Below are 55,551 nucleotides of genomic sequence, written 5' to 3'. Positions count from 1 at the left end.
GAAGAGCAGGGAGTAAAGCCTGATGAAATGTACAAGACTTTCAACATGGGGGTAGGGTTCTGCGTAATAGCACCAAAAAACCAGGAAACAAGAATCAAATCAATCTTCAAAAAACACAAAATATCAAGTCAAGAGATAGGACAAATAGTTTCCAAGAAAGGAGTTTTTGTAAACTCGATAAAAATTGCTTAATTTACAAACAACAAAATTATTTTCAACCTAATTTAGCTTATATGGTAGATTCCTAGAAGGGTGTAAGGCAATGGCAGAAGCACATCTAATTGAGACAATTATCGGTATAGGCATTCTTCTTTTTGCAGCTAAACTAATGGCAGAACTTTTCCTTAGATTAAAACTTCCAATTGTTTTAGGAGAACTTTTGGCAGGAATGATAGTAGGACCGTTTGCGCTTGGAGCATTTTTTGTTGTTGACGGCAGACAATTACTTCAGATCAACGATGAGATAAGAATTCTAGGAGAGATGGGTGCAATTGTAATTTTGTTCATGGCAGGATTAGAAATGACTCCAAAAGAATTCCTCAAAGGAGGGAAAGCATCTTTCACGGTTGGGTCACTTGGAGTAATAGTTCCATTTTTTGCAGGTCTTGTAGTTTTTCAAATGTTTGGATTTGACGCATTGCAATCAATGCTTATCGCAACAGCACTAACTGCTACTAGCATTGCAATATCAATTCAAGTTCTAAGTGAATTTGGTAAAATAAAAACACCAGAAGCAAGACTCATCATAGGTGCAGCAGTAGTAGACGACATTCTAGCAATTGCAGTATTATCAGTAGTATCATCCATTGCAGGATCAGGTGGAGGCGTTGAAGACATAGAGATTAGTCAGGTAGTAATTACAATATTACAAGTACTAGGATTCTTTGCAATAATGCTAGTTGTTGCAGTAGTTGTAATTCCAAAAATTATCACACCAAGATTATGGAAAGCAAAAGGGAGTGTAGAAGGAATTGCAACTGCATCGTTCTTTGGAGCAGCAGCGCTTGCAGGATCCATAGGACTATCACCGATTGTCGGGGCATTTGCAGTAGGAATGGCATTATCAACTACCAAAGTATTTGAAAAAGTAGAAAATTATATTGGAAAGGTTGGATTAATTTTTGCACCGCTATTCTTTGCCATCATTGGTGCACAGGTGGACCTAAGGGCAGTAGATTTGAATGTGTTAATGTTGAGTGGAATAGTTATCGTAGTTGCAGTTGTGACAAAATTGTTTGGTTGCGGTCTACCAGCAATACTATTTTTGAAAAATAAACAGCAAGGAATGCGAGTTGGAATTGGGATGATTTCTAGAGGAGAAGTCGGACTAATTGTTGCAGGTGTAGGAGTAACAGCAGGAATTCTCACATCAGAGGTATACTCTACAATTATCATCATGGTAGCAGTAACAACTATCATCACACCGTTATGGTTAAAGATGGAATACAGAAAAGAGCAAAAAAGTAATTCTGGTGCAGCCGAGCAAAGTATTGAGCATAAACCAGAATAAACAAACAGTACCTTAGATTATATAGAAAATTCCTTTTGATAAAGTATGTATTCAAAGAGAAATTTTGGTGGAAGAGTTGGCGGTTAATTACAAAGATTTAACAAAACAAGTTCTAAATCTGCAACCACAAGTAAAGTTTGCAGCAGTTGCTAATGTCAAAGGTGAAATTGTTGCTGGAGGGCATAAAGAAAATGTCGAGCAACTACTAGTTGGGGATGACAGTAAGATGTCAATTCATTATTCATTACAAAAAAGAGACATCTATACTAATTTGGCATACAAAATTGGCAAAGAAAGATCAGCAATTACAGAATTTGAAAAAGCTGCAATCATTAGCATTCCAATAAATTCCAATGAATTGTTTTTGGTTCGTACAGATAAAGGAGCAGATTATAGGAAAATTATAGACTTTGTTTATTCAAAACTAGATCCTCAAAAATATATTCATGAAGAGATGAGCATGATAAAAAATGAGATAGAGAAATTAAAAAATCTCAAAGAGATCAAGACTGCAGCAAAGAAAAAGGCGGTAAAGAGAAAGCCAGCTAGAAAGACTGCAGCAAAGAAAAAGGCGGTAAAGAGAAAGCCAGCTAGAAAGAATGTCAAACCAAAAAGAAAAACAAATAGACAAAAATAGTCAGCGTATAGGCCAAGTTATTTAACGAATTTATGTCCAAATTAAGATGAAGAAACATGAGTAATCTAGACCCCGTATTATCAAAGGCATGTAGTGAAATTACTCAGAATCTTCTAACAATTAATGAACCAAGTAAAAAACAGGTGAAAGAAGAAATCATAAAAATTTGCACCAAATATGCTCTAGAAAGAATTCCGAGAAATTATGAAATTCTATCAATGGCAAAAGAATCAGATTTTAACAAATTAAGAAAAGTACTGCTAAGAAAACCAGCAAAGACTGCATCAGGGGTATCAGTTGTTGCATTGATGCCTAAACCATACGCATGTCCACATGGAAGATGTACATATTGTCCAGGCGGAATAGAATACAATTCTCCAAATAGCTATACTGGAAAAGAGCCATCATCACTTAATGCAATTGAAAACGAGTTTGATCCTAAATTACAAATCACTTCAAAAATTAAAAAACTAATTTCGTTTGGACATGATCCATCCAAAATGGAAGTTGTGATTGTAGGTGGAACTTTTCTTTTCATGCCAAAAGACTATCAAGAAAATTTCATCAAGTCATGCTATGATGCACTAAATGGAACAGATTCAAAAACTTTGGAAGAGGCCAAATCAAATAATGAGCATGCTGCAATCAGAAACGTAGGATTTACAATTGAAACAAAACCAGATTATTGTAAAAAAGAACACGTAGATTTAATGCTAAACTACGGAATTACAAGAATAGAGATTGGCGTGCAATCACTACAAGAACGAGTTTATCAAATAGTGAACAGAGGGCATAATTACAAAGATGTTGTAGAATCATTTCAAATTTCTAAAGATGCAGGATACAAAATTGTGGCACACATGATGCCAGGATTACCAACAATGACTCCAGAAGGAGACATTGTAGATTTTAAAAAACTATTTTCAGATTCACAACTACGTCCAGATATGCTGAAAATTTATCCATCATTAGTTATTGAAAACACCCCACTCTATGAAGAATACAAACAAGGAAAATACATTCCATATTCAGATGAAGACATGATCAAAGTTTTAACAGAAGTAAAAAAGGACATTCCAAAATGGGTCAGAATTATGAGAATACAAAGAGAGATATCACCCAAAGAAATTATTGCAGGTCCAAAATCAGGTAACCTAAGACAGATTGTTCATCAGAATTTAGCCAAGCAGGGTCTAGTATGCAAATGTATTAGATGCAGAGAAGCAGGACTATCAAACAAAAAATCAGATCCAAAAGATGTGAAACTAAAGAGGATTGATTATGATTCATCCGGAGGAAAAGAAATATTCCTATCTTATGAGGACAAAAATGAGTCAATTTACGGATTTTTGAGACTAAGAAAACCAAGCAGTGAAGCTCACAGAGACGAAGTGGGTAAAGATAGTTGCATTGTAAGAGAAATCCACGTGTATGGAAAATCCTTAAAGCTTGGAGAAAAAGAAGAAAACGAAATACAGCATACAGGTCTTGGAAAAAATCTAATGCAAGAAGCTGAAAAGATATCCAAAGAAGAGTTCGATGCAAAGAAGATTCTAGTGATTAGTGCCGTTGGTACAAGAGAATATTATCAAAAATTAGGGTATTCGTTATATGGGCCATACATGTCCAAGACATTGAATTAGTGGAAATGTCTGAACAGAAAATTATTGGAAAAGGAACTTGGATAGATAAACTAGCTTCAGAATTAATTGAACGTGAAAAATCACTTGGAAGGAACTTAGACATTATAAGAGTAGAAAGTGGTCTTGGAGCATCAGGTGTTCCACATATTGGAAGTTTAGGTGATGCAGTAAGAGCTTACGGCGTCAAACTTGCACTGGAGAATTTTGGTTACAAATCAGATTTAATTGCATATTCAGATGACCTTGACGGATTACGAAAAATTCCCGAGGGATTCCCTGATTCTCTTGAAGAGCACTTAGCAAAGCCAGTTTCATTGATTCCTGATCCTTATGGATGTCACGATTCGTATGGAATGCATATGAGCAGTATTCTTTTAGATGGACTAGACAAAGTTGGAATAAAATATGAATTTAGAAGAGCAGTGGATACTTACAAGAAGGGATTACTTCAAGAACAAATCCACACAATATTACAAAACAGTACAAAGATTGGAGATAAGATTTCAGATCTTGTAGGACAAGAGAAATATCAAAAATATTTACCATATTTTCCAGTTTGTGCAAATTGTAGTCGCCTATACACAGCAGAAGCTACAGAATACATTGCAGACGAGAAGAAAGTCAAATATCATTGCCATGATGCAGAAATCGGCTCAAAAATGATCAAAGGGTGCGGTCACCAAGGGGAGGCAGACATTACAAAGGACTTGGGAAAACTAGCATGGAAGGTAGAATTTGCTGCAAGATGGGCAGCATTTGACATTAGATTTGAAGCATATGGAAAAGACATCATGGATTCAGTAAAAGTAAATGACTGGGTTGCAGATGAAATTTTAGGATTCCCACATCCACATCATGTAAAATATGAAATGTTCTTAGACAAAGGAGGAAAGAAAATTTCAAAATCACTTGGAAATGTAATTACAGCACAAAAATGGTTAGAGTTTGGCAGTCCCAAGTCAATTCTATTATTATTATACAAAAGAATCACAGGTGCTAGAGAATTGGGATTTGAAGATATTCCATCATTAATGACTGAATACAATGAATTAGAAGACATTTACTTTGGACGAATCAAGGTAGACAACCAGGCAAAACTTACAAAATCAAAAGGGCTCTATGAGTATGTAAATCTCCTAGATCCCCCAAAACAATCTGCGACACATGTAAACTATAGACTATTAATTGAACTTGCAAAAATATTCAAAGAAAACAGAGCTGAAAGAGTAATGAAGAAATTACTTGATTATGGAGTTATAAAAAACCCAGAACCTGAAATAGAGAAACTCATAGAACTTGCAGGGAATTATTCAAATGAATTTGATGAGCAAGAAAAAATTCAAGTTGATTTAGACGATACGACAAGAAAAGCACTAAAAATTTTAGTAGATGAACTTGGAGGAGAAGCAGAACCTGAGGATATTCAAAATACAATATACCAAATTGCAAAATCAAATGATATCCAACCAAAGGATTTCTTCAAAATACTCTACCAAATAATTCTCGGGACATCAAGAGGACCAAAGATAGGACCATTCATTTCAGACATCGGAAGAAAGCAAGTAGCAAAAACACTTTCAGAGTATGTTTAGTCATGGTTCATGCTGATCATAATAAATCAAAAAACAGTGGAGGATTTGCCTTGATAATTTTAGGGGCACTGATGCTATTTCTAGCACCAAATATCTACCCAGATATGCCAGAATTAGGCATAATGTCCCTTTTTGGAGGCTTGATTATTGGAGGAATTGGATTTTATCTAAAGTTTATCAGGACTCGAGTAAAGAAGGAGTAAAGAAACGTTCATCTCTTGGAAATAATAGTTGAGTATCATGGGACTTTTTGGTAAGAAGAAAGACGAGGAAGCAGAGACAATATCTCAAAGCAGTGAAGAGTATGTCCTAAAAGAAGAATTAGAATCAGAAGTAGAAAAATTACAGCAAGAGTACAGGTCAAAACAGACAGAATTAGATACCATTACAGAAAAAATTCAATCAGTAAAAAAAGAGTATGATTCTACAGTTGGAAATTTAATGCTAGTCAAAAAAGAACTCAATCAAAAAAAGATGGAGCATGACATTATTCAGAGAGAATGCAAGGAGATGGCAGAGAGGGTAAAAAATGCAGAGAAGATTAAAGATTCAAAATCAATTGAAGAATTCAAGCAAACAGAAGAGAACTTGGAAAAACTAAAGCAAGAACTATCTGAATTTACAAAAAAACAAGACGAGATAAAAGAAGAAGTCGAGCAAGGAAAAATAGAATTACACAACATAAGAAAGCAACAAATCGACGCTCAAAAGGAATTAGATGAGGCAAATTCAAGACTGTATAACGCAAAAGAAGAACTAAATAAAAAAGAGCAATTCCAAGACACCGATGTTTTAACCCCTAAAGAAAAAGAGTTTATCGCAGGAGAAAAATCAAGTGATAAAAGCTCTGCAGGAATAATTGAAGCTGCAAGTGCGGTAGTGGGTTCATTAAAATCAAAACTTAGCATGACAGAAAAAGAATTAGAAACAGTTCAACTACTCTTAGAAAAAGAAAGAGAAGACCATCAAGAAACAAAAAAAGAATTAGATGAAATCAAAGCATTGTCTAAAAAACTAGAAGAATCATAGATTCGCAAAATGTTTTTTCCATTTTGATTTTATTTCTCCCTCAGAGATTCCCAAATCGTACAAGGGGGACGTAACTTTAGAAACATCTGAGACAGTCACGAGAACAATCGAATTAATTGGGCTCTTGACACCCTTATCCCTATAATGATTGAGGATTTTCTCAAACAGTATCTTATCGCGAATTATTTGAGCCTCACCCTTAAACAAATAACCTTTTCGTACTAGTGGATCAATCACATTAATCTCCACATGAGGGTTTGTTTGTAAATTATTCATTGTGTCAGGGGAGCGAATGTCAGCAAAAGCCAATGTTTTGTCAGTCCATCCAACAATAGTTCCCTTTGGTGAAAGATTAGGAGCACCATCAGAGTTTACAGTTGCAACATAACCAAGCTTTTGAAGATCTAAAAAATCCTTAATTTCGTGGGTAATCACAAAGACCGTTACTCTGGATATCTATAATGTTTTTAGTTTTGAATATTATCGCATAAATTCAGCCATCTCTATTGAAAAGAAGAAAAACGCGATACCTCCTCCAATAATTCCAATCCAAGCTGCAATTTGTTTAATTTTGGACATATCTTAGTTATGTCTAAACTCATTATTGAATCTAATTGAATTGTTTTAGACAATTTAATTAGACTGATTACAAAATACCAATATTGGCAAGCATCAAAGATATTGGAAAGTTTTTTGTGTTTATAGTTGGAGGACTAGTAGCGATAATTGTTGGATCCTTTATGATTAGAGGCACCATGCATATGTGGGATAACCCAGATAATGAAAAAACAAAAGATGAGAAAAAGGACTAAAAAGCAAGTAATGCCAATCAAATTTAGAATTGTTTCAAGATTCATCAATTAGAAAATCACTTGACGAATACATCAAAAGAAGGATTTTAGAAATCCCAACTGAAATAAATCAAACATTTCCAAACATTAAACAGATTTGGAAATGCAATGATGAATTAGATTTTCTTTATGGGTATTATGTAGGAAAAATTGAAGAAGGGGCATTGCATTATTTGCTCAAAGCTACACGTGCATCAGCTGGAGGGTTTGTAGATACATTTGAAATTAGAGGGATTATTGAAACACGCAAAATGGAATTGCATGACGCAATAAAGGCAGCAACCAATTAGTGAAGTAGAAATAGGACTTTAATCATCAAAGAGTATGGTAGGACCGCAAGATGGAGGATTTGGATTTGACCAATCAAAAAAATACACCAAAGTGGACAATATTGACGAGGTATGTGTGCAATGCCAAGCAGGACAGCATAAAAAATGTCTCAAAAAATCAAAAGAGCAAGACGTTTGTGAATGTGAGCATTGTATGATATACGGATAGAAAAACAAGTAATCTATTAAGAAATAACTCAAACATGAATTGCAATAATAAAAAAATTGGATGCTACCATGACAATTCTATACATGCAGATGGAAATGGAAAGTGTCTAGTAAGAGGGTGCAAGTGTGAGAAATTTGAATCCTAAATATCTGCCAACTTGTTTTCAAGTTCTTTAATCTCATTTTGATAATGCTCAGAAACTTTTTGAGCAAACTCTTTGTGTGCAGATATTATTGCATTCAGGGCAGATTGATAATTTGGATGCCCTTTTTTGAGCACATCACAGGATTCCAGAGATGTGATATGACCTGTGACTGTTGCAATAGCATCTTTTTGGTTAAATTGTACAATACCGCCAAATGCCTCAATTAGCATATAGGCTGAATCTGCTTTGCACTTGTATGTGACTCTTCCAGTTTCAGTGTTGAATAGTTGTGTTATTCCACCAGGTTTTCTAGTCACAGTAACTGTCATAAAATAATTTGAAATGACGAGATATTAATTATTTTAGAAACGTTATGCTGCAGGATCAGATTCTACTGTTGCTTCTGATGCAAGATATTTGTCAATTTCATTAATTCCTAATTTGTCTCTTCCAAGAAGATCAAACTTTTGTAGAATTGTTTCAAATTTTGTTTCTTCCTGAACTTGTTCATTTACAAACCATTCTAGAAATGCATATGTAGAATGATCTTTTTCTTTTTGTGCAATCTCCACCATTTTGTGAATTGCTACAGTTACTGTTTGCTCGCTTTTCAGTGCAGTTTTGATTAGTCCTTCTAGTGATTTGTATGAACAAACAGGTGCTTTGATTGCAGGAATTGTTGCAGTTGCCCCAAGTTCATTAAGAAAATGAACAAATTTGAGCATGTGTGTTCGCTCCTCGTCTGATTGTGCATAAAAGTAATTTGCAGCTCCTTGATAACCAGTTACTTCACACCATGATGCCATAGCAAGATAGTTATTTGATGCTGAAGCCTCAAGGGTTATCTGATCATTTAGTGCTTTTTTCATTTTAGGTGAAAGTTTCATTATTTTCAATTTTAGGTATATTGATTGTATTAAAAAAACTTGCTAAAGAAGAACAAATGGTTAGAACCTGTAGAAAAACTACTCATTGTAAAAATTTTATAAATAAAAAGAAGAGTGCAAATCCTGAAAGAAAAATTATTCCTGTAAAACTCAAAATTTTTAAGGAGATAGACGGATGATGCTCTTTTGCTAAATATTTGCCAGTAACTAATCTAAAGTTAAAAATTGCAATTATTGGGGCTATCACAAAAGACAAAACAGTTGCAAAGTCAACTAATTCCTTAAGGTTACTTCCAAATTGAAAGATGACCACTAGTGAGCCGGCAGAAATCAAAATTAAGAAAATAACGTAAAAGGTGCGAAATTTTGTGTGTATTTTATCTTCTTTTTTTGTAAAAATCAACTCAATTGTTCTCTGCAATGAACGAGAATACCCATCAAATACTGTAATTATCGTTCCAAACATCACAGTAAATGCCGAAGATGCAATTATGATGTAACTCCAATCACCAATTGTTTTAGTGTAAAGGGTTACAACATTATGTGCAAAATCAGAATTATTATTCGGTAACTCCTGACCAGATCCATAGAAAATAAAAGTACCAAGTACAACAAACATCACTGCAAGAATGCCAGTAATCAAATATGCTAATCGAAATTCAAGTAAAGTTTCTTTTAATTTTGGCTTGTAATCTGTTTGTTTCATTCTCTCCAATGTCCATAAACTATTCCAGCTTGAAAGATCAAGAGCAGTTGGCATCCAACCCATCAGGGCAAGCAAGAAAAAGATTCCAGAAATAGTCCAAAGTTCATTTGGTTCAAATCCAAAAGTTGGTTCTATAGGGCCATTATACAACGCGAACATAAATGCAGATACTGTAGAAACTAGCAAGACAATTGCAATTATCTTAATCAAGCTATCAAGTGCATTATATTTTCCAACTGCCAATATTCCAACACATACTGCAAATAAAATTACGACAGTCCATTCGCCTAAAAAATCAACCCCGAAAAGGTTCTCAAGGAATCCAGCAGTTACAAACCCCACTGCACCTGTCACAAAAAACATTGAGGAAATTGTTAGTAGAAAGTACAACCATAGAGCAGGCTTGCCAAGTTGTTTGTAACCGTCAATGATGCTTGTTTGTGTAGAATTTGCGTAACGAGAGCCATACTCAAAGAAGGGGTATTTCATCACACTTACTAAAATTACAAATCCCAAAATCATCAATCCAAAATCAGCGCCGGCCCTAGTGGATTGAACTAGATGGGATACACCTATCGCAGTGCATGCAAATAAAATTCCAGGACCTGCAGTTTTAGAGAATTTTGAAAATTTTTCATTCATTACAATTATGAAGTTCAAAAATCATGCTTATAATTTAGATTTGTAAATAAAATGGATCAAAAATAAAATTCAAATTTAAATAGAAGTAAAAAACAATTTTTTTCATGTTATTTGGAGTATTTGCAATACACAGTCCTGAATCATGTCCGATAAACAATGAAGATAGTAAAAAAATATTCATAAAATTAGGAGAAAAATTAGAAACAGAGAGCAAAAAATATGACAATGTCAAAGTCGTTGAATTCTACATGTCTGTTTTAGAACATGAATGGACAATCATCATAGATGCTGTAAATGCACATGATATTGAGAAACTTTGCATAGATGTTGGAATTTCGTCATTAAGTACAGTCAAAATAGTACCTATGAACTTGTATAGTGACACTCTGAAAAAATTCCAAGAAAATAGTTAATCACTTTTTGTACAAGTAACAAGTAGAAGTATGATCATTTACCATCCCAACTGCCTGCATCAGTGCATAGCATATTGTTGGCCCCACAAAATTAAATCCATGTTTTTTAAGATCTTTGCTTAGTTTTTCTGAAATTTCAGTGGATGCAGGAATATCAGAATGTTTTTTGAATTTATTTTTGATCGGTTTGCCATTTACATAACCCCAGAGATATTTATCAAATGAGCCATATTCTTCCTGAATCCTCAGAAACTGCTTTGCATTATTAATGGCAGAATTAATCTTGAGTTTATTTCGTATAATGGATTCATCTTTGAGTAGTTTTGCTATCTGTTTTTGATTGTATTTTGAAACTTTTAGTGGATCAAAATCTGAAAATGCCTTTCTGTAACCATCTCTTCTCTTGAGAATAGTAGTCCAAGATAGCCCAGCTTGGGCACCTTCCAATATTAGAAACTCAAATAATTTACGATCATCATGTTGGGGTTTTCCCCATTCAAGATCATGGTAAGTAGTATTAGGCTCGTCTTTTGCCCATTGGCATCTTTTTTTCAATATTCAAGCCAAGAGTTAACACAAAATATTAGTTATCACATAAAATTTTCATGAAACTAAACCAGCAATTACTTCAAATTAATAGAAGTTTTTTGATTTGCTTTATTACATCAGCCTCTCTATCAGCAGTTGTTGCTCAGCTATTATCAGATTATGATAATTATCTAAACACAACAATCACAATAATCATCGGATATGTTGTGTACTTTGGAATTTTTTCTGGTCTGTTTTATTGGGATAACATTGAACGATACAGAGGAATGAAATCAAACTTAATTAAAAAAGAACTATTTGCATTAATCTCATCATTTGGATTAGGAGAGGTTGTATATTTAGGAATCAGATGGCCCACATTATTTTATTTTCTTGAAATTGGAATAGAGCCATATCTTGCATCACTTGTTTCAGAAATTATAGCAACAGCATGCTACATGGCATCAGTGACAGTTTTTCTTAGAAAGACTAGAACGTTTTAGTTATTTTGCTAGCTGAGTTACCAAGTCTGTTGATGTGATAATGCCAACAATCTTGCCATTTTCAGTAACTGCAAGTTTTCGAATTTTTTTGTCAGTCATTCTTTCTGCAGCTGCTGAGATTGGTTCATTGTGATTTATTGTAATCAATGGAGAGGACATTATTTTTTCAGCTGGAGTATCTAGTGAGAGGCTGTTTGCTGCAATTTTTGTTGCAAAGTCTCTATCAGTTACAATGCCTACAGGATTATCATTTTCTTTTACAAAAATTGCACCTATCCCACCTTGCTGCATCATTTTTGCAATTTGTTTTGCAGTAGTTGTAGGATTTACCGTAATCATTGCTCTAGTCATTATATTCTGAATTTGGATAGAATTGAAATCTTGTTGACTCATGAATAGAGTCATAAATTATAATATTTAAGAAATTCATAAAATCATGAGCCTGTCTATGCCAGATTTATTTTAGATTTGTTCCTAAAAAGGCAATAGTTTTTTCCCATGCATCCTGTGATTCATCTGGGGCAAATCTTTCACCAGAGGGATTTGCAAAGGCGTGGTCAACTCCAGAATAGATGTTTATCTCGTTTTGAATTTCCAATTCATTTAGCGAGGATTCAAACGAATTTACTGAATCAACAGTTATTCCTTTATCCAATTCTGCAAATATTCCAAGTACAGGCCATTTAATGGAGGACAGTTTTTCAGGATCAGTTACAAGACTACCATAGTAAATTACTGTGGCATCCATGTCATTGTTGTTTAGTGCCAGATTAAGTGACTGTCCACCTCCAAAGCACCAACCAATTGAACCAATTTTTTCAGAGGAATAATTTGTGGTGATGAAGTCAGTTGCAGAATTCATATTTTGAACTCCTCTCTCTGAATCAAAGGAAGTTACTAACTCTCTTGCTTGCTCAGAAGTTGTTGCAGCATTACCTTCATAGAGATCTACTGCCAAAACAACATAACCATGAGATGCAAGTTTGTCTGCCATCTCTTTGATGTTATCATTTAATCCCCACCATTCATGAATCATAATTACACCAGGATAATGTCCATCAGCTACAGGCTTTGCCAGATAACCCACAACATCATCAAAATATGAAACATTTTCAGACTCCGTGATGAATTCTCCAATGGTAAAAATTTCAGAATTATTATTCCCATTGGTGTAATCAGGCAAGACATGGATAGCCCAACCACGCACAATTAATTTTTCAACGCTTGAAAAATTTACACATGCAGGCAATCCACTTGATTGTTTTAGGACAAGCTCTTTTCCTTCAGTGCACGTAACATAAGATGGATCAGTTCCTTGAGATATTTGTTTTAGTGGTGGTGGAAAATAAGCAATTGATGGTGAAGTAAATGTTTCATTAGGATTTTCAACTTCAGAGCACAGTTTATCCCCACAGACCTTATCGGACATTACTTGCCATGCAGGTTTTCCAGCTGCTTTCTCTGCAAATACAACTGAGGAATAAAATCCAATTGCAAAAAGAAGAAACACGAAAGAGAATAAAAATAATTTTTGCATTATTTTCTAAATAATAAAACTGAATTTAAAGGATTTTTGTATTTTGAAATAAATCAAGACTAAATTTTAGAAAGTATTTTTTTCTTTTTTTCTTGAAATTCTTTCTTTGTGATAATTCCTGCCTTTTGTAAATCACCTAATTTTGATAATAGTTCCAACCCATCATTAGGAGATGATTTTAGGTTCTTTCCGGCATTAATTCCAGTTTTAATTCCTGACTTTGTGCCTTTTTTTAGCTTTGAACCCAAGATGCTTCCCTTGAAGGCAATCTTTTCGCTAATCTCATATCCCTTTTTCTTTGCCTGATTAAGGATTTCTTCAGATTTTTCTATAGTTGCATCATTGACAAACTGGTGTTTTTTTGCCATCTTGCCAAATTTTTGGGTTTTTTTCTTTGCATGGTGGGCTTGTGTTTTTAGATCTTTTATTATCTCATCTTTAGTCTTACGTTTGAATCTTCTAGTATATTCTTCAATAATCAAAACAGGAAATGGACTGTACTCTACATCAAGATAATATTTGATAATCACATCATCAGACAACGTCTTTAGATATTCTTTAATGGATTTTTCAGATTTTATTTCCATGTTAATTACTCAAAGTATTCTCATAAAAAGATTCAAGACCTATTTTTCAATTGCATGCTGGTCTAAAATCTCAATGCAGTCATTTAGAACCACATTGTCTGAAATAGCTTCAGTCACCTGTAAATTGAATTCCTGACTCAGTTGCTGATCATATTCTATTAGATCATTTCGATATGTATGGCATGCAGAGCGTAATAATCTCCAATAATAATACCCCTTGTTCATTTCAGTCTTTATTTGCTCTTGTTCCAGTTTTAGTATTCTAGAAAGATGCCCATAATCTTCACGATAGCTATCAAATTTACCCTTTACAATTTGGGGTAATTCATCATACCAATCTCTTCCTTCGTTAGTCCTCTGAACATTGTGAATTTTTTGTAGCTGGTATGATACAGAGTCCCCCAACACATCTAAAACATCACTTGTTTCAAGTAGTCTCATCAGTTCTGGATTTATCATAAGTTATCCTCATCACATACAAAATTAAGCGTTTGGAAAACAGGTTTTGTTTTTGAAATGAATTTCATCATAACAAAAATGCCAAAGCCTTGACAATGTCTGTTTTACTTATAATCCCTATGATATTTCCATGTCCCGATAGAACTGCTGCACCATTGATATTTTTCTCCAAAAGAAATTTTGCAGTCTTTATCAAATCATCATCATAGTTTACAGAAACAATATTTTTGCTCATTATTTCATTAATTTTTGTGCTGCCACCAAACCCGGATTCTGATATGAATCCTTTTCTTGGAAAAATTACAGAAATCAGAAGATCAGTATTGTCTAATACATCTTCTTTGTCTCCTAAAGACAATGCCAAATTAAACAAATCCCTGAACGTTACAATTCCAACAGGAGACTCTTCATGATCACGTAGAATTATTCTGGAAATTTTTTCATCAATCATTTTTAGAACTACTTTGTATAGAGGGGTATCAGAGTATTGCCACGCATAATACGGAGACATGTACTCACCAACAATTTTTTGTGAATCTATTTTAGTGAAATATCGAACTAGATCTGTTTTTGTAATAATTCCAACAACGTCATTACTTCGAGTAACAACCAAAGAGCCAATTTCATTTGTCATCATTAATTGAGCACATTTGTCAATGCCAGTATTTTCGTCGACACTGATTATTTTTTTAATGATCTCGGATAACGGAATATCTTCAAGTGTTCTTTCAGTTTCGTCAGTTAAGAGGAAAATTCCCAAGTCTTTTTCAGATACAATTCCAGTAATTTTTCCATTCTCTGTAACTAATAATCTACTTTTCTTTTCGTCAATTATTTTTTTTAAAACATCTGCCAAGCTAGATTCATATTTTATAGTTCTAGGAGTATTCATGAAATCTTTTGCGTGCTTCAATAATTAGAAAAAATATCAGAGTTATTAATAGCTCAAGCCAAATTCCCACCCATGAAAATCAAACCAAAATATTAGAGTTTTCCTTTTGACGCAATTACATTTACAATATCAGACTTTGTAACTATGCCAACTATTTTTTTACCACGAACCACAGGTAATCCACTAATTTCATGCCGGATCATTATGATTGCAGCTGTATACACCACATCATTGGGAGATACAAAAAAAGGATTTGGAGTCATAATGTCTTTTGCAGAAAATGTAAGTAAGTAACTTAGCTTATTTGCATTAAATTCATTGAGTTGAGGATTCCAAAAGATCTCAGATCTTTCTTGCGGAACTGTAAACTCTTTATGCAAATCAAATGTCTTTGCAGGAACAAAATCTCGAAAAGTGATCATCCCGAGAGGAATTTTATTTTTGGCAACAACTACTCTGCGGATTTGATTGTTTAGCAGAACACTTTCAACTTCAAAAATAGAATCATTAGGTGACACTGTGATTACTTTTTTTGTCATAATTTTTGAAATCGGTAATGTTGCAGTGCTTTGAATGAGGAATGTCGATACAAGATCTGTTTTTGTTACCACACCCACCAATTTCCCTTTAGAATTTTTAATTACAATAGAACTAATTCCGTTCTTTTGCATTAATTTAGCACAATCATAAATTGATGCTTCAGGTTGCAATGTAACTAAATTTTTTGACATTATGTCACGAATGAGGATTTTTGCAATAGGTTTACCACTGAAAATAGAAATGCTTTTTGCAATATCTTTCTCAGTTACAATTCCAACTGGTTTTTTATTAAATTCAACAACCAATCTTCCAATTCGATGGCGAATCAAAATATCTCGTGCGTCAAGAATGCTGGTATTTGGAGGGATCGATATAGGTTGTTTAATGATGGATGTTAGCGGTACAGGGATATTTACAAAGACTTTGGGTTGTCTCTTTGCCATAAAATATTGAGATTCATTTTCTTATATCAAGTAGCAATAAAATATCAAGAATGAGAATATCTATTCTATTTAATTATGAATTGATTATCTGAATGCAAATGCATGATTAGGTGTAAATTCAAGACTAGTGTTCATTTCAATCACACATGTGCTTTTGTTAAAATATAGAATATTTCAAGTAGTTGAAATTTGTAATTGACCAGCAAGTACAAGACATAGAGATGCCTGAGAATCTCAAATTAAATACATTTTTGCAGGAATTTCATTCTGATTGCCCCAGTCCCCAATGTAGTTTTGGATTCTATGGTTTTGCATTTGGGCAATCACCATTTCATGTACCCAATCCAATTCAAAAAGCATTAATCAAAAACGTAGGCAGGGGGGCATATGCACCGATTCAAGGAATTAATGAGCTATGCAATGCCATTTCAGAATACAGTAAATATTATTTTCATGTAGATGTAGATCCTAAACGAATCTATGTTGGTCCCGGAACAAAAGAAATACTATTCAATCTTTTAGAGATATTACACGGTACAGTAATTTTGCCAACACCAGCATGGTTAGGGTATCTTCCACAAATCAGATTCCTGAAAAAAAATTATCACATGTTGCCAACAGGTGCAAATAAAAAGATCAAACCTCATGACTTAAAGAAGTTATCATTAAGACTTCAAGACAGGCAAAAAATTCTCATACTGAATAATCCAAATAACCCAACAGGTCTTTTGTATGATAAATTAGAATTAGAAGAAATTGCCGAAGTATGCAGAGAGCAGAACATCATAGTAATTTCTGATGAAATTTATGCTCAAACTACATATGATTTTTCAAAATTTGTCACGATGGGAAAAATTTACCCAGAAGGGACATTTGTGACAAACGGTTTATCAAAATCCCATTCGGCAGGAGGATATAGAATAGGATATGTAATTTTCCCAGAAAATGCAAAAGACGTAAGAAATCAATTCAAAAAAATTCAAGCTACAGAATATACTTCAGTATCCACACCAATTCAGCATGCTGCAGTAGAAGGATTTCAATTCAGTAAAGAGATGGACGAGTATCTCAACATTACAAGAAAGATTCATGAAATAATGGGGGAATACACATATCACGGTTTAAAGAGCATCCCAGGAATAAAATCTACAAAACCACAAGCTACATTTTATCTTCTTGCAGATTTTAATCACTTAAAAGAGGAGTTTGAAAGATCAAACATTCAAACTTCACAGAAATTCTCTGAATCATTAATTCAGCATCCATACCACACAGCAATTGTTGGTGGCGACACACTTGTTTTAGAGAGAACAGACTTTAGTGCACGAATGGCGTTTATAGATTATAACGGTAAGCAGGCATTTGAAAATTATTTAGGTGATCCTCCAAAAACAAAGTCAGATAGGATAGAGTTTGTACGTGATAATGCACCAAGAATAGTCTCTGGATTAGACATGATAGAATTGTACTGTGAGCATCTAACAAGGAATGCAAAGTCCAGAATCGAATGCAAGTATGAAGAATTTAGTGTTCCAAACTAGTATTTTATAAAAAAATTTTAATTAAAATTTAGAAAATCGACTTTTCTGAGAAAGGTATTTACCACATTCAATTAAGAACATAATTTCCAAGAATTTTCAGGTGTAATTTTACCATCTTTACTATCTACTTGCTTTTCCCATACTTTATGCTCAGGACTTGATTCAATAAAATATACTTTTTTCATGTTCATTGAGAGAACAAATTGTGCTAAAGCATGATGTGTGTCTGAAATAAGCTGACTCTTGACAGAATGTTAAATTACAAAAAAGTATGAAAACTCATACTTTTGGGAGTTCAACTGTAAATGTAGTAGGATTATTCTTAACTGAAATTTTTCCATTATGTTGCTCAACAATATTTTTGCATATTCCTAATCCCAAACCAGTTCCGGTTGGTTTTGATGTGAATAAAGGCTCAAAAATGTGGGGCAAAACATCTTTAGGAATTCCAGGACCAGAATCAATAACTGAAATCTTGGTCCATGTACTTGTATCATCAATTTTAACAGTAATTTTTCCATTATTGCTCATTGCATACATTGCATTAACTAGTAAATTCACAAAAACAGATTGCAATTTGAGGGCATCACATTTTATCTTGACATCATTTTTTGGCAGTTCAATAGTTACAGCATTTGGGAAATTGAAACTAGAAATGGATTGTTCAAGAATATTCAACAATGACGTTTCAGAGATTTTCAACTCCTTTGTTCTTGTAAATTCTAATACGTCATCTATGATGTGGAATACTTCTTTAATAGAACCTTTCATTCTTTTATACATTGTTTGTGTAAATTCAGTTTTTTCAGTTGATTTTAGTTCTAGCATATCAATACTAGATTGGATTACACTGAGAGGATTTTTCAAGTCATGAGCTAGTCTTGAAGCCATTTGTCCAATGGTATAGAGTTTTTCTAATTTTTGGATTTTTTTATTTTCTTTTTTCAATGTCTGAAATATAACATAAATTGTTACAACATACACTATTGCATTAATTATTGGTAAAACTATTCCCAAAGTCTCTTTTTGTTTAATTGCTTTATTTGCATCAATTGTGAGTTTTTCTGTTAGGGTATCAGTCACATCAAATAACTCAAATTCTATTTTTTCAATTTTAAGTAAATCTTCACTGGATAGTGATCCGCTTAATCCTTGAAGATTGTGTATGATTAACTGTAATTCAAAAAATCTCTCTTCTATTATTTGTAAATCAGAAAGGTATTTTTCTGAAAGTGGTTTAATTGAATGACCCAAAAAAACACCACCATTTTTTAAAAGAAATGTATTCTGAGAATAGTCATCAAAAACTTGATAAAGTTTTGCTTTGGATGAAATGCCATCATCAAATTTATCAATTTCATGGAGAACCAAAGCTGCATACATTCTATTTTTTCCTGCAAGGTTTACATGATTTACAGAATTTGCTTCTTGAACTTCAACGATGTATAATGCTCCAAAACTAGCAGAAATGAGGAGTATTTGAGTAGATATTAGTAAAATGATAATGTGTTGTGATTTCACAAAAAAATTTTCATTTATACCACATTTGACTTTTTGTTATATCTATTATTGGTACATTATTTTCTCAGTACCCTTCTTCATCTAGATCAGGATCAGAATCTACTTTCTCAAAAGTCATATCCCTTCTTTGACAGGATTCACATTTTTCCATCAGTCCAAATTCATTCCTGTACTGACCTTTTCCATCACATCGGAAACAAACCAATCTGTTCTAACTTGTCAGAATATGCATTAAGGTTTTCTCTTAAGATTCACTTTCAAAAAAAATCAAATCAATTACAATGTTAACGGACCCGACCGGATTCGAACCGGCGACCTATTGCTCCGCAAGCAATCGCACTATCCAAGCTATGCAACGAGTCCAAAAATTTTTGGAGATTTACGCTTAATGTGGATTGCGATTATTGAGATTCTGCAAAAATGTATGGAGTTTCATCTGTTTCATGAAAAGTCCAAGCAGTCGGCAAAGAAATTGTTTGAATTGTGTTTAGATTATTGTTTTCAATTAATGTACCCCATCCAGCTTCATTTTTTGGATCTGGGGCGTATTTTTTAGAATATGTTCCAGCAAAAACCCATCCTGCATTATTCTTCAAATTAGAAATTGAATTGATTTTTTCTAATACTCCTGATGACAAAGCAGTACCACCCATCTGTGCCAGACCGCCAATGAAGAATATTGGTTTTTTAAGATCAAGTGAAGCATAATCAAACGATATAGCATCATCACAAAAAGGATGAAAATCAAGAATTGCAGAGAGAGGTTTTTGTAATTCAACTAGCATTTCATCAATTTCAATACTGTAGGATTCTAAATTCAAAACTTTGGCGCAAAATGCAATTCTCCCATCGCCTGATCCAATATCAATTATTTCAGAGTGCCCAAGATCTTTTGCAAGTAAAGCACCAACATAACCTGACATAATCCATGTAGGAGAAAATGGAGCTCTACTTGAAGAATACTGAATGCTGTTTAACCAATATTTGTTAATGTCGCCTTCATAAACAATGCAATTTGTTTTACCGATTTTTTTCTCAAAGAAATCATAATAGATTGGATTCCTTGTTGCAAACTCATGCAATAGTTCTAAATCATTTTCTTTTATTGGGAAAAGATCTGATTTTGATTTTGGAATTACTTCTTGAATCTGACTATTGCCGTCATAGGTTTTTACAAATTCTTTTTTTAATTCAATTAAATTCTCGGCAATCTCTTTAATCATTTGAGAGTCCTTTGTCATATTGTTCAACAAATTCTTTAGTGCTCATTTTTTGGCGTAGTTCTTCAAATAATTTAGCGTCAGACTCGATTTGCTCTTTTGATTTTTCTCCAGGATTTTCTGACTGTAAAATTTTTGTTGTTTCCTGGATGGAAGAATTAAGATGCCTAGAGATCTTTGGGTGAACCTCAGAATTGAATTTCTCAGAAATGTATTTTTCAATATTTGTAATTTGCTCCAAAAAGGAATTGTTCTCCATAGCCTGTGTTTTTAGCATGGAAATCATAGAGGAGACATTCATGACTTGGTAATAGGTCTCAACAATTTCATGCAGAGTCAAGTCAGGTTTTGTTTCAGCAGTGTCTATCAAATTTTGAAGTTTTTTTGATTCAGTCTCAAACATTTTAGAAATATCGTCAGATGATGACATGTAAGAAAAATAATTTCAAATTTTTAAAAATGTTGGTATTATGCTTCTTTCTCTGCCTTGTTGACATAGATGTAATTCATAATCAGGCCAGCAATGATTCCACCGATAATTGGACCTACCCAGTATAACCATTGAACTTCCCATAGTCCAGCATCACCTGAAAACAATGTTGGGGACAAGGATCTTGCAGGATTCATTGATGCTCCAGTTAAAGGAACACCTACCAAATGAAGTAAGAAAATCATCCCACCAATAACTGCACCATAAACACTCTTTGGTGCTTTCTTGTGAACTGCAGTCATAAAGATTACAGTAACCAAGAAGAAAGTCAAAATTATCTCAACTATCAATCCAGACATCATGCTACCTCCAAGTATCTCACTTGGACCGCCATGTGCACCCCAGAAAACAGGTTTTCCGATTTCAGGAAATAGTGTAACAAGTGTACCAGTTGCAACAATTGCACCAATTATTTGAAATACAATATATCCAATTCCATCTGCAATTCCAATTTTCTTTGTAATCATCATTGGAATAGTTACTGCAGGATTAATGTGAGCACCAGAAATATGTCCAAATGCATAGACCATAAATGCAATAGCAGCTCCGTGGCCTAAGGATATCATAATAATACCTTCTATGGTCAATCCTTCTCCAAAAACTGCTGCAGCTAAAATTACAGACAAAGGTCCAAAGAACACTAAGGCAAATGTAGCAATTGCTTCTGCAAGCCAACTTCTGGGACTAACCATCAAGCAAAAGCCATTTGAGTTACCATATAAAACATTCGGAGATGATCCTTGATCTCATCTCCTCAAAAAGTAATTAATTATGGGTAAATTCATTTGAGAATGTATGATTTCTGAAGGAGACCCTGTACCAAAATTTGAGGTTAATGATGCAAATGGGAACAAAGTAAAATCTTCAGATTTCAAAGGGAAAAAACACGCCATTTACTTTTACCCAAAAGATTTCACTCCAGGATGCACTACTGAAGCCGATGAATTTTCAAAAGATTATAAAAAATTCCAAAAGGCAGGAATTGAAATTATTGGAATTAGTCCAGATGACGTAGACTCGCATAAAAAATTCTGTGATAAAATGGGGATAAAATACCCACTATTAGCTGATGTGGATAAAAAAGTCTCAAAGATGTTTGGAGTTTGGGGCAAAAAGAAATTCATGGGAAGAGAGTACATGGGCGTTGCAAGAAGCACTTTTCTTGTAGATGAAAAAGGAAAGATTTTCAAAATTTATCCCAAAGTAAAACCAGATGGGCATTCAAAACAAGTTTTAGACGATTTTCTAAATTAAAAATAAAGTAAAAGAAAAAGTTGTAGAAAGATCAGAAACCTTTTGGAAGTGTGCCTCTAGATGATTTTGGTGCTTCAGGTTCTGGTTTTGCTTCAAACCCTTTTGGTAATGCACCTCCTTTTTTACTAGATGCAGATCTTGCCTCAGCTGCGGCTCTTGCTTCAGCTGCAAGTGATTCTTGATAAGCTTTCTCTTGATCAATTCTTTCTTGTTCCATTCTTTTCAAGTAATCTTGTTCATATTCTTCGAGTTGTTCTTGTCGTGATTTGCTGTCATTTCCACCAGAGCTGGTTTGTTGTGGTGGAGGTGTTTGTTGTGTTTGCCCCATTCCTTTTGGAAGTGTTCCTTTAGCTGGTTTTGGTGCTTCTGGTGGAGGTGCTTGTGTTTGTGCTTTTGCCTCAACGCCTTCAACACTCAAATTAACGCCACTAAATGATCCAAATCTTTTGTCAGCTGGATGGAATGCCATTCTTTGTCTTGTTGCAAAGTATTGGTTTGATGGTGCTGTATAACCAGTAACTGTTGCTTTTTGATCATTCCAGTTTCTTGTCGGAACTGTTCCAACAGGAGCATGTAGTCTAACAAAGTATCTGTTAGGTGCTGGAGAATAGCCTGTTACTTTTGCTCTGTAATCATGAAATGATGTCATTGGAGCAGTATAGTATGCATTCTCTAAAGCCTCTTGTACTGTTGCTGGAGGTTGTGATGTTGTTTCAGCTGGTTTTGGTGCATCCTGTGGTTTAGGAGATTCTGCTGGTTTTGCTTCCATGCCCTTTGGTAGAACACCTTTAGGTTTGGTTGTTGCAGCAGGTCTTTCAGCTGGTTTTGCTGGAGATGGTTTTGTCTCAGCTGGCTTAACTTCAGCAGGTTTTGCTGGAGCTGGCTTTGTCTCAGCTGGTTTTGGAGCAGGTTTTGCTTCAAGTTGCGTCGATAATTTAGTTAGTTTTGCTTCAAGTTCTGCGATTTTCTCTTCTAGATCTTTTTTTGTATTTGCCTTACGTTTCGCTGCCATTCCTTTCAGTAAATAGTGCATTGTTTATTTACATTTTGATCACGGACTTATTTTTCATAAAAGAAATTAGGAAAAACATAGAATAATTTGTAAAAATTTCAATGGTTTTGAGGTAGAAAGTTCTGAAGATCGTTACGAGTATCAATCAGGCTCCCAAAAATGCATGACATACATGCAGTTATTGCATCTCCATAGTTTAACATGAATCCCATTTTCGGTATCGGCGACATATTTTCCATCTTCCATCTTGGTAACTCTTGGCAAATAATTCAATTCTTCATTTTCAAGCCATTCATTTTGTTGGCAGTTAGGACAGACAATTTTTGGAGGCATGTACAATATAGAAAATGATCAAAGAAGAATATTACTATTAAAAATAGAAAATAAAGGATGTAATTGAATTAGAAACCTTTTGGAAGTGTTCCTTTAGCTGGTTTTGGTGCTTCTGGTGGAGGTGCTTGTGTTTGTGCTTGTTGCAGCAGGTCTTTCAGCTGGTTTTGCTGGAGCTGGTTTTGTCTCAGCTGGCTTAACTTCAGCAGGTTTTACTTCTGCTGGCTTTGTCTCAGCTGGTTTTGGAGCAGGTTTTGCTTCAAGTTGCGTCGATAATTTAGTTAGTTTTGCTTCTAATTCGGCAATCTTTTTTTCAAGATCTTGCTTTGTTTGCTTTTTAGCAGCTGCCATAATTTTGATGAACTAACTGGGGTTTATGTACATTTGGGTTGATTACCTCAACCAATTTTGATCAAGTTTTATATGCACTGAAAGCATAGTTGATCTAATGGACGATTTTGAGAAAGAATTTCCTGAGTTTGATTGGAAGAATATTCCAGCATACAAACATCCTGGAGGCAAAGATTGTCCATGCCCAAAGCACGAATACATTCGAGAGCAGATTAACTTTACAAAACAAGTAAACGAGAAAGGTAAAGAGCCATCAAAAGTCACACTCAAGTTTTGCCCCGATCATTACAAAGTCTACATGGAAGAGGTAATTCCTGCAATGCCACTAAAGTACAAAATTCTAACAAAGATTGCTCTAAAACTTGGAGCAATTCAAGTTGAGCAACTAAAGTACATGGAATCAGAATTATGCTTTTACTGTAAATTCGGTTCTGGCGGTCATGACAAAAAGAATGAACTTCCACCAATGTAATCATTAAAAATTACATAGAATTTTTGAACTTGAAATTATCAAAACGCACCATAGTGTTTTTCTCAAAAACCATTATGAAGATTTGCAGAATGAATTAGAATTCGCATGATGACTTTAAGAAAAATAAGATGAATCCAGTTAAGCTTATACTTGAACTAGGATCAAAGTAATTGTGGCAATAGAGGACATTCATGAGTTCATATCAGAACTAGAAAAGAATGGAGAATTAAAGAGAATAAAAACTCAAGTTGATGCAGATTTAGAGATTGCAGAAATTCTAAGAAGGGAAATGTATGCCAATGGTCCTGCAGTTCTTTTTGAAAATGTAAAGGGTTTTGAGATGCCAGTATTGGGTAATGCGTTTGGTTCAATGAAAAGATTGGAGATTGGACTAGAGATGACAGACTTTACTGAAATTGGTAAAAGAATTGCAGACATGACAAAGATGGATATTCCATCAGGATTACTAAACAAAATAAAAAAACTTCCAGAACTATCAAAGATGACATCATCATTTCCCAAAACAGAATCTAGCGGTCCAGTAACAGAGATAACATCAAGTGATGCATCTTTTGATGATTTACCAATTTTAAAATCATGGCCAAATGATGCAGGAAGATTCATCACTTTGGGATTAGTTGCAACAAAGCATCCAGAAACAGGTGTAAGAAATTTGGGTGTTTACAGAATGCAAGTTATTGATAAAACTCATGCATCAATGCACTGGCAGAAACATAAACGAGGAGCTAATCACGGAGAAATTTCAAAAGAAAAAGGAGAAAAAATTCCAGTGGCAATTATTTTTGGAGGAGATCCTGCAACAATATTTTCATCCATTGCACCAGTTCCAGAAGGACTTGACAAGTATCTGTTTGCAGGAATTACAAGAAAGGAAGGTATCAAAACTGTAAAATGTAAAACAATTGATCTAGATGTTCCAGCAAATGCAGAGATTGTTTTAGAAGGATACGTTGATCCTGCAGACATTAGAGATGAAGGACCATTTGGTGATCATACAGGATACTACACACCAGTTGAACCATATCCAACATTTACACTAACTGGAATTATGAGAAGAAAAAATCCAATTTATGTTACAACAGTGGTGGGCAAACCAATTCTAGAGGATGCATATATTGGCAAAGTAATCGAAAGATCATTTTTACCTTTGATACAAATGTTCCATCCAGAAGTTGTAGACTTTAGCATGCCTGCAGCTGGCTGGTTCCAAGGATTTGCAATTATTTCAATCAAAAAGAGATACCCAGGCCAAGCAAAGAAAGTGATGATGGGATTATGGGGAATGGGGCAGTTGTCACTAACAAAGATGTTCGTTGTAGTAGATGAGGACATTAACGTTCATGATATCAATGATGTGATTTGGGCAATTACTACAAGAGCAGATGCTGCAAGAGATACAACAATTATCAACAACACACCAACTGATACTCTAGATCCAGCATCACCTCTTGTCAATCTAGGATCAAAGATGGGGATTGATGCAACACAGAAAACCAAAGAAGAAGGGTATGAAAGAGAGATTCAACAACCAGTTAAAGTTGATGAAAAGACAAAAGATCTAGTAGATTCCAAATGGTCTGATTACGGGCTATAGTGTCACAGGATTGTAGAAATTATCTCGCTCTTCAACTTCGTAACCAATTTGATGTATTGCATCCATGATTATTTTATCAGTAAGCTCAGTTGAGCGTGCACCAGTGCATGAAACTACTTCTTCTCCAATTAGTGTACCACCAAAGTCATCAGCACCATATTGCAATGCAAGTTGTGCCATACCAACTCCATTTGTTAGCCATGAAGATTGAATGTGGGGAATTAATCCATCAAGCACGAGTCTTGAGATTGCAATCATTTTCAAGAGTTGAATTCCACCAGTACCATATTCTACAAGACCTTCTTCGTGCATCAAAGTATTATTTGGCTCAAAATTCCATGGAATAAATGCCATAAAGCCATTAGTTTTTTCTTGTAGTTTTACAATTTTGTAAAAGTGCTCAACAATGTCGCTTTTGTTTTCTACATGTCCATACATCATTGTAGCTGAAGCTGGAATTCCAAGTGAGTGTGCCTCATCCATGATTCTAATCCAATCATCACTGGAAATTTTCTTTGGACTGATGATTTCTTTAACTGAATCAGTTAAGATTTCAGCACCAGCTCCTGGGATTGATTGTAATCCCGCATCTTTTAGTCTAGACAAGATTTCTTTAGTAGAGGATTTTTCAACTCTTGCAATCATGTCAATTTCAGATGTAGATAATCCATGAACGCCAACTGTTGGGAATTTCTCTCTAATCATTCGAAATGCATCTTCATAATATTCAATCTTCAAATTCGGATTATGGCCACCCTGAATCAAAACTTGGCGGATCTTAAACATATCAAAAGAAGTTTTGACTCTGGTTTCAATTTCGTCAAGTGTTAGAGTGTACGAATCTTCAGCCCCCGGTGATCTATAAAATGCACAAAATTTACAATCAGTAATACAGACATTAGTGTAATTCAAAATTATATTATTTACAAAAGAGGCCTTTTTGCCAAATTGTTTTCTTGTGAGGTGGCCAGCAGTAAGACCCATCAAATGAACATCATCAGACTCTAAGAGTCTCAAACAGTCCTCAGGTCCAGGGCGTTGACCGTTTAGAGAATTTTCTAAAATATCTTTAATATCACTTTTTTGAATTTGTTCAGTAGTCTGACTCAATTGTTGTGTATCCTTTCCATTTTCTATTTAATCCTTGATAGAAATAATGAATACACCTAATGAGGGATTTGTGCTCAATTCAAAAAAAATACCAGATTTATGAGTCACGTTATTTTTAAGTAGGGCACAAAAAGCAGATCAACGCATGGTATCAGGCAATCAAATCAGATTAAACAGAATTCTTCGAAAAGGAAGAATGTTATGTATTCCAATGGATCATGGAATTTCAAATGGACCAATTGAGGGTCTTGAAGATCCAGTATCTACAATTTACAAATGTGAGGGGCATGGACTTACTAGTGTAATTATTAACAAAGGAATTCTCAAAGCATTACCAAAACCAACCAAAGTTGGAGTTTTAGTTCATTTTTCTAGCAGCACATCATTGTCATTATCACCAAACCGAAAAATGCTTACTGGAACTGTAAAGGAGGCAGTTGCAATGGGGGCTGATGGAGTTTCACTACATATCAACATTGGAGGTAAAGAAGAGCCAGAGATGTTAGAACAGTTAGGAATGACTGCAGATCAATGTCATAAATGGGGAATGCCACTTTTAGCAATGATGTATCCAAGAGGAGAAAATATCAAAGACCCACATGATCCTGAAATTGTAGGACATGTTGCAAGAATTGGAGCAGAATGTGGTGCAGACATCGTAAAGACACTATACACTGGCGATATTGACTCATTTGCAAAAATTGTAAAAAGTACTCCAGTACCAATTGTAATTGCAGGTGGGCCAAAAGCAAAAACAGATTTAGATATTCTTCAAATGACTGAAGATGCCATGACTGCAGGAGCTAAAGGAGTCACATATGGCAGAAACATCTTTGCACATAAAGCACCTGAAAAAATAGTAGAAGCATTAGCTGACATAATTTTTAGAAAAGTAACTGCAAAGGAAGCAATGAAGAAAATTGAGTAAAAATAGAGAATTAATTATTTCACCCAAAGTCTCACAAACACAGTTAGCTAAGTTCCTCCCACAGTTAGAATCTGAAGGAATCAAAATGTTGTATATTGACCCAAAGAAATTAGGAAAGAAAAAAACAAAAATTAAAACAGTTTATCCATCTAGCTCATCAAACTTTGTAGTTCTTGAAAAAGAAGGGGCAGTAAAACCAAAAGGCAAGAAAGTGGGAATGAAGTTTCAAGTATTATCAAATTCAGACATTGAACATATTCTAACTGTTGCAAAGAAGGGGTTGGACTTTGTCATTGTAGAGGTAAAAGATTGGAAAATAATTCCTTTAGAAAACATCATAGCAAAACTCCACAAAATTCACACACAAATTTTTGCAATTGCAAAAACTCCTGAGGAAGTAAGAAAAATGTTCTCAATTTTAGAAGTTGGTGTAGACGGAGTAATTTTCAATACAGATTCAATTAATGAAGTAAGAGAAGCAATGCTATACCTAGGAACAAGAAGTTTTGATATGGAGCCTGCAAAAATTATTGAGATCAAAGAGGTAGGAGATGGTGAACGAGTTTGTGTAGATACTGCATCAATGCTTCACAAAGGGGAAGGCATGTTAATCGGAAGCAGATCAAACTTTTTGTTTCTTGTCCATAATGAATCAGTAGGATCATCATTTACATCCCCCAGACCATTTAGAGTAAACGCAGGTGCAGTTCACTGTTACACATTATCACCTGATGGAACAACAAACTATCTTTCAGAAGTCGAGACAGGTTCTGAAGTTTTAATTCTAAATTCAAAAGGAAAAGCAAGAAGAGCAACTGTAGGAAGATCCAAAATAGAAAGAAGACCAATGTTGATGATCAAAGCTTCTGCAGGGGGAGAAATAGGAGGAATAATAGCTCAAGATGCTGAAACAATTAGATTTGTAAAACCAAACGGGCAACTAGTCTCAGTAACACATCTTAAAAAAGGAGATACCGTTATGGTGCATTCAAAGCCTGCAACTGGCAGACACTTTGGAATGGAAGTATCCGATGAATATATTCTAGAAAAATGAAATACAAAACTTGTGTGTCAATTGCAGAAAAAACACCAAATAAAATTAAACAGACATTAAAAATTGCACTAAAAAAGTCAGATTTTGTTGAAGTGAGATTAGATTTTTTAAAAATTGAGCAAATACCAGAATCATTAGAATTAATCAAAAAAGACTTGAGTAGAATTGTATGTACACTTAGACCAAAAACAGAAGGAGGAAAATTTTCTGGAAATGAAAAAGAAAGAATTGCAATTCTCAAACTTATTGCAGAATATAATCCATTTTTGTTAGATGTGGAGTATAATACATTAAGAAAAAATTCAGGGTTGGCAAAATATCTCAAATCAACAAAAACAAAACTACTTGTTTCATGGCATGACTTTAAAAAAACTCCAAAATCTTCAGAGTTAAAAAAGAGAATTGATCAAATGTACAAGTTTTCAAAGCATGTCAAAATTGTAAGTACAGCAAATTCAACAGATGATGCAACTAGAATGCTAGAGTTGTATAGTAAAAAAGGGAAAAATAATTTGATATCATTTGCAATGGGAGACATGGGAAGAATTTCAAGGATTTTGTGCCTATATTTGGGCAGCCCATACACGTACGTCTCTTTAGGAAAAGCAGTAGCACCAGGTCAATTTAGTGTAGATGAGGTAAAAAAAATTACGAATCTAAAATAATTATCAATTGAGAGTTTAAATCAATCATACAAGTGAGAAAAATAAGATGGGAAAATCATTTGCAGTAATAGGAGATCCAATTGATCATTCATTATCTCCAAATATCCATAGCGCCGCATTTAGAGAATTAAATTTAGATTCATCATACATTGCATATAGAATTCCAACTGATGAATTAGAAGTAGGCATTGAGGGGCTCAAAAAAATAAAGATTGATGGATTCAATGTCACCATTCCCCACAAAGTAGAGATGATGAAGTATCTCGATAAAATGGATGAATCTTGTAGTTTGATTGGAGCAGTAAATACTGTTACAAACAAAGACGGAGTTCTAAAAGGTTACAATACAGACATGGATGGTTTTCTAGAGCCATTTAAGAAAAAAAAGTTAATCATAGAAAACAAAAAAGTTCTTCTTCTGGGTGCAGGAGGTGCAGCAAGAGCAATAGTTGCAGGATTTGCAAAAGAAAAAGCCAAATCCATTACAATTGCAAACAGAACTTTACAAAACGCAATCAATCTATCAGAATTTGCAAAGAAGATAGGGCTTGATGCAAATGCAATAAAGATTCAAGATGTCAAGGAATCCGCAAAAGATTACGACATCATAGTAAATGCAACTTCAGTGGGACTAAAAAATGAGCAGAGTCCAATTTCTCTAGAGGGCATCAGCGATAAAACAATAGTTTATGATATCGTATACATGCCAATGAATACAGATTTTATAAAAAAAGCAAAGGCAAAAAATGCAGTAATAATTTTTGGTTATGAAATGTTACTAGGTCAAGCCGTTAGAGCCTTTGAGATATGGAATGAGATGGAAGCACCTTATAATGCCATGAAAAAAGCATTGTTAGGAGGATTTTGATGGCAAAAGCAAAGGCTACAGTCCATGGAGCAATATCACTAGTCAACGCGATTGCAAATCAAAAAGGTGCAACTTTAGGAATAGAGTTAACAGTAGAGGCAACAATTGAGACAAGTCCAGGTAAAGGAATTATCATAGAATCAGATAATAAAACTCTCAGTTCCAGATTAATCAACAAAACAATTGAGAAGATAGTCTCAAAGAAGGATTTAGAGCAAAATAAAATTTCAGTTAGACTAGATTCAGAAATCCCAACAGGATATGGACTAAAGAGTTCAAGTGCAATTTCATCTGCAGTTGCACTTGCATGTGCAAAGTTATTCAAACGTAAATTTACGGATCAACAGATTTTGCTTGCAGGAGTTGATGCATCAATTGAATCCAAAGTCAGCATTACTGGAGCATATGATGATGCTTGCTCATGCTACTATGGAGGATTTAATGTCACGGATAATGCAAAGAAAAAAAGAATACATTTTGAAAAAGGGCCTACAAATTTGATTGCAGTGATATTTATTCCAAAAAATAGAAAACGAGGTAATTTGAAAAATCTCAAAGTGCTATCAACAGTTTTTGAAAATGCTTGGGAATTGGCAAGAAAATCAAATTATTGGGAAGCAATGATAATCAACGGTTTAGCAACAGCTTCAATTCTTAATTCTGATCCTAAAATCATTACAAGTTTGATTGAAAAAGGGGCAATTGCAGCTTCAGTTTCAGGAAATGGTCCTGCAATTGCAGCTGTTGTAAAAAAGGAAAATGAATCAAATATTAAAAAAATATTCTCTGCTCTGGAAGGAAGAGTGATTGTTTCTAAAGTGAATAACAAAAAGGCTGAAGTTCATGAAGTGTAAGGTTGAAAAGTCAAAAATTTCGGGGCAAATAATTTGTCCTGCAAACAAGAGTTATACCCATAGAGCTATCTTTCTTGCATCACTTGCTGGAAATAATAGTAAAGTGGAGAATATTTTACGTTCAGCAGATACTGCTGCAACCATAGAAGCATGTAAGAAATTTGGGGCAGAAATGGAAATTGGGAATTCATCAATAATGGTAAAAAATCCCATAAAATTTGATAAAATTGTGCCTGAAATCAATACCGAAAATTCAGGAACAACTATTCGAATTGCATCGGGGATTGCCAGTCTATTTACAGAAGAGATAACATTAACAGGAGATTCTAGTTTGCAAAAAAGACCGATGCAGCCATTACTTGATGCATTATCAAGTATTGGTGCACAATGTAGTTCAACTGATGGAAAACCACCAATCAAAATCAAAGGAAAGATTTCGGGAGGAGATGTAAAGATTCCAGGGAATTTTTCTAGTCAATTTATTTCAGCATTATTAATCAGTGCACCACTAACAGAAAAAGGGATTAATCTTACAATTGAAGGGAATCTAGTATCAAAACCATATCTTGATGCAACAATAGCTACAATGAGAAAGTTTGGGGTAGTTGTTCAAACATTAATTCCATACAAAAGATATAACATTACACCACAAAAATACAAAGAGACAACATTTACTGTCCCAATTGATTTTTCAAGTCTTGCACTACTTCTTTCATCAACTGTTCTAAATGGAGATGAGATAACAATTAAAGGAAATATAGGAAATTTGCCACAGGGTGACGAGGTGTTCATAGACATTCTAGAACAATTGGGAGTTTCTGTTATGATTAATGAAGAAGAAATCAAAATCAAATCACCTGAAAAATTAACTGGAGGAAAATTTGATTTGAGTAATTCTCCAGATCTTCTACCACCACTTGCAATCTTAGCACTAAAATCATCAGCACCAATTGAAATAGTTAATGTAAAGCATGCAAGACTAAAAGAGACAGATAGGATTGCAATAATAGCAAGAGAACTTGTCAAACTAGGAATTAAAATTCAAGAAAAAGACGATGGATTGATCTTAGAGTCGTCAGAAAATTTGAAAGGAGCAGTACTAAATTCCGAAAATGATCATAGATTATTCATGTCTTTTTGTATTGCTGGAATGTATATAGGTAATTGCACAATATCAGATCCAGAGTCAGTAGATGTATCATTTCCAAATTTCATAGAAGAAATGAATCGCCTTGGTGGAAAAATTCAAGTAAATTAAAAGTAATTTCAAAAAATCAAGTAAAATGAATAAAAGGCGCGACCCTGTATAGGGTGAAAAGCATTCTCCTCACCCGCAACGCTTTTGCGAAGATAACATGTCTTTTTCGCAGGGCCGCGCAAATTATGGTTTATAATTTACACGTTTTTCCATATTATGTGTATGTAATTATTATATTTAAGAATATATTATAATTATTTCAATAAATATATGATAATTATGTAATTTTTATTCACACTCACTTTGAGCAAAAAACATAGAAAATTATGAAGAAACCCCAGTAAGGAAAATCAATTTTGCAAAATTAGAGTGAATCTTTTGATCAGGGATTTTTAGGAAGAATTATGGTAAATGTTGTTGGCGGAGAAGTTACAGAAATAGTGCCATGATGACCTTGGACAATAGAAGCTACACTTGCCAAGCCAAGTCCAGTTCCTTGTTGTTTTGTAGTAAAAAGAGGTTCAAAAATATTTTCTTTTAGATCAGTAGGAATTCCTTTTCCCGAATCTTGAACTGAAATTACAACCTCATTTACAGTGTCTTCACAGTTTATTTTTATTTCACCTTTTCCATCAATGGCCTGAATTCCATTAATAATTAGATTCGTAAGAGCTACTGCTAGTCGTTTTTTATCACAATAAAATTCAAAATCATTTTTTGAAATATCAAAATAAATTGAATTTGGAAGATTAATTGAATCTAATGCATCAGCAATTATTTCAGACATGTTTGTTTTTTCAATTTGCATAGGTTCGTTTCTTATGTATCCTAAAACATCTTCAATTTGATGAGATATTCTATTTATTGCACGTTCAACTCTATCAAAATGTTTTTGATCAATCTTTGTATCTTTGGACATTAATTTTAGATTTTCAAGAGATACTTGAATAATGGAAAGAGGGTTTCGAATATCATGGGCCAATCTTGCAGATAGCTCACCAATAGTGACAAGTTTTTCTTGTTTTAACAATTTCTGTTGGAGTTTAATTCGTGGTGTGATGTCTGTTCGAATTTCAATAAAATGATGAATGGTATTTCCATCATAAATGACAGGAGTAATCACGGTTTTACCCCAATGAAAAGAGCCATCTTTTGATCTGTTTTTGATTTCACCGCTCCAGGTATCACCAGATTTGAGAGTGTTCCACATACTTTTAAAAAATGAAGGAGGATGGTATCCAGAGTTCACAATTTTGTGAGTTTTACCAATCAATTCATCTCTAGAGAATTTTGAGATTTTACAATATTGTTCATTGACAAAAGTAATTACACCGTCAGGATTAGTAATGGTGACACTTGCAGAATTATCCAATGCCCTTCTAAAATTTTCAAGTTCTTGTACAGATGATTTAACGGTATTGCCCATTTCGATAATGTCATTTCTAAGGCTGTCAAACTCATTTTTTGAATGAGTAGAGATAATATCGTATTGTCTTTTAGAAATTTGTGTAGTTAATTGTTTCAATGATCCTACTTGTTTTGATATATCATATGAAACAATTATGACAATAGAGATAGATGCTAATCCTAAAAGGATATTGATGATTAAAGTTGAAGTTGTTATTTTGCCAGAGATATCACGGATAGAATTTTGTTCCAGTTCTTTTCCAGTATTTTCCACGGCATAATTTTTATCCAATATATTTTGAAAATCTTCATTTATCAATCTTAAATCTTGAATTAACGTTACAGATTCTTCTTTGTTTTCAGAGTCAACAACACCAATTATTGCATTTGACGTTAAGATAAAATCATCAAAGATTTTTTCATAGTGGTCGACATAATTATTCATCATGTTTTTCATGTTATCATCAGCTAAATCATTACCCAACGAATTTTTTGCATTTGCTAAAGTCTCATAATCACTAACGTGATTCAGAAAGATAGTTTGTTCTTCAAAATAAGCATCCTTTGTGGCATCGTTTGGAAAAATAGTGTAATAAAGCAAATAATTATTCATGTTGTTAAATGAAGTTTCAATGTCTCCCAGCATTGTTAATGCAGGAATGCTCATGGAATTGTGATATTCAGCAACAGAATTGATCTCAAAAGACAAGTAAGAACTGTATGACTCACCTGTAACAAAAATTCCAATTATTATTACTAGTCCAAGAGCTAATTTTGTACGAATCTTCAATTTACAGTTATTTGGAATGGATTAACTGTCATTGTTAAACATTTTTCAATAAATTAAAAAAATCAAATTGCATCAATTCATGAACATAATGACTCTATTTTTTAAAATGTAAAATTCAATCACATACTTTCAAGCATAATTTTAACAAAGACAAATGAGAGGACATCTTAAAAATATGATTTTTCATGCCTGACTTCCTACCTAAAATCAGTAATTTGTTTTGGATTACCGTTATAAGCATCATTTAACTTTAGTAGATTATTGTCGGGAAGTTCAATCGGTCAGCGTCTAATTTTAACAAGTTTTGGTGAAAGCCATGGAAAAGCTATAGGTGCAGTGTTAGATGGTTGCCCTGCAGGTCTAGAAATAGATAAAAAAGAGATTCAGAAGATGTTAGACCTGAGAAAGCCCGGTCAAAACATCATATCAACACAAAGAAAGGAAGGGGATGTTGTAGAAATTGTTTCAGGGGTTTTTAGAGGATTTACAACTGGAGCTCCAATTACCATGTTAATTTGGAATAGTGATCAAAAATCAAAAGATTATGAAAATTTAAAGACAAAACTAAGACCTGGACATTCAGATTATCCTGCCATGGTAAAATATAATCATTTTAATGATCATAGAGGAGGAGGCAGATTCTCTGGAAGACTTACTGCTACACATGTTATGGGCGGAGCAATTGCAAGAAAATTACTTAAAGTTACACTAGGAATTGAAACTAATTCATTTACATCACAAATTGGAAAAATTAAGATGGATAAAGATTTCAATGAAAAAATGATATCGTCAATTTATAAAAATGAAGTAAGATGTCCAGAAAATAAAACTGCAAAAATTATGAGAGAAAGTATCCTAAATGCACGTAAAAAAGGAGATTCTCTTGGTGGGATTATTGAATCAGTTACCACAAATGTTCCAGTAGGATTGGGCGAACCAATCTTTAGTTCATTAGAATCAGATTTGAGTAAAGCGATTTTTTCAATCCCATCAGTAAAAGGAATTGAATTTGGTTCAGGGTTTAGAGGTTCAGAGATGCACGGCTCTGAAAATAATGACTTGTATACAATGAAGAGAGGAAAGATAGTTACAAAGACAAACAACTCTGGAGGAATTCTTGGCGGAATCTCAAATGGGATGCCAATAACTATGAGAATAGCATTCAAGCCAGCTTCATCAATTGCACAAAAACAAAGTACTGTTGATATCAAGACGAAAAAAGAAGGCATTCTGCAAGTAAAAGGAAGACACGATCCATGCGTAGTTCCACGAGCCCCACCAGTAGTGGATTCACTAGTTGCATTGACCATAGCAGATCATGCACTTCTTGCAGGGGAAATCAAGCCTGTTTTGTAAGAAAATGTCAGATATCAATGATCTTCGAAATAGGATGGATGAAGTTACACTTGAAATGATTAGGTTATTGAAAACCAGAACAGATATTGCAAAAGAAATCGGCGAAGTGAAAAAAAATATTGGAAAAGGTGTTACAGATGAAGTCAGAGAAGATAATTTACGCAGAAAAGTAATTTCATTATGTGATGAAATTGGACTAGACGAATCAATTGCAACAAAATTTTTCAATTTCCTGTTAAATGAATCAATAAAGGTGCAATCAATCAATAAACAAACACATCTTTCAATATTTTTAAAAGCAAAGTCAATGGAGCAACAAGGTAAAAAAATTATCCACATGGAAGTAGGAGAGCCAGATTTTTTGCCACCATCAATTGTTAAAAAAGCATTAGAAGATGTTTTTGACAAAGGATTTTTAAAATATGGTCAAGCAAGAGGAATGCCAGTTTTCAGAGAAGCACTTGCAAAATATGCTTCTAATAAATTCAGTGCAGATGTAACTGAGGACAACATCATAGTTAGTCCAGGTGCCAGATTTTCAATATTTGCTGCAATTTCTACACTTCTTAATCCTGGTGATGAAATGATAGTAATAGAACCTGCATGGCCAGCTTACAAAGATTGTGCACTTAATGCGGGAATAAAAGTAAGAACCATCAGTACTACTCTAGAGCAAAAATGGGAGCCATCATTAGAGCAGATCAAAGATACAATAAATTCAAACACAAAGATGATCGTGTTAAATTATCCAAATAATCCAACAGGCAAAATACTTTCTGAAAAACTTCAAGATGCGATTGTAGAAGTGGCCAAACAAAATGATTTGTATGTACTTAGTGATGAAATCTATTCCCAATATGCAAAATCTAGCTGGAAAAGCATTCTATCATATAATTATAAGAAAAGCATTGTTACTCAGTCATTTTCAAAATCTCATGCCATGACAGGATTTAGAATTGGGTATGCCATCGCAGATACTGAAATTATTGAAAAAATGGCAAAATTAGAGGCATTATGCCTGACAAATGTCTCTGAACCCATCCAATACATTGCCATGAAAGCCCTAGAAGCAGACACATCCAACAATACTAATACGGTTCAAAATAGACTAGATATGTTGACTGAAAAAGCATCTAAGATGGGACTAGATTTTGTAGTTCCAGATGGTGCAATGTACATTTTTGCCAGAATTAATCAGAACGGATTTGATGGTATTCAATTTGCCAATTCTAGTCTTGACAAAGGACTTGCCATAGCACCAGGTGAAGGATTTGGTAATTACAAGAATTTCATCAGAATTTCTGCATGTCAAGACGAGAAAACACTAATTGAGGGAATGAATATACTGAGTAACATCATGAGTGAAGAGAAATGAAGAAGATTACAGTAGTCGGTGCTGGAGGTCAAATGGGGCAATGGTTTGCCAAATATTTTGCAGAGAGAGGTTTTGAAGTAACAGGATATGATTCAGAAAATAAAATTGCAGGGAAAAATATTATTTCATCAGATTCTCTAGTAGGTTCAATTCTAAAGGCAGATTATGTAGTATTATGCACACCAACAAGAAGAACACCAGAAATTATTAGACTAATAGCAAAAGAGATGAAGAGGGGAACCTATCTCATAGAAATATCATCTGAAAAATCCAAAGTAGTTTCATCATTATCAAAAATGCCAGATAAAATTAATCCAATATGCATTCATCCAATGTTTGGTCCTGGAACAAAAACTATCAAAGGTCAAAACATAATTTCAGTCCCAATTAAAGATGCTAAAAAAGAACTTACAGTTACAAAAACACTATTTGAAGGTGCAAACTTTGTAACAATTGATGCTGCAGAACATGATAAAAAAATTGCAGTTATTTTAGGACTAACCCATTTGATGAACTTAGTTTTTGCAAACATTATTTCAAAAGATGAAAAAATGAATCTCACAGAAAAAATGTCTGGCACCACATTTAGAGTTCAAAAAACACTAGCAGAAAGTATCATGACAGAATCCCCAGAATTGATTGAAACAATTATTGCTAATCCAGAAATCAGAAGAGTTGCAGAAGAGCTTTGGAAGGACATTGGCAGGTTACTTACTGCAGTACAAGAGTCAAAGACTGAAGAGGTAATCACATACATCAAAGAATGTCAAGAGAGACTAGCCAAGCACACTGATGTTGCTGAATCATACAAAAGAATGACAAAAATGGTAAAAGCAGTTGAAAAATAGCAGGCATGCGTTCAACAAAAATTGTCACGTCGTTTATTAGAAATAATGACAAATTATTGCTTTTAAAAAGAAGTGATAAAGTAAAATCAATGAAAGGGCTCTGGGCAGGAGTTAGTGGAATCATAGAAAATAATGAAGAGCCATTAAAAAGAGCAAAGATAGAAATTTTTGAAGAAGTTGGAATTGCAGAAGATAAAATAAAACTTGTAAAATCAGCAGAGGGAATGAAAGTTCATTCCCCGCAATATGAAAATCATGAATGGGAGATATACCCATTTTTGTTTGAGGCAGAAAATCCAACAGTCAAACTAAACTGGGAAAATTCTCAGTATGAATGGATAAACATAGAAGAATTAGAAAAGTATGAAACAGTCCCTAGTCTTCAAAAAGTATTATTCAATTTGTTGTAAGTTATCGTTTTCTTTTTCGTATTTTTTTTGTTGTGGCAACATCATGTAAACACAAGCACCACCACACATAGTACAAGGAACATTATTTCCAGGATGTTGTCCTGTTCTACTGTGAATTTTAGCTGCTTCCTCTGGATCTATTGATAACGCAAGTTGTTTTTCCCAGTCCAAAGTACGTCTTGCTTCAGTCATTTCCATATCCCATTTGATAACTTTGTCACGAATTTTCACAAGATCACCTGCATGAGCTGCAATTCTGTATGCAATCAATCCTGCTTTTACCTCATCAGCATTTGGTAATGCCAAATGTTCAGAAGGAGTAAGATAACATAAAAGATCCACTCCTTCGCTTGCTGAAACTGCAGCTCCTATAGCACTTGCAATATGATCATGACCAGATGCAATATCAGTTACTAAGGGACCAAGAACATAATATGGCACATCACCGATTAGGGATTTTGCCAATCGTACATTAGCTGCAACCTCATTTAATGGAACGTGACCAGGGCCTTCCACCATAACTTGTATGTCTTGTTCATGGGCACGTTTAGTTAATTGAGAGATATTGATCATCTCTTGAACTTGTAATTCATCATGAGAATCCAAGATTGAGCCTGGCCTAAGGGCATCACCGAGGCTAAATGTTACATCATATTTTTTTGCAATCTCAATCAAATAATCATAGTGAGTCAAATAGGGATTTTCTTTATCATGTTTTAACATCCATGCAGCGGTAATTGTGCCACCCTTACTTACAACACCACCATATCTCTGAACCTTGAGAATTCTTTTTGCAATATCTTTTGTAATTCCACAATGAATTGTAGTGTAATCAACTCCATCTTTTGCATTATTCTCAAATGCATTTAGGTAATCGTCTTCTGTTAAATTCAAAGGGTTTTTGTGAACTTCGACACCATAATTATAAGCCTCATAAATTGGAACTGTTCCAAAAGTAATGGGTGCAGAATCCATTAGTGTTTGTCGTATCATTTTAACATCACCACCATCACTAAGATCCATCATGGTGTCAGCATGATATTTTACTGCAACTTTTGCTTTTTCAATTTCTTCATCTAGGTTGACATTTAGAGTGGAGGTTCCAATGTTTACATTTACTTTAGTTTTAAGACCCTTGCCTATTCCCACATTGTGAATTTTTTGTGGTCGTACATTGTTACTTGGTATTATTATCGAGCCACGAGCAATTTTTGGGATAAGCCATTCTAATGATACATCTTCATCTTTTGCAACTTGTTTCATTTCATCGGTTGCGACACCCCGTCTAGCAGAAGTCATCTGTGTTGCCATAACACAATCTATGTTGTTGCCTGATTTAAACAGTATTGAAAAATTAAAAAAAATCTGATCGCATCAGAATTGTTTGACACTATATTAAGAAAATAGATCGATCTTAAATGCAATTATGTCGTATTAGATTGGTATGAGAGCAATCAAAGAATGCAGGCATTGTGGAAGGGAATTTTATAGTTTAAAAGATGATTTTTGTTCTTTTGATTGTGTAACCCAATCTTCATCATAATTTTCAAATTAGTCTATATTCAATTCTTTTTGTAGTGTAAGTTTTTCAGATTTTATTCTAAAAATTCTATCCATTATAGGTGTGATAATGTGTTCAGAATCATCAGAGTTTGTAAAATTTTCTTTTATCTCTTTTATCCTTTGAGATAATTCAATTTCAGCAGATATCAGAGAGATATATTTTCTTAGTTTTTGATTTTCAGATTTTATGGATTCAATCTCAGAGACACCTGTCATCGTGGAGGACTCCAACTTTCTTCAACGTCTTCATTATTTGTAGACACAAGTAACTGCTTACCACATTTAAAACACTGCCAAAGGAATTTTCTATCTTTTTTTGTTTGGTATTGCATTGGAAGTAAACACGTTGTACATCGTAACTCTTTTGGTGTGTCATCGACAATTGGAATTTTAGTCATTAGTGTGTAGAAAGTTATTCAAGTATAAAATCAATATCAAAAAGAGAAGAATTTTCAAAAATGCAAAGTAAAAGCAAATTAGTGCTAAAAAAAATAGAAAAGCATGAATTTACTTTCAATTGGCGGTTCTGACCCCTCATCAGGTGCAGGAATTCAAAGTGATGTCAAAACTTTTTCAGCATTTAATGTTCATGGGCTTACAGTGATTACTGCCATCACAAGTCAAAATACATCAAATTTTGGCACTACAGAACCAGTATCACAAAAAATTCTAAAGGATCAAATTGAATCTATAATAGCAGATTTTAAAATTGATGGGATAAAAATTGGGATGGTGTATAGTTCCCAGATTATTAAAAGTCTACATAACAAATTAAGAAAATTGAAAATTCCAATTGTTGTTGATCCAGTAATTAAATCAACTACGGGTGGAATGCTAATAGAGAAATCAGCAATTTCAGATTTTCAAAAATACATCATTCCCCTTGCTACAGTAATCACTCCAAACAAGTATGAGGCAGAAATATTATCAAAGATCAAAATAACTTCAAAAAAATTAATTCCAAAGGTTGCAAAAAAAATTCAAAAAATGGGAGCCAAAAATGTTGTCATTACTGGAGTACATACAAGTGATAAAAAAATATTAGATTTTGTTTTGGAAAAAAATAAAGAATATTACATTTCAGGGGAGAAAATTAATAAAATTAATCATGGTAGTGGTTGTAATTATTCAGCGGCCATAATTTTTGCTCTAGCAAAAAATAAAAAAATAGAAGAATCATTAAGATTTGCCCAACAATTTACTCAGAACTCAATTAAAAATGCAAGAAAAGTAGGTGGAGGCATAGCAATCACTGAAATTCAAGATCCCATTCATAGGGATTTATCAAAAGCCATAGAGAAATTTATTCAAATCAAAAATATTTACAAAAGTATTCCTGAATGTCAAATAAATTATGTATACTCCAAGCAAAAACCAAAATCAATAAAAGATATCCTAGGAATTTCTGGAAGAATAGTAAAATCAGGAAATTCAGCTACAGTGGCAGGGGAGTTATCCTATGGAGGATCAAAGCATGTTGCAACTGCATTACTAATAATGAATAAAAAATATCCAAAGATCTGTTCTGCAATAAACATAAAATATCAAGATAGTACAATTTCAAAAATTAAAAAATCAGAACTAATAGTTTCAAGTTATGATAGAAGAGAAGAGCCAAAAAATGTGAAGATTAAAGGGTCTACAATTGAGTGGGGAATTAAACAAGCTGTCAAAAATACAACAAGAGTACCAGATGTAATTTATCACAAAGGAGATTTCGGGAAAGAGCCAATGATCATAGTATTTGGTGAAACACCAGATATGATTTTAAAAAAAATTACAAAGATTATTTGAGTCTGGTTAAAACTCATCCTTGAACATAAATACTCAATTCTCAAATGGAGTTTGTGAAAGCAGTAATTCTTGCCGGAGGTTTAGGCACAAGGCTACAGCCATACACCACATTTCTTCCAAAACCTATGTTGCCACTGGGGGAGAAACCAATTTTAGAGCATCTAATTGAATGGACAAGAAAAAACGGAGTGAAATCAATTGTACTGTGTGTTAGTTATCTAAGAAAAACAATTGAAGATTATTTTGAAGATGGAAAAAGATTGGGAGTGAATATAGAGTATGCAGTTTCAGATAAACCGCTTGCAACTGCAGGACAGCTAAAAACTGCTGAGGAATTCATCGATGATACTTTTGTTTGCATATACGGAGATTCAATTTTTAATTTTAGTCTGAGAAATATGATAAAACAGCACAATCAAAAGAAGGCATTTGTTACCATGAGTCTAAATGAGTACAAAACTAATTTGCCATATGGGGTAATCGAGACATTAAAGAATGGAAGGGTATCAAGTTGGAATGAAAAACCAGAGATAAAAGCAAATGTAAACATGGGATGCTATGTTATGGAACCTGAAATTTTAAAATACATTCCAAAAAACAAACCTTTCGGAATGGACGATGTTATTAAAAAAGCCATGAGTAGGAAAAAACTAGTCAGTAGTTTTCTTACAAAGAATGGATTTACAGATATTGGGAATAAGGCATCCTACAAAAAAGCATATCAAGAATACATCCAAAAATTAGGTAAGATCTGAAATTAAAAATGAGTGAACCAATCATCAGAGAATTAAGAAAAGAAGACCTCTGGAATGGATTTTTAAATTCATTGGATTCATTAAAACTTGCAAGTAATATTGAAAAATCAAAAGCTGATGGTATTTTTGAAAAAATAAATTCCAATCCTGATCACATCATAGCAGTTGCAGAAATAGATGGAAAGATTGTAGGTTCAATAACTCTGCTAATAGAGCAAAAATTCATTCATGATGGAGGTTTGGTTGGGCATATTGAAGATGTAGTAGTTAGCAAAGAACATCAGGGTCAAAAAATAGGAGAGAAGATAATGAAATATCTTATTGAAATTTCGAAAAAACGAGGCTGTTACAAGACAATCCTAGACTGTAATGATGATGTAAAACCATTTTATGAAAAACTTGGTTTCAAGAAAGTTGCAAATGAATTAAGACTAGATAATATTTAGAAGAATTCTTTCTTTGGACGTTTCTTTTTTTCTTTCATCAAATAAGCACCAACAACAATTGCAGGGATGGAGAGAATAATAAACAATATAGGAGTTAACTGAAGATAATCAGTAACATAATCATCATTTATTGAATCCAATATGAAATAAGAGGCCAACATCCCTACCAACAAAATTGCACCGCCTGCAACAATGATCATGCCAGTGGGTTTGGAACCATAAGTTTTTGTCATTATAAAAGGAACAGCAGCTAAAATTCCAGCAGGACCAGCACCGATTGAATAAAACATGAACAGTTTAGAATCAATAAAGTTCTGAGTAAAAAGATCAGGATGTTGATCATCAATCAGTAAGTATTCCAGAGAAATTATTTGACCAACAAACAGTACAAAAAAAACAAGACTGGTTAATGCAAGCCAATTTTCAACTCGCATTTTAATTTTAAACATAGTCTAACACTATTTAGTTGATAAATAAACCATTCAAAAAATCAAACAATACCAACCAAGTTGGCTAATTCTTTCCTACAAGATGCTCCAAGTTTTTCAGCAGCTTGTTCTGGAGAAACATCATTTAAGAAAATACCATAGCCACGTTCTAAACCAGACCAGGATTTTGTTATAGGATAAACTTCAATGTGCCAATGAATTTGTCGGCTGTTTTTCTTTTCAGGGGACAAATGGAAAACGAGATTATACGATACATTTTTGACAGTTTTTGCTAGACCGCCCAAAGTCGCTCTCAAAATTAAAGATAAATCATTAATTTCTTTTTGAGTAATTTTCGAAAAGCTAGTAGTGTGTTTTTTTGGAGAAATCCAAAATTCATAGGGATAAGAAGGAGACCAAGGACAAAATGCGATAAAGCCTTCAGTTTGAAGAACTTGTCTTGGACCACCAATTTCTTCATTTACGGTCTGACACATTGGACATACTCCTTTTTCATTTAGAATTTTATGGGATGCCTCAGCTTCACTCTCAATTACTGGTGGAATGGTGGAAAATGTAAGAAGGTTTAGGTGAGGATGAGGGTTAGTACTTCCTGCTAAATCACCATGATCACCAAAAATTGAAACATATGTAACACCTTTTTGAGTATATAGCCATCGTAATCTATCTTGAACAACAACTAGAACATTTGACCACTGTTCAGGATCAATTGTTGCAAATGTGTCTTTTTCTTTTGGGGATGCAACAACAATGTAATGATATCCATATGCAGGTTCACTATAAAACGGCCTATCACTGTAAGAGTTTTCAGTATCAATTGAAACAATAGGGTTTTTACTTTCAAATACTCTAATTGCCCAACCCTCAACATATTCATCCTCATTATCTTGAAGACGTTGTAGCATTCCGTCTTTTGCTACAAGTGATAGTACAGAAGGATTTGTCATAGATTCATTTCCAGGAGCAAATGGGGATTTTTTTGGATCAATAATTTTATCTTCTTTTTTTGTTACAATCATAAAACGCTCAGAAACATAATCTTTGCGCATATCCCCCATAATTGTAACTGAAAGAGAATGTCTGTTAAAACGTTTACTAAGAGAGGATATCTGTAAATTAAAAACACATTTTGAAATTGATTTCAATAAAAATTAAAAATCATATTTTGAGGATTTTTAAATTATTAAAAAATCAAATTTAAGAAATTAATTGATTCTAAATTTTTGATCGCTTATTTTGTTGCAAGCTTTAAAGGAGAGCATCTAAGTTGCTAAAACAGAGAATATTATGGATAATTCAGATATTCATATGATTTACGTTCTATTAGACGGAGTTGGAGATCTTCCACATCCAGATTTACAAGGTAAAACACCATTGGAGGCAGCAAATACCCCAACTTTGGATAAAATTGCAAGTAACGGATGTATTGGAGAAGTCATTTCGGTTGGAAAAGGAATTGCTCCAGAATCAGACATTGCTGTTTTCAATATGCTAGGATACAAATTCAATCATGCAGAATATGTGGGAAGAGGAGTGATTGAAGCAATAGGTATTGGTATCGACTTTAAAGATGGAGATTTAGCATTAAGAGGAAACTATTCTACACTAAATGATGATGAAGTAATTATCGACAGGAGGGCTGGAAGAAATATTGAAAAAGAGGATGCAGAAGGAGTTGCAAAAGAGATTGAAGAGAAAATCAAACTATCAAGTCCAGATACATCTGTGGTAGTAGCACCAACAATTGGTCACAGAGTTACAGTTAGAATAAGAGCAAACAACAAAAAACTTTCTTCAAAAATCACCAATACAGACCCTGCATATAGCAACATTGGAGGCATGGGAGTAGCAAAAGCAGTAGGGGATTTTCTAAAAATTGAAAAGTGTTTACCCTTAGAAGATGATGAAAGTTCAAAATTTACTGCAAATATAGTTAATGAGTTTTCAGAGCAATCAATCAAAATTATGAAAGAGAGTCAAATTAATAAAAAAAGAAAAGAGCAATCAAAGAAACAACTTAGTTGTATTTTACTCAGAGATGCTGGAAACAAATACCCAGATGTTATTCCAATTAATGAAAAATATTCCATGCAGTTTTCATGTATTGTAGATATGCCAGTAGAGCTTGGAATATCAGATGTTCTAAAAATGAAAGCATATGAAGCTGGAGGATTAACTGATTATGAAGAAAAAGCTAGAGTAGCAGCAAAAGCAATGGAAACTCAAAACTCAATTTATGTTCATCTCAAAGGACCAGATGAATTCGGTCATGACGGAGACGCAATCGGAAAAATGAAAAATATTGAAGAAATTGATCAAAGGTTTTTCAAAACACTTGTTGAAAATATTGATTCAAGTAAAGTTGCAATTGTAATATCTGCAGATCATTCCACACCATGCATCAACAAAGGTCATAGTGATGATCCTGTACCAGTTTTAGTTTCAGCAGATTTTATTAAAAATGATGGAACTACTAGAATGACTGAAGAACAAGCAAAGAAAGGAAGTATAGGTCTTCTTCAAGGTGCAGAGGTAGTTCCCAAAGCACTTGAATTAATTAAATCTCAAACCTAGTTAATTTTTTTGCTTGCTGCATTTCAATTGATTTCTTTCTTATTCTATCAACATCAATAGAATGATACATTGAAGGAGAAGAACCTAATTTTTCTAATGCTCTGCTTAACATTCCAATGCCAATGTTTTCTTCATTTTCTTGTTGGTGAGCAAAAGCTACTGCGACTAAAATAATTCCTTGTACAAGCTCCTTCTCTCTCCCATAGCATTGATTCCAAACTCCCTCAAATGCTTCATGGCACTCCCAGAATCTTTCATTATTAAAGAAAAAGATCCCATCCTGAATACCTTTCTCTTTTTCAATATGCTCCTCAAAAACATGTCTTACATTATCAAGATCCCCAATTGGAGATAGTTTACCGACAACCACATCCAGATCTTCTTTCTCAGCAGCAACATCAAATTCTATAAATTTTGTAGCAACTCTAGCCAATCTTATTGAGACATTTTTCATATCTGACACAAGATCTCTAGCTTTGTAAGCAAGTTCTCTGCAATTTTGAGGTAAATATTTCTCATTTTTGAAATGAAGAAGATAACGTTCCACGATATGAGTCATAGGGAATTTCTTAAATTTCTTCTGGAATTTCAATCAAGGTTTATATGAAATATCTAAAGGATTTTTGATACATGTCCATCATCGAGACAATCACAGACGTAGATAACACATTCCTATCTAGAAGAGAGCTTACATGTAATTTTGCTGGATTAGGTGGAAAACTAAAAAGTTTAGAGGCAGCAGATATGGTCACTAAAGAATTCAAGCTAGATGGCAAAGTTGTAATTCCAATGAGACTCAAAACTCATGTAGGTCAATCACATGTAACAGGTACTTTCTATGTTTACGAAGACGAAGGTTTAGCTAAAAAACATGTCAATCCAACGATTTTCTCCAGAATTGAAAAAACAAAAACAAAATTGGCAGAAGCTCAAGCAGCAGAAGCACCAGCAGAGGATGCATCTGAAGAAGCACCAGCAGAAGTAAAAGCAGAGGATGCCGCACCTGAAGAAGTAAAAGCAGAGGAGAAATCTGAATAATGCCTGTAGAACAAAAAGGCAAGAAAGGTTCTAGCCCAAATGTTTACAAATATTTCAAAGCAGACGGAGACAAAGTTACTAGAATTAAAAAAATTTGTTCTAGATGTGGAAAAGGTGTTTTCATGTCAGAGCACAAAGACAGGCATACTTGTGGAAAGTGCGGACTAACAGAATTCAACCAATAAAAAAAATAGTTTAAAATAACTTTTAATTCAGTACAGTCTTTTTTGTCGAATTTTAGAACTTTTTTCTTCCAGCTGTTCAATTTTTGAAACAAATTCTGGAACAAGTTGTATTTTAGAAAGAGATTCAGCAGACAACTTCACATTATTTGAATCCAGAGAGATATTTGATTTAGGAAGATTTTTGTCAGCCCAAAATTTCATCACTTTATCTTCAAGTTTGTAATCACGAAATCCAGATGGGAATTTTTTTGTGATATGGTTTAGCAAAGTACGATCTTTGAAGACAACTCTTGGTTCAAACAATCTGGTTTCATCAGTATAGACATTTTCAAATAAATTTCCAGATATTTCATCAGATAATAATTCCATCTTTGAGATTTTTCTCATTAATTCAAGAAAATGTAAAAATTCATGTGCTAAAATTGCATGAATGGTACCTTTAAGCCCATAAGCAACCAGAGGTGCAGAAATCTGAATTACAACCTGAAATTTATCGTCAAACACTACGGGGATAGTTCTTGCAAATAGTATTCCAAATTCATAAGAATTGAGATTGGGGGAGGATAATACAAGTGAAGGCTCAACATATGCAACAGGATATTTTATTCCAGATGCTTTTTCAATTCTATTAATTCCTGCAACAACAATTGGGAATCGTTCTACAACAAGATCATAGATTTTATCAGGAATTATTCCTTTGACATGTGCATCTTTGAAACGTATTAGCGGGTCCAATATTACTCCTTGACAAGTTTGAATGTAAAAGGGTTAATTTTTTAGGATCTTGGCTTTCCAGATTTTGCTTTCTTTCTTTTACGGGTTTCAGCCCTTTGATCAGCATGTCTTTGATGTTTACCTTTTTTTCTAAGTGGCATATTTTTTACGATATTCAGAGGTAGTTAATTGTTATCATTTTACTTCAATATCACTAAAATCAAATTCATTACATTTGCATGTATTATCAAGAATTTGAGAAATTCCAGGAGTCACATCATCACCGTCTATAAATCTCCTAACTGGGAGGCCTCCCTGAGTTTTCAAAGTTAGAGTAAAGGTATTTTTAGAATTTTTTTTATATTTTATAAAAAATATTTTTTTCTCTGAACGTTTTCCAGATTTGTCATAAACTACCACGGGTTGTTTTTCAAGAATTTTTAATTTTTTTAGGCTTTTTGAATCAACATCTGAGTATGTAGAAATTTTTAGTTGGATTAAAGAATTGAATTTTAGAGGGTTTTTTGGCGATTCATGAACTAGTTTCAGATTTGAGATTTTCAGAGAATCAGTCTTAAAAGAAGTTAATTTCAGGGTTCGTTTTAGAGGGTTTTGAAGTTTTACAAAAAAGGGCCTACCGGTACCCAAAACTAAACTAGATTTGTCCTCACCACCAATCCAAGTGAATTTAGCAGTAGTCCCACCAATTTTTTCAAAAAGAAATTTTGAGATTTGACCCTCAATACTTTCAAATTCAGAAATTCCATGAAAATCACACATTCTACATCCTTTTCCAGAGCAATTTTCACATGATTTCTGTTTCTGAGGAATGCCTCGCATAGTTTTGACATATCTTCCAGAAAAAGTAATTGATTTTGAGTAGAGGTTTATGGAATCATCTTTTAGATTTACTGTAAATGTTACATCAGGATTTTGAGTATCAATATTTTTTTTTGTTTTTCTAGAAAAGGATTTTGCAAGTTCTCTTGCAACATCAGTCTTTATACTGTCAATGCCTTTTAATTTGTACTGGGAGCGAATTAGATCATCCCTATCCACAATAGATGGTTTTATCATGACTCCAACACTGAATGTATCAAAAGAATAGTTTGATGAGGTATCAAGCATTAATTTTAAGAAATAATTTAAGTTTTCAAATAGATTTTTACATATATGGCATTTTTTTGTAGAGTTTTGATTTAGTTTTTTACCTAAAAGTTTGTTAGAGGATAAACGCAATGTTTTGGAGAATAACCTACCTAAACAATTATCACATAAAGGATATTTTTTTAAGATTTGATTTGCAATAGGGATTATTTTTTGATATTCAGACATACTAGAAAATTTATTTAAAATATTATCCTAATCCCATTTTTCTAAGAGTACCCTGCATTTGGCGTCCTTTAGATGCCTTCATCATACTTTTAGAATTTTTATAATTTTTTATTAGTTCTTTTACTTCACCCTCTGGCCATCCAGATCCACGAGCAATTCTTTTGATTCTAGAGGAATTAAGTAGTCCTTCAGGGTCTGCTTTTTCAGCCTTAGTCATACTTTGAATTATGTATCTCCATTTTGAAACTCTACCTTCCATTTGATCAACTTGATCACCTTTTACCATTCCAGAGAGTCCAGGCATGCTATCAAGAATTCCTTGTAATGAACCCATTTTGCTAACTTCTTCTAACTGAGAAAGAAAATCCTCCATGTTCATTTTTCCACTAGAGATTCTTTTCATTCTTACATCATCACCCTCAGCCTCTAATCGTTTAGCTAAATCCAAAACAGCTTGAATGTCACCCATTCCAAGTAGTCTTCCAACAAATCGGGTTGGAGAGAATTTTTCTAAATCATCAATTCTCTCACCGGTACCAATGTACATGATTTGTGCACCAGTTGCAGCTGATGCGGCAAGTGCACCTCCACCTTTAGCTGAGCTATCCAATTTTGTAATAATTACACCACCAACAGGAATAGTTTTGTGAAATGCCTCTGCCTGATTAAAACATTGTTGACCAATTGTTCCATCAATTACAAGGAATGCCAAATCAGGATCTGCAACTTTGTTGATTCTATCCATCTCATCAAGCAAATCTTGCTCTTCTTTGTGACGGCCTGCAGTATCAATTAGAATAACGTCTAAGGGTTCACCCTCATAATGTTTTAATCCATTTTTCACTATATTTGGAGAATCTTTGTTATTTTCTTCACCATAAACTTCAACCCCAGATTTTTCACACATTGTTCTGAGTTGAACTAATGCACCAGGTCGGTATGTATCAGCCCCAACTACACCAACTTTGTACCCTTGTCTGGTCAAAAACTTGGCAAGTTTTGCTGCAACAGTAGTTTTACCACTTCCTTGAATACCAAGTAAAATAATTTTATTTTGTTTGCCAGGTTTAAACTCAAATTCAGATTCATTTCCTAGTAATTTTGATAATTCATCATAGAGAATCTTGACAATGTGATCTTTTCTGGAAAGACCAGGAGGAGGAGTCTCATTTAATGCCCTTTCTTCAAGGTGTTTAGTAATTTCTAAAACTAGCCTCACATTAACATCTGATTGTAATAGTGCTCTTTGAACATCTTTGGAGAGTTCTTTGATTAGTTCCTCATCAATACCGGAAGATTTTACAATTTTTTTGATTGCATCACCTAAACTATTCTTTAGTCCATCAAGCATTGTTAATTCAACCCTGCATCCACTATTTCAAACCTTCCTCTATAACCATCCCATTCTTTTCTAGATTCTTTAATAATGATCGGTTTTGAAAACAATGGGCAGTTAATAACAAATGTTTCTGCTTCACCACCTTCAAAATTTAAGTTGAATCCAAATTTTTCAGATAATTGCTTCAAGAAAATAATATCTGATTTTGAAATTGATTTGCCAAGCCAACTATCATCTAAGCCACCAGAAGAAACAGATGTAATGATAAAATTGTAATTTGAGTCAATCAATTCATTCATGTATGTTTCCGGTTCTGAATCCCACAAAGGGGATATCAAAATTAAATTAAATTTAGTACATAGAGTTTCAAATTTTTCTTTTTGAAAATTACTTTTTATTCCACCATGAACTAAGCCTTCAATTTGATATTGATCAATTGATTTTTGCAGTATTTTTTCTAACAAAATTAATTCATCATCAGTATCATCCGAATCAGAATGTATGGTCAACTGTGGAATGTTCATGGTTTTGGATTGTAACTTTGTCCATTGAAGGTTTGGATGATGTAGTAAATGGCTTTCATCAGATTTTGTAAAAATACTCAACAGGCATGTTATTTCGTGTCCCTGTTTTTGAGCGAGGTGAATTGCATATGTACTATCTTTACCACCTGAAAAAAGAGAAGCTAATTTCATTATCTAAAAAATATTTCATTCAACAAACTTATGAGATTTGTTGAAAAAGGATGCTTCATTACTCATAATCCTCATCAACATTCAGACGGCTTTTCCGCTCATCATCAGCATCCGATTTAGGATTTGATGCGCATGATTTTAGTTTTATCCATAACGACCCAGTATTCAACATTTTGCCCATTTTCCAATTTGCCTTTAACCTCATCATCAATTAATCCAACATCAATAGTCTCAAATGTTTCAGAATCCATTACTTGAACTGTATCACCATTAATTGAGATAATTTGACCAACTTTTTTGTTAATCATTGGAACATGAATTTGCATACTGACCGGGCCTACAAGAGGTCTTTTTTGACCATCAAAAATTCCTTCACCTACAATTCGGGCTTTTGCAGCACCGTGTTTTCCAGGCTTTGATGTATCATATTCTACAATTCTACATGGTTCACCGCTTGGTTGATCAGTGTGTGGTAATAGAATGTAAGATCCTATTTTCAAAGAACCAAGATCAGAAGGTTTACTCATGAAAAACAGTTTTTGGTCGAATATTTAACTTTTCTACTTTAATTGATCAAGGATAGACAGACTCATCAAATTAGTCATTGTCATTCCTTTTCTGTTAACATCTCGTCTTGTTTGTTCACAATATTTCTTTACACTTTGATGGCTTTTTTCACTTGCAACTTCAATGACTACAACATGTTCAGAATATGGAAAGGTGAATTTTGAGGGGCGGACACAAAATGTATTCATATTTCCAAATCCTGCCTTTTCAATTTTTTCTCTTTTTAGTAAAAGATTTGCAATTTCTTGGAAATCTTCACCATCCTCACCATATTCCAAATAATATACAGTCACAAAATTTGTTTCACCATTTACTTCCCTTCGAAATAAGTCATCATGGATGTTGAATACAAAAGAAGTTTTATCCTGATTGTGTTTTACTAAATCCTTTGATATTTTTGCACTGTCTTTGAATTTTGCTAAAAGATAATGATTGGTAAAATCAGAGAAATACGGTTTACTTTCAGTGGAAAACGTACCTGTTACAAAAAATAACTTTTCAATATTTTTTGAGTTGAACCAAGATTCCTTTAGTTCTATAGATTCATGAGTATGCAAATATGGAGCACATACATAACCAGAATAAGAAACCTCTAGTTCAGACATAGGTATACAGGAATTTTTCTCGCTATTTATGCTTATAATGCATACAACGATCAAAGAGAAAAATCATCTACGATAGTTTTTTAATACCAGAGATCCTCGTTTTTCTTGTCCCAAGCTAGCTCAGCCTGGTAGAGCTTCCGGCTGTAGTTGTTGGCTTTAGATGGCTGACCGAATAACAGCATATCAGGCATACAGAAACCGGGTTGTCGAAGGTTCAATTCCTTCGCTTGGGACCACAAATTTTTCTAAGAATGAAATTAAAAATAATAAAAAGATAGACTGGTTTAAGAAAACAAAGATGAAATCTTAAATTAAAAAATTTATTGCCTATGCTGATTTTTTGACTTTTTGTGCTGCAGGTCCTTTTTGACCTTCGCCTACTTCAAACTCGACTTTATCGCCTTCGTTGATGAATCCGTCAACATCTGATTTGTGAACAAACAGATCGTCTCCACCTTCTCTTTCGATAAAACCAAAGCCCTTAGTACGGTTAAACCACTTTACGGTGCCTTGTTCCATTTGATACTCAAGTAATGTATTCACTATATTAACTAAGCAGAGTAAAACTATGTAACAAAACTAGAAATCTTTTGGAATGTGATTGTTATCTTTTAACCATTCAACTTGTGGAAGGGTAAATCTCCAAATGATATCACCACGATCAGCCTCTTTGAAATCCCAAGGGGCAATAATTACTATATCATTATCTCTAATCCAAACTCTCCTCTTTAGTTTTCCTCTGATTCTTCCTCTCCGAGTCACGTTGTCTGCACATTTCACCATAACATTTTCACCGCCCATCATTTTCAATACACGACCAAATAGTTCACCCTCTTCAGGAAGACGAATTTCTTTTAGTGCACTTTCATTTTTTACTTGGCGCTTTCCCATGACCTATTTTAACAATTTGAGCATATAACTGGTGGGGTTTTTGATTAGTAATAATCGACCTTACGCAAGAGATTTTATCCAATACAATTTAAAAAAAATGTGGAATTCAAATGTATTGAGGAATGCTCACAATGTTGTGTAGAGAGAGAATATTATCCAAGTAAGAAATTTGGAAAAATCGGGGTTCTAATTTTACCAGAGGAAAAAGAAAAGATTGAAAATATTTCAAAATTAAATAAAACACAAGTCAAAATTCTTCCAAGAATCGGAGTTTCAACTATAAAAAATTCAAACCCAACAAAAGTTCTAGCTTATCAAATGATGGGAATTGAAAAAAATGGAAACACATGTCCTTTCCTTGATACGACTAGCGGTAACAAATCACCACATGGAGGATTTCCCTGTAAAATTTATGAGGACAGACCTATGGCATGTAGAGCATATCCACTGATAGAATCAAACCCAATTACACTTGATGGGAAATGTAAGTTTTGTAAAGAATATGGAAACGCAGATAAAAATCTTGATTCAGAAATGGAGTCACTTTTGAAAATCAAAGAAAGCATGAATACGAATTTGCCGGTTATTTGGAGATTTGCAACAGGGGTAGGGGAAGATAAAGACCAATCGATTTTAAAATCAGGTTGGATACGAGAAGAGTAAGTAAATCCCAAAAACATGTTGTGTAAAATAGATTCAAGCAAATATTCAAAAGGCATTAGAACTTTTGGTCAATATGAGTGAAGATACATGGTCGAATTTGGATAAAGTTGATCAAAAAATTATAGAAATTCTCAACGAAAATGCGAGAACACCTTCAAAAGAAATAGCATCAGAATTAAAAAAATCGGGACATGATGTTTCAGACAGGACAATCAGAAAGAGAATAGAAAGGCTAGAAAAAAGCGGAATAATTAAAGGATATAAAGCAGTTCTTACCGATGTATCTGGAATAAATCAATATCAAACAATATTGATGAAGTTAAAACCTTCAAAATCTCTTGAGGCAGTTCAAGATTCTATCAAAGATTTCATTACAAAGTTAGACAATTATCTTCTTGTTGCAAACATGCATGGCGAATGGAATATGCTAGTAATCATTCAATTAAATTCTGAAAAAGTAAACACGCCACAAAAAATTGTAGAAAAATTTTCTGAAGAATTGATAGATTATAGAATCAATGAAGTAGACATCAAAGATGTAAATATTCTAAATATGTCATTATTGCTATTGTAACAAACTATATTCAGATTCTGCAATTTCAATAGATTTTTTGAGTTCATCAAGAGTAAATGGTTTTTGAATAAAGGCAGACACGCCAGAACTAATTGTTTTATTTACACGTGAGGTATTTTTTTCATCAGCTGTTATTACTATAATTTGTAATTGTAAATTATCTTTTAGTAATTTTGTTGCTACAACATCTCCTTCAAGATCGGGCAACCCCATATCAAGTAGAACTATAGGAAATTTATTTGCTGAAAAGAGTTTTTTGCACCCCTTCACCGCATCTTTTCCATTTTCAAAAATATGAATTTCAGAGTAACCTAGTTTTTCAATATAACTTTGTAATTTCATTGCTATGGATTTGCTATCATCAATAATTACAATAGGTCTTGTAACCTGAATGTTTGTAGGAATGATCATTTTTGCTTTTTGATAAACATCTTTTGCTTTGTCAAATTCACCCAATAGCAAATAACATTTTGAAGCACACAATAATGCACCTTTCACATTTTCAGAATTTTCCAATTTAGAATATTTTACAAACAAATTACCTGCTTCTTTTATTTCATTTTCAAAATCTTTTCCTTGTCTTTTCTTACATTCAGATGCCAACATATACAATAAAGCAGATTTTAGATGTTCAGATTTTTTTAGAGATTCAG

The 55,551-nt window shown here is 33.7% G+C and carries 70 protein-coding genes and 2 tRNA genes (2 of these 72 cut by a window edge); 35 read left to right on the top strand and 37 right to left on the bottom strand.

Annotation, left to right across the window (positions count from 1 at the left end; genetic code table 11):
• From purM to C6990_RS09190, 7 genes are all read left to right on the top strand, one after another.
• Positions 1-192, top strand: the 3' portion of a protein-coding gene (purM, locus tag C6990_RS09220; RefSeq protein ID WP_182130577.1) for a phosphoribosylformylglycinamidine cyclo-ligase. The gene continues 831 nt to the left of window position 1, outside the view; the window shows 192 of its 1,023 coding nt (coding positions 832-1,023); the start codon falls outside the window, past its left edge; its stop codon occupies positions 190-192.
• Between the two features lie 70 nt (positions 193-262).
• Entirely contained in the window at positions 263-1,510 is a 1,248-nt protein-coding gene (locus C6990_RS09215) for a cation:proton antiporter (RefSeq protein ID WP_182130575.1), read from the top strand.
• A gap of 67 nt (positions 1,511-1,577) precedes the next feature.
• A complete protein-coding gene (locus tag C6990_RS09210; RefSeq protein WP_255465375.1) occupies positions 1,578-2,147 on the top strand; it encodes a DUF6659 family protein in 570 nt (189 codons plus the stop codon).
• 56 nt (positions 2,148-2,203) lie between these two features.
• A complete protein-coding gene (locus tag C6990_RS09205) occupies positions 2,204-3,790 on the top strand; it encodes an elongator complex protein 3 (RefSeq protein WP_182130573.1) in 1,587 nt (528 codons plus the stop codon).
• Positions 3,791-3,795: 5 nt separating this feature from the next.
• Positions 3,796-5,382, top strand: a complete 1,587-nt coding sequence (gene lysS / locus C6990_RS09200; protein WP_182130571.1) for a lysine--tRNA ligase — start codon at positions 3,796-3,798, stop codon at positions 5,380-5,382.
• Between the two features lie 2 nt (positions 5,383-5,384).
• The gene (locus C6990_RS09195; RefSeq protein ID WP_182130569.1) at positions 5,385-5,585 is read left to right on the top strand and encodes a hypothetical protein; all 201 of its coding nucleotides are present in this window, start codon (positions 5,385-5,387) and stop codon (positions 5,583-5,585) included.
• A gap of 37 nt (positions 5,586-5,622) precedes the next feature.
• Positions 5,623-6,411, top strand: coding sequence for a DNA repair protein (locus C6990_RS09190; protein WP_182130567.1), 789 nt, complete (start codon positions 5,623-5,625; stop codon positions 6,409-6,411).
• On the opposite strand, the gene C6990_RS09185 is transcribed toward C6990_RS09190, so the two are convergent.
• The gene (locus C6990_RS09185; protein ID WP_182130565.1) at positions 6,406-6,846 is read right to left on the bottom strand and encodes a pyridoxamine 5'-phosphate oxidase family protein; all 441 of its coding nucleotides are present in this window, start codon (positions 6,844-6,846) and stop codon (positions 6,406-6,408) included. The two genes, C6990_RS09190 and C6990_RS09185, sit on opposite strands and share 6 nt — an antisense overlap.
• 227 nt (positions 6,847-7,073) lie before the next feature.
• On the opposite strand from C6990_RS09185, the gene C6990_RS09180 reads away from it, so the two are divergent.
• The 3 genes from C6990_RS09180 to C6990_RS09170 are packed head-to-tail and all read left to right on the top strand — an operon-like array spanning position 7,074 to position 7,760.
• Complete coding sequence (locus C6990_RS09180; RefSeq protein WP_182130563.1) at positions 7,074-7,223, top strand: hypothetical protein; 150 nt, start codon at positions 7,074-7,076, stop codon at positions 7,221-7,223.
• Positions 7,224-7,252: 29 nt separating this feature from the next.
• Positions 7,253-7,552 carry a hypothetical protein gene (locus C6990_RS09175; protein WP_182130561.1) on the top strand — a complete coding sequence of 100 codons (300 nt, stop codon included), beginning with the start codon at positions 7,253-7,255 and terminating at the stop codon, positions 7,550-7,552.
• A 34-nt stretch (positions 7,553-7,586) separates the two neighbouring features.
• Positions 7,587-7,760, top strand: a complete 174-nt coding sequence (locus tag C6990_RS09170) for a hypothetical protein (protein WP_182130559.1) — start codon at positions 7,587-7,589, stop codon at positions 7,758-7,760.
• A gap of 141 nt (positions 7,761-7,901) precedes the next feature.
• Here C6990_RS09170 and C6990_RS09165 read toward each other — a convergent pair whose 3' ends face one another.
• The 3 genes from C6990_RS09165 to C6990_RS09155 all read right to left on the bottom strand — a co-directional run bounded on the left by C6990_RS09165 (position 7,902) and on the right by C6990_RS09155 (position 10,140).
• Positions 7,902-8,234 (bottom strand): hypothetical protein, encoded by a 333-nt coding sequence (locus C6990_RS09165; RefSeq protein ID WP_182130557.1) that lies wholly within the window; start codon positions 8,232-8,234, stop codon positions 7,902-7,904.
• A gap of 42 nt (positions 8,235-8,276) precedes the next feature.
• Complete coding sequence (locus tag C6990_RS09160; RefSeq protein ID WP_182130554.1) at positions 8,277-8,792, bottom strand: ferritin; 516 nt, start codon at positions 8,790-8,792, stop codon at positions 8,277-8,279.
• An 82-nt stretch (positions 8,793-8,874) separates the two neighbouring features.
• Positions 8,875-10,140, bottom strand: coding sequence for an NRAMP family divalent metal transporter (locus C6990_RS09155; protein ID WP_182130552.1), 1,266 nt, complete (start codon positions 10,138-10,140; stop codon positions 8,875-8,877).
• A 104-nt stretch (positions 10,141-10,244) separates the two neighbouring features.
• Between C6990_RS09155 and C6990_RS09150 the strand changes: the two genes are divergently transcribed.
• Entirely contained in the window at positions 10,245-10,553 is a 309-nt protein-coding gene (locus C6990_RS09150) for a hypothetical protein (RefSeq protein WP_182130550.1), read from the top strand.
• Here C6990_RS09150 and C6990_RS09145 read toward each other — a convergent pair whose 3' ends face one another.
• Positions 10,554-11,108, bottom strand: a complete 555-nt coding sequence (locus tag C6990_RS09145; RefSeq protein WP_182130548.1) for a DNA-3-methyladenine glycosylase I — start codon at positions 11,106-11,108, stop codon at positions 10,554-10,556.
• A gap of 50 nt (positions 11,109-11,158) precedes the next feature.
• On the opposite strand from C6990_RS09145, the gene C6990_RS09140 reads away from it, so the two are divergent.
• Positions 11,159-11,584: a hypothetical protein gene (locus C6990_RS09140; protein ID WP_182130546.1), complete on the top strand. Its 426-nt coding sequence runs from the start codon at positions 11,159-11,161 to the stop codon at positions 11,582-11,584.
• On the opposite strand, the gene C6990_RS09135 is transcribed toward C6990_RS09140, so the two are convergent.
• The 6 genes from C6990_RS09135 to C6990_RS09110 all read right to left on the bottom strand — a co-directional run bounded on the left by C6990_RS09135 (position 11,585) and on the right by C6990_RS09110 (position 16,042).
• Entirely contained in the window at positions 11,585-11,977 is a 393-nt protein-coding gene (locus C6990_RS09135; RefSeq protein WP_182130544.1) for a CBS domain-containing protein, read from the bottom strand.
• A 64-nt stretch (positions 11,978-12,041) separates the two neighbouring features.
• Complete coding sequence (locus C6990_RS09130; RefSeq protein ID WP_255465369.1) at positions 12,042-13,121, bottom strand: dienelactone hydrolase family protein; 1,080 nt, start codon at positions 13,119-13,121, stop codon at positions 12,042-12,044.
• Between the two features lie 59 nt (positions 13,122-13,180).
• A complete protein-coding gene (locus C6990_RS09125) occupies positions 13,181-13,708 on the bottom strand; it encodes a hypothetical protein (RefSeq protein ID WP_182130542.1) in 528 nt (175 codons plus the stop codon).
• 39 nt (positions 13,709-13,747) lie between these two features.
• Positions 13,748-14,167 (bottom strand): hypothetical protein, encoded by a 420-nt coding sequence (locus C6990_RS09120; RefSeq protein ID WP_255465368.1) that lies wholly within the window; start codon positions 14,165-14,167, stop codon positions 13,748-13,750.
• Positions 14,168-14,234: 67 nt separating this feature from the next.
• The gene (locus C6990_RS09115; RefSeq protein ID WP_182130540.1) at positions 14,235-15,080 is read right to left on the bottom strand and encodes a CBS domain-containing protein; all 846 of its coding nucleotides are present in this window, start codon (positions 15,078-15,080) and stop codon (positions 14,235-14,237) included.
• Between the two features lie 71 nt (positions 15,081-15,151).
• Positions 15,152-16,042: a CBS domain-containing protein gene (locus C6990_RS09110; protein ID WP_182130538.1), complete on the bottom strand. Its 891-nt coding sequence runs from the start codon at positions 16,040-16,042 to the stop codon at positions 15,152-15,154.
• A 182-nt stretch (positions 16,043-16,224) separates the two neighbouring features.
• Here C6990_RS09110 and C6990_RS09105 point away from each other — a divergent pair, with 182 nt between their 5' ends.
• Positions 16,225-17,583, top strand: coding sequence for a pyridoxal phosphate-dependent aminotransferase (locus C6990_RS09105; protein ID WP_182130536.1), 1,359 nt, complete (start codon positions 16,225-16,227; stop codon positions 17,581-17,583).
• A gap of 279 nt (positions 17,584-17,862) precedes the next feature.
• Here the strand turns inward: C6990_RS09105 and C6990_RS09100 are convergent, their stop codons facing one another.
• The 6 genes from C6990_RS09100 to C6990_RS09075 all read right to left on the bottom strand — a co-directional run bounded on the left by C6990_RS09100 (position 17,863) and on the right by C6990_RS09075 (position 21,506).
• Positions 17,863-19,104, bottom strand: a complete 1,242-nt coding sequence (locus tag C6990_RS09100) for a sensor histidine kinase (RefSeq protein WP_182130534.1) — start codon at positions 19,102-19,104, stop codon at positions 17,863-17,865.
• A gap of 64 nt (positions 19,105-19,168) precedes the next feature.
• Positions 19,169-19,309 (bottom strand): hypothetical protein, encoded by a 141-nt coding sequence (locus tag C6990_RS09095; RefSeq protein WP_182130531.1) that lies wholly within the window; start codon positions 19,307-19,309, stop codon positions 19,169-19,171.
• Positions 19,310-19,392: 83 nt separating this feature from the next.
• Positions 19,393-19,467 (bottom strand) — tRNA-Arg (locus C6990_RS09090).
• A gap of 38 nt (positions 19,468-19,505) precedes the next feature.
• Positions 19,506-20,327, bottom strand: a complete 822-nt coding sequence (locus C6990_RS09085; protein WP_182130704.1) for a hypothetical protein — start codon at positions 20,325-20,327, stop codon at positions 19,506-19,508.
• Entirely contained in the window at positions 20,320-20,754 is a 435-nt protein-coding gene (locus C6990_RS09080; RefSeq protein ID WP_182130529.1) for a hypothetical protein, read from the bottom strand. Before C6990_RS09080 ends, C6990_RS09085 begins: the two co-directional genes overlap by 8 nt.
• A 38-nt stretch (positions 20,755-20,792) precedes the next feature.
• A complete protein-coding gene (locus C6990_RS09075; RefSeq protein WP_182130702.1) occupies positions 20,793-21,506 on the bottom strand; it encodes an MIP/aquaporin family protein in 714 nt (237 codons plus the stop codon).
• A 103-nt stretch (positions 21,507-21,609) separates the two neighbouring features.
• Here C6990_RS09075 and bcp point away from each other — a divergent pair, with 103 nt between their 5' ends.
• Positions 21,610-22,068 (top strand): thioredoxin-dependent thiol peroxidase, encoded by a 459-nt coding sequence (gene bcp, locus C6990_RS09070; protein ID WP_182130527.1) that lies wholly within the window; start codon positions 21,610-21,612, stop codon positions 22,066-22,068.
• A gap of 31 nt (positions 22,069-22,099) precedes the next feature.
• Here bcp and C6990_RS11140 read toward each other — a convergent pair whose 3' ends face one another.
• From C6990_RS11140 to C6990_RS11135, 3 genes are all read right to left on the bottom strand, one after another.
• The gene (locus C6990_RS11140) at positions 22,100-23,080 is read right to left on the bottom strand and encodes a trans-sialidase (protein ID WP_182130525.1); all 981 of its coding nucleotides are present in this window, start codon (positions 23,078-23,080) and stop codon (positions 22,100-22,102) included.
• 141 nt (positions 23,081-23,221) lie between these two features.
• Positions 23,222-23,413, bottom strand: a complete 192-nt coding sequence (locus tag C6990_RS09060) for a hypothetical protein (protein ID WP_182130523.1) — start codon at positions 23,411-23,413, stop codon at positions 23,222-23,224.
• Positions 23,414-23,506: 93 nt separating this feature from the next.
• Positions 23,507-23,761 carry a hypothetical protein gene (locus tag C6990_RS11135; protein ID WP_263858015.1) on the bottom strand — a complete coding sequence of 85 codons (255 nt, stop codon included), beginning with the start codon at positions 23,759-23,761 and terminating at the stop codon, positions 23,507-23,509.
• Between the two features lie 97 nt (positions 23,762-23,858).
• On the opposite strand from C6990_RS11135, the gene C6990_RS09050 reads away from it, so the two are divergent.
• Both C6990_RS09050 and C6990_RS09045 read left to right on the top strand, forming a co-directional pair.
• A complete protein-coding gene (locus C6990_RS09050; protein ID WP_182130521.1) occupies positions 23,859-24,233 on the top strand; it encodes a hypothetical protein in 375 nt (124 codons plus the stop codon).
• A 172-nt stretch (positions 24,234-24,405) separates the two neighbouring features.
• Positions 24,406-25,848 carry a menaquinone biosynthesis decarboxylase gene (locus tag C6990_RS09045; RefSeq protein WP_182130519.1) on the top strand — a complete coding sequence of 481 codons (1,443 nt, stop codon included), beginning with the start codon at positions 24,406-24,408 and terminating at the stop codon, positions 25,846-25,848.
• Here the strand turns inward: C6990_RS09045 and mqnC are convergent.
• Entirely contained in the window at positions 25,843-26,958 is a 1,116-nt protein-coding gene (mqnC, locus tag C6990_RS09040; protein ID WP_182130517.1) for a cyclic dehypoxanthinyl futalosine synthase, read from the bottom strand. The two genes, C6990_RS09045 and mqnC, sit on opposite strands and share 6 nt — an antisense overlap.
• A 145-nt stretch (positions 26,959-27,103) precedes the next feature.
• Here mqnC and C6990_RS09035 point away from each other — a divergent pair, with 145 nt between their 5' ends.
• From C6990_RS09035 to aroA, 6 genes are read left to right on the top strand one after another with little or no spacing between them, the layout of a single operon-like run.
• A complete protein-coding gene (locus tag C6990_RS09035; protein ID WP_182130515.1) occupies positions 27,104-27,886 on the top strand; it encodes a 2-amino-3,7-dideoxy-D-threo-hept-6-ulosonate synthase in 783 nt (260 codons plus the stop codon).
• A complete protein-coding gene (locus tag C6990_RS09030; RefSeq protein ID WP_182130513.1) occupies positions 27,879-28,940 on the top strand; it encodes a 3-dehydroquinate synthase II domain-containing protein in 1,062 nt (353 codons plus the stop codon). Before C6990_RS09035 ends, C6990_RS09030 begins: the two co-directional genes overlap by 8 nt.
• On the top strand, positions 28,937-29,605 hold the full coding sequence (aroD, locus tag C6990_RS09025; RefSeq protein WP_182130511.1) for a type I 3-dehydroquinate dehydratase: 669 nt from the start codon (positions 28,937-28,939) through the stop codon (positions 29,603-29,605). The genes C6990_RS09030 and aroD overlap by 4 nt, the downstream gene beginning before the upstream one ends.
• 46 nt (positions 29,606-29,651) lie before the next feature.
• Positions 29,652-30,473: a shikimate dehydrogenase gene (aroE, locus tag C6990_RS09020; RefSeq protein WP_182130509.1), complete on the top strand. Its 822-nt coding sequence runs from the start codon at positions 29,652-29,654 to the stop codon at positions 30,471-30,473.
• Complete coding sequence (locus C6990_RS09015) at positions 30,473-31,327, top strand: shikimate kinase (protein ID WP_182130507.1); 855 nt, start codon at positions 30,473-30,475, stop codon at positions 31,325-31,327. The genes aroE and C6990_RS09015 overlap by 1 nt, the downstream gene beginning before the upstream one ends.
• Positions 31,317-32,585 carry a 3-phosphoshikimate 1-carboxyvinyltransferase gene (gene aroA, locus C6990_RS09010; protein ID WP_182130505.1) on the top strand — a complete coding sequence of 423 codons (1,269 nt, stop codon included), beginning with the start codon at positions 31,317-31,319 and terminating at the stop codon, positions 32,583-32,585. The genes C6990_RS09015 and aroA overlap by 11 nt, the downstream gene beginning before the upstream one ends.
• A gap of 322 nt (positions 32,586-32,907) precedes the next feature.
• Here the strand turns inward: aroA and C6990_RS09005 are convergent, their stop codons facing one another.
• Positions 32,908-34,722, bottom strand: coding sequence for an ATP-binding protein (locus C6990_RS09005; protein ID WP_182130503.1), 1,815 nt, complete (start codon positions 34,720-34,722; stop codon positions 32,908-32,910).
• A 261-nt stretch (positions 34,723-34,983) separates the two neighbouring features.
• Between C6990_RS09005 and aroC the strand changes: the two genes are divergently transcribed.
• Genes aroC through C6990_RS08985 form a run of 4 tightly spaced genes read left to right on the top strand, consistent with a single transcriptional unit; the run spans position 34,984 to position 38,711 of the window.
• Entirely contained in the window at positions 34,984-36,078 is a 1,095-nt protein-coding gene (aroC, locus tag C6990_RS09000; RefSeq protein WP_182130501.1) for a chorismate synthase, read from the top strand.
• Between the two features lie 4 nt (positions 36,079-36,082).
• On the top strand, positions 36,083-37,453 hold the full coding sequence (locus tag C6990_RS08995) for an aminotransferase class I/II-fold pyridoxal phosphate-dependent enzyme (RefSeq protein ID WP_182130499.1): 1,371 nt from the start codon (positions 36,083-36,085) through the stop codon (positions 37,451-37,453).
• Complete coding sequence (locus C6990_RS08990) at positions 37,450-38,301, top strand: prephenate dehydrogenase/arogenate dehydrogenase family protein (protein WP_182130497.1); 852 nt, start codon at positions 37,450-37,452, stop codon at positions 38,299-38,301. The genes C6990_RS08995 and C6990_RS08990 overlap by 4 nt, the downstream gene beginning before the upstream one ends.
• 5 nt (positions 38,302-38,306) lie before the next feature.
• A complete protein-coding gene (locus tag C6990_RS08985; RefSeq protein WP_182130495.1) occupies positions 38,307-38,711 on the top strand; it encodes an NUDIX domain-containing protein in 405 nt (134 codons plus the stop codon).
• Here C6990_RS08985 and thiC read toward each other — a convergent pair.
• The 3 genes from thiC to C6990_RS08970 form a co-directional block, all read right to left on the bottom strand.
• Complete coding sequence (thiC, locus tag C6990_RS08980; RefSeq protein ID WP_182130493.1) at positions 38,694-40,022, bottom strand: phosphomethylpyrimidine synthase ThiC; 1,329 nt, start codon at positions 40,020-40,022, stop codon at positions 38,694-38,696. The two genes, C6990_RS08985 and thiC, sit on opposite strands and share 18 nt — an antisense overlap.
• Positions 40,023-40,262: 240 nt before the next feature.
• Complete coding sequence (locus tag C6990_RS08975) at positions 40,263-40,490, bottom strand: hypothetical protein (protein ID WP_182130491.1); 228 nt, start codon at positions 40,488-40,490, stop codon at positions 40,263-40,265.
• Entirely contained in the window at positions 40,487-40,672 is a 186-nt protein-coding gene (locus tag C6990_RS08970) for a hypothetical protein (protein ID WP_182130489.1), read from the bottom strand. The genes C6990_RS08975 and C6990_RS08970 overlap by 4 nt, the downstream gene beginning before the upstream one ends.
• Before the next feature lie 103 nt (positions 40,673-40,775).
• Here C6990_RS08970 and thiD point away from each other — a divergent pair, with 103 nt between their 5' ends.
• Genes thiD through C6990_RS08955 form a run of 3 tightly spaced genes read left to right on the top strand, consistent with a single transcriptional unit; the run spans position 40,776 to position 43,269 of the window.
• Complete coding sequence (thiD, locus tag C6990_RS08965) at positions 40,776-42,068, top strand: bifunctional hydroxymethylpyrimidine kinase/phosphomethylpyrimidine kinase (RefSeq protein WP_182130487.1); 1,293 nt, start codon at positions 40,776-40,778, stop codon at positions 42,066-42,068.
• 53 nt (positions 42,069-42,121) lie between these two features.
• Positions 42,122-42,823, top strand: coding sequence for a nucleotidyltransferase family protein (locus tag C6990_RS08960; RefSeq protein ID WP_182130485.1), 702 nt, complete (start codon positions 42,122-42,124; stop codon positions 42,821-42,823).
• A gap of 8 nt (positions 42,824-42,831) precedes the next feature.
• Entirely contained in the window at positions 42,832-43,269 is a 438-nt protein-coding gene (locus C6990_RS08955) for a GNAT family N-acetyltransferase (protein WP_182130483.1), read from the top strand.
• Here the strand turns inward: C6990_RS08955 and C6990_RS08950 are convergent.
• Together C6990_RS08950 and C6990_RS08945 are read right to left on the bottom strand one after the other, a co-directional pair.
• Entirely contained in the window at positions 43,266-43,718 is a 453-nt protein-coding gene (locus C6990_RS08950) for a hypothetical protein (protein ID WP_255465367.1), read from the bottom strand. The two genes, C6990_RS08955 and C6990_RS08950, sit on opposite strands and share 4 nt — an antisense overlap.
• A gap of 41 nt (positions 43,719-43,759) precedes the next feature.
• Entirely contained in the window at positions 43,760-44,776 is a 1,017-nt protein-coding gene (locus tag C6990_RS08945) for a galactose-1-phosphate uridylyltransferase (RefSeq protein WP_182130697.1), read from the bottom strand.
• A 229-nt stretch (positions 44,777-45,005) separates the two neighbouring features.
• Between C6990_RS08945 and C6990_RS08940 the strand changes: the two genes are divergently transcribed.
• Complete coding sequence (locus tag C6990_RS08940; protein ID WP_182130480.1) at positions 45,006-46,292, top strand: BPG-independent phosphoglycerate mutase family protein; 1,287 nt, start codon at positions 45,006-45,008, stop codon at positions 46,290-46,292.
• Here C6990_RS08940 and C6990_RS08935 read toward each other — a convergent pair.
• Positions 46,276-46,839 carry a DUF309 domain-containing protein gene (locus tag C6990_RS08935; protein WP_182130478.1) on the bottom strand — a complete coding sequence of 188 codons (564 nt, stop codon included), beginning with the start codon at positions 46,837-46,839 and terminating at the stop codon, positions 46,276-46,278. The two genes, C6990_RS08940 and C6990_RS08935, sit on opposite strands and share 17 nt — an antisense overlap.
• A gap of 83 nt (positions 46,840-46,922) precedes the next feature.
• On the opposite strand from C6990_RS08935, the gene C6990_RS08930 reads away from it, so the two are divergent.
• Positions 46,923-47,330: an eS24 family ribosomal protein gene (locus C6990_RS08930; RefSeq protein ID WP_182130476.1), complete on the top strand. Its 408-nt coding sequence runs from the start codon at positions 46,923-46,925 to the stop codon at positions 47,328-47,330.
• Positions 47,330-47,515, top strand: coding sequence for a 30S ribosomal protein S27ae (locus tag C6990_RS08925; RefSeq protein ID WP_182130474.1), 186 nt, complete (start codon positions 47,330-47,332; stop codon positions 47,513-47,515). Before C6990_RS08930 ends, C6990_RS08925 begins: the two co-directional genes overlap by 1 nt.
• A gap of 27 nt (positions 47,516-47,542) precedes the next feature.
• Here the strand turns inward: C6990_RS08925 and C6990_RS08920 are convergent, their stop codons facing one another.
• From C6990_RS08920 to C6990_RS08895, 6 genes are all read right to left on the bottom strand, one after another.
• Positions 47,543-48,250, bottom strand: coding sequence for a hypothetical protein (locus C6990_RS08920; protein WP_182130472.1), 708 nt, complete (start codon positions 48,248-48,250; stop codon positions 47,543-47,545).
• Between the two features lie 174 nt (positions 48,251-48,424).
• Positions 48,425-49,564 (bottom strand): tRNA pseudouridine(54/55) synthase Pus10, encoded by a 1,140-nt coding sequence (locus tag C6990_RS08915; protein ID WP_182130470.1) that lies wholly within the window; start codon positions 49,562-49,564, stop codon positions 48,425-48,427.
• 22 nt (positions 49,565-49,586) lie between these two features.
• Complete coding sequence (locus C6990_RS08910) at positions 49,587-50,915, bottom strand: signal recognition particle receptor subunit alpha (protein ID WP_182130468.1); 1,329 nt, start codon at positions 50,913-50,915, stop codon at positions 49,587-49,589.
• A gap of 2 nt (positions 50,916-50,917) precedes the next feature.
• A complete protein-coding gene (locus tag C6990_RS08905; protein WP_182130466.1) occupies positions 50,918-51,598 on the bottom strand; it encodes a diphthine--ammonia ligase in 681 nt (226 codons plus the stop codon).
• Between the two features lie 116 nt (positions 51,599-51,714).
• Positions 51,715-52,125, bottom strand: a complete 411-nt coding sequence (locus tag C6990_RS08900; RefSeq protein WP_182130464.1) for a translation initiation factor IF-5A — start codon at positions 52,123-52,125, stop codon at positions 51,715-51,717.
• 33 nt (positions 52,126-52,158) lie between these two features.
• Positions 52,159-52,770 (bottom strand): hypothetical protein, encoded by a 612-nt coding sequence (locus C6990_RS08895; protein ID WP_182130462.1) that lies wholly within the window; start codon positions 52,768-52,770, stop codon positions 52,159-52,161.
• A 109-nt stretch (positions 52,771-52,879) separates the two neighbouring features.
• Between C6990_RS08895 and C6990_RS08890 the strand changes: the two genes are divergently transcribed.
• Positions 52,880-53,006, top strand: a tRNA-Tyr gene (locus tag C6990_RS08890).
• Between the two features lie 91 nt (positions 53,007-53,097).
• On the opposite strand, the gene C6990_RS08885 is transcribed toward C6990_RS08890, so the two are convergent.
• Positions 53,098-53,289, bottom strand: coding sequence for a cold-shock protein (locus tag C6990_RS08885; protein ID WP_048117026.1), 192 nt, complete (start codon positions 53,287-53,289; stop codon positions 53,098-53,100).
• A gap of 60 nt (positions 53,290-53,349) precedes the next feature.
• A complete protein-coding gene (locus tag C6990_RS08880; protein ID WP_182130460.1) occupies positions 53,350-53,661 on the bottom strand; it encodes a translation initiation factor eIF-1A in 312 nt (103 codons plus the stop codon).
• A gap of 99 nt (positions 53,662-53,760) precedes the next feature.
• Between C6990_RS08880 and C6990_RS08875 the strand changes: the two genes are divergently transcribed.
• Positions 53,761-54,324 carry a YkgJ family cysteine cluster protein gene (locus C6990_RS08875; protein ID WP_182130458.1) on the top strand — a complete coding sequence of 188 codons (564 nt, stop codon included), beginning with the start codon at positions 53,761-53,763 and terminating at the stop codon, positions 54,322-54,324.
• A gap of 73 nt (positions 54,325-54,397) precedes the next feature.
• Positions 54,398-54,898 (top strand): Lrp/AsnC family transcriptional regulator, encoded by a 501-nt coding sequence (locus C6990_RS08870; protein ID WP_182130456.1) that lies wholly within the window; start codon positions 54,398-54,400, stop codon positions 54,896-54,898.
• On the opposite strand, the gene C6990_RS08865 is transcribed toward C6990_RS08870, so the two are convergent.
• On the bottom strand, positions 54,890-55,551 hold the 3' portion of the coding sequence (locus tag C6990_RS08865; protein ID WP_182130454.1) for a response regulator. Its footprint extends 88 nt past the window's final position; the window shows 662 of its 750 coding nt (coding positions 89-750); its start codon lies beyond the right edge, outside the window; it ends in the stop codon at positions 54,890-54,892. The two genes, C6990_RS08870 and C6990_RS08865, sit on opposite strands and share 9 nt — an antisense overlap.

The organism is Nitrosopumilus sp. b3, from assembly GCF_014078525.1.
GTDB lineage: Archaea > Thermoproteota > Nitrososphaeria > Nitrososphaerales > Nitrosopumilaceae > Nitrosopumilus.
This window is presented reverse-complemented; position numbering and strand designations above follow the sequence as displayed.

What these genes read in the sequence shown, in the direction of transcription:
- C6990_RS09215 (WP_182130575.1), top strand. Translation starts at nt 263, where the DNA reads ATGGCAGAAGCACATCTAATTGAGACAATTATCGGTATAGGCATTCTT.
- C6990_RS09205 (WP_182130573.1), top strand. Translation starts at nt 2,204, where the DNA reads ATGAGTAATCTAGACCCCGTATTATCAAAGGCATGTAGTGAAATTACT.
- lysS (WP_182130571.1), top strand. Translation starts at nt 3,796, where the DNA reads ATGTCTGAACAGAAAATTATTGGAAAAGGAACTTGGATAGATAAACTA.
- C6990_RS09195 (WP_182130569.1), top strand. Translation starts at nt 5,385, where the DNA reads ATGGTTCATGCTGATCATAATAAATCAAAAAACAGTGGAGGATTTGCC.
- C6990_RS09190 (WP_182130567.1), top strand. Translation starts at nt 5,623, where the DNA reads ATGGGACTTTTTGGTAAGAAGAAAGACGAGGAAGCAGAGACAATATCT.
- C6990_RS09170 (WP_182130559.1), top strand. Translation starts at nt 7,587, where the DNA reads ATGGTAGGACCGCAAGATGGAGGATTTGGATTTGACCAATCAAAAAAA.
- C6990_RS09165 (WP_182130557.1), bottom strand. Translation starts at nt 8,234, where the DNA reads ATGACAGTTACTGTGACTAGAAAACCTGGTGGAATAACACAACTATTC.
- C6990_RS09160 (WP_182130554.1), bottom strand. Translation starts at nt 8,792, where the DNA reads ATGAAACTTTCACCTAAAATGAAAAAAGCACTAAATGATCAGATAACC.
- C6990_RS09155 (WP_182130552.1), bottom strand. Translation starts at nt 10,140, where the DNA reads ATGAATGAAAAATTTTCAAAATTCTCTAAAACTGCAGGTCCTGGAATT.
- C6990_RS09150 (WP_182130550.1), top strand. Translation starts at nt 10,245, where the DNA reads ATGTTATTTGGAGTATTTGCAATACACAGTCCTGAATCATGTCCGATA.
- C6990_RS09140 (WP_182130546.1), top strand. Translation starts at nt 11,159, where the DNA reads ATGAAACTAAACCAGCAATTACTTCAAATTAATAGAAGTTTTTTGATT.
- C6990_RS09135 (WP_182130544.1), bottom strand. Translation starts at nt 11,977, where the DNA reads ATGAGTCAACAAGATTTCAATTCTATCCAAATTCAGAATATAATGACT.
- C6990_RS09130 (WP_255465369.1), bottom strand. Translation starts at nt 13,121, where the DNA reads ATGCAAAAATTATTTTTATTCTCTTTCGTGTTTCTTCTTTTTGCAATT.
- C6990_RS09125 (WP_182130542.1), bottom strand. Translation starts at nt 13,708, where the DNA reads ATGGAAATAAAATCTGAAAAATCCATTAAAGAATATCTAAAGACGTTG.
- C6990_RS09120 (WP_255465368.1), bottom strand. Translation starts at nt 14,167, where the DNA reads ATGATAAATCCAGAACTGATGAGACTACTTGAAACAAGTGATGTTTTA.
- C6990_RS09110 (WP_182130538.1), bottom strand. Translation starts at nt 16,042, where the DNA reads ATGGCAAAGAGACAACCCAAAGTCTTTGTAAATATCCCTGTACCGCTA.
- C6990_RS09085 (WP_182130704.1), bottom strand. Translation starts at nt 20,327, where the DNA reads ATGATTAAAGAGATTGCCGAGAATTTAATTGAATTAAAAAAAGAATTT.
- C6990_RS09080 (WP_182130529.1), bottom strand. Translation starts at nt 20,754, where the DNA reads ATGTCATCATCTGACGATATTTCTAAAATGTTTGAGACTGAATCAAAA.
- C6990_RS09075 (WP_182130702.1), bottom strand. Translation starts at nt 21,506, where the DNA reads ATGGTTAGTCCCAGAAGTTGGCTTGCAGAAGCAATTGCTACATTTGCC.
- bcp (WP_182130527.1), top strand. Translation starts at nt 21,610, where the DNA reads ATGATTTCTGAAGGAGACCCTGTACCAAAATTTGAGGTTAATGATGCA.
- C6990_RS11140 (WP_182130525.1), bottom strand. Translation starts at nt 23,080, where the DNA reads ATGGCAGCGAAACGTAAGGCAAATACAAAAAAAGATCTAGAAGAGAAA.
- C6990_RS09060 (WP_182130523.1), bottom strand. Translation starts at nt 23,413, where the DNA reads ATGCCTCCAAAAATTGTCTGTCCTAACTGCCAACAAAATGAATGGCTT.
- C6990_RS11135 (WP_263858015.1), bottom strand. Translation starts at nt 23,761, where the DNA reads ATGGCAGCTGCTAAAAAGCAAACAAAGCAAGATCTTGAAAAAAAGATT.
- C6990_RS09050 (WP_182130521.1), top strand. Translation starts at nt 23,859, where the DNA reads ATGGACGATTTTGAGAAAGAATTTCCTGAGTTTGATTGGAAGAATATT.
- C6990_RS09035 (WP_182130515.1), top strand. Translation starts at nt 27,104, where the DNA reads ATGGTATCAGGCAATCAAATCAGATTAAACAGAATTCTTCGAAAAGGA.
- aroD (WP_182130511.1), top strand. Translation starts at nt 28,937, where the DNA reads ATGAAATACAAAACTTGTGTGTCAATTGCAGAAAAAACACCAAATAAA.
- aroE (WP_182130509.1), top strand. Translation starts at nt 29,652, where the DNA reads ATGGGAAAATCATTTGCAGTAATAGGAGATCCAATTGATCATTCATTA.
- C6990_RS09015 (WP_182130507.1), top strand. Translation starts at nt 30,473, where the DNA reads ATGGCAAAAGCAAAGGCTACAGTCCATGGAGCAATATCACTAGTCAAC.
- aroA (WP_182130505.1), top strand. Translation starts at nt 31,317, where the DNA reads ATGAAGTGTAAGGTTGAAAAGTCAAAAATTTCGGGGCAAATAATTTGT.
- C6990_RS08995 (WP_182130499.1), top strand. Translation starts at nt 36,083, where the DNA reads ATGTCAGATATCAATGATCTTCGAAATAGGATGGATGAAGTTACACTT.
- C6990_RS08990 (WP_182130497.1), top strand. Translation starts at nt 37,450, where the DNA reads ATGAAGAAGATTACAGTAGTCGGTGCTGGAGGTCAAATGGGGCAATGG.
- C6990_RS08985 (WP_182130495.1), top strand. Translation starts at nt 38,307, where the DNA reads ATGCGTTCAACAAAAATTGTCACGTCGTTTATTAGAAATAATGACAAA.
- thiC (WP_182130493.1), bottom strand. Translation starts at nt 40,022, where the DNA reads ATGGCAACACAGATGACTTCTGCTAGACGGGGTGTCGCAACCGATGAA.
- C6990_RS08975 (WP_182130491.1), bottom strand. Translation starts at nt 40,490, where the DNA reads ATGACAGGTGTCTCTGAGATTGAATCCATAAAATCTGAAAATCAAAAA.
- C6990_RS08970 (WP_182130489.1), bottom strand. Translation starts at nt 40,672, where the DNA reads ATGACTAAAATTCCAATTGTCGATGACACACCAAAAGAGTTACGATGT.
- thiD (WP_182130487.1), top strand. Translation starts at nt 40,776, where the DNA reads ATGAATTTACTTTCAATTGGCGGTTCTGACCCCTCATCAGGTGCAGGA.
- C6990_RS08955 (WP_182130483.1), top strand. Translation starts at nt 42,832, where the DNA reads ATGAGTGAACCAATCATCAGAGAATTAAGAAAAGAAGACCTCTGGAAT.
- C6990_RS08950 (WP_255465367.1), bottom strand. Translation starts at nt 43,718, where the DNA reads ATGTTTAAAATTAAAATGCGAGTTGAAAATTGGCTTGCATTAACCAGT.
- C6990_RS08945 (WP_182130697.1), bottom strand. Translation starts at nt 44,776, where the DNA reads ATGGGGGATATGCGCAAAGATTATGTTTCTGAGCGTTTTATGATTGTA.
- C6990_RS08940 (WP_182130480.1), top strand. Translation starts at nt 45,006, where the DNA reads ATGGATAATTCAGATATTCATATGATTTACGTTCTATTAGACGGAGTT.
- C6990_RS08930 (WP_182130476.1), top strand. Translation starts at nt 46,923, where the DNA reads ATGTCCATCATCGAGACAATCACAGACGTAGATAACACATTCCTATCT.
- C6990_RS08925 (WP_182130474.1), top strand. Translation starts at nt 47,330, where the DNA reads ATGCCTGTAGAACAAAAAGGCAAGAAAGGTTCTAGCCCAAATGTTTAC.
- C6990_RS08915 (WP_182130470.1), bottom strand. Translation starts at nt 49,564, where the DNA reads ATGTCTGAATATCAAAAAATAATCCCTATTGCAAATCAAATCTTAAAA.
- C6990_RS08910 (WP_182130468.1), bottom strand. Translation starts at nt 50,915, where the DNA reads ATGCTTGATGGACTAAAGAATAGTTTAGGTGATGCAATCAAAAAAATT.
- C6990_RS08905 (WP_182130466.1), bottom strand. Translation starts at nt 51,598, where the DNA reads ATGAAATTAGCTTCTCTTTTTTCAGGTGGTAAAGATAGTACATATGCA.
- C6990_RS08900 (WP_182130464.1), bottom strand. Translation starts at nt 52,125, where the DNA reads ATGAGTAAACCTTCTGATCTTGGTTCTTTGAAAATAGGATCTTACATT.
- C6990_RS08895 (WP_182130462.1), bottom strand. Translation starts at nt 52,770, where the DNA reads ATGTCTGAACTAGAGGTTTCTTATTCTGGTTATGTATGTGCTCCATAT.
- C6990_RS08885 (WP_048117026.1), bottom strand. Translation starts at nt 53,289, where the DNA reads ATGGAACAAGGCACCGTAAAGTGGTTTAACCGTACTAAGGGCTTTGGT.
- C6990_RS08880 (WP_182130460.1), bottom strand. Translation starts at nt 53,661, where the DNA reads ATGGGAAAGCGCCAAGTAAAAAATGAAAGTGCACTAAAAGAAATTCGT.
- C6990_RS08870 (WP_182130456.1), top strand. Translation starts at nt 54,398, where the DNA reads ATGAGTGAAGATACATGGTCGAATTTGGATAAAGTTGATCAAAAAATT.